The organism is Vibrio sp. V09_P4A23P171, assembly GCF_963875615.1.
In the GTDB taxonomy this organism is placed as follows: Bacteria; Pseudomonadota; Gammaproteobacteria; order Enterobacterales; family Vibrionaceae; genus Vibrio; species Vibrio anguillarum.
Genome location: NZ_CAWNMR010000055.1, coordinates 113,427 through 171,097 on the forward strand (window position 1 = coordinate 113,427; position 57,671 = coordinate 171,097).

Below are 57,671 nucleotides of genomic sequence, written 5' to 3' on the forward strand. Positions count from 1 at the left end.
AGTCCGACATTGCGATAGGGCGAACAACTAGCATCAATACTTCCCTCCAGATGCTTGAAGTGGCCCAAGGCATCCTACCTTGGGCTGCTAGGCTTTTTCACTACATGAGTGATGCAATAGCTTTATCTAATCTTGCTAAGCCTTCTTCTATTTCTTGTTTGGTGATCACTAATGAAGGCGTCATACGAACCACGTTCATACCCGCAACCAACACCAGTAAACCTTGCTTGCCCGCGGCTTGTAGGATATCGCGAGCGCGACCTTGCCACTGCTCATTTAATGCCGCGCCAAGCAGTAGACCTTTACCACGGATTTCACTAAAAATGTGGTACTTCTCATTAATGTTAGCCAATCCTTCACGAAAGAGCGCTTCACGCTCTTTCACGCCAGCCAAGGTTTCTGGCTGGCTAACCACATTAACTACCGCTTCCGCTACCGCGCAAGCCAGTGGGTTGCCACCATAAGTCGAACCGTGAGTGCCCACTTTAAAATGCGCGGCTAATTCGTTTGTGGTGAGCATAGCGCCAATAGGGAAGCCGCCACCGAGTGATTTCGCGGTACTTAAAATATCCGGCGTGACGCCCAATCCTTGATAAGCATAGAACTCACCAGTGCGGCCATTACCGGTTTGCACTTCATCAAAGATCAACAGGGCGTTGTGCTTATTGCACAATTCACGCACGGCTTGGACAAACTCAGCCGAAGGCGACACAATGCCACCCTCGCCTTGCAAGGGTTCCATCATTACCGCACAAGTGCGATCAGAGATGTGCGCTTGCAACGCTTCAATATCGTTATACGGTAGGTGGGTAACATCCGCAGGTTTAGGACCAAATCCATCGGAATAAGTCGCTTGCCCCCCGACCGTCACTGTAAAGAAAGTACGGCCGTGGAAGCCTTGGTTAAAGGCGATGATTTCTGATTTCTGTTCGCCATGGACATCTGCTGCCCAGCGACGCGCCAGTTTGAGCGCCGCTTCATTAGCTTCCGCGCCGGAGTTAGCAAAAAACACCTTTTCAGCAAAACTAACTTGCGTTAATTTTTTCGCCAAGCGTAAAGCAGGCTCATTAGTCATCACGTTACTGAGATGCCACAACTTATTGGCTTGCTTGGTAATCGCATCAACCATCGCCGGATGACAATGGCCCAAACAACTCACCGCAATACCGCCAGCAAAGTCGATGTATTCATGACCTTGTTGATCCCACACTCGAGAGCCCTGCCCTTTAACTGGAATCATTTCCATCGGGTTATAACAAGGGACCATCACCTCATCAAACAGACTGCGATCTACACTATTTTCCACTGTCATTACACATTCCCTCTTGATACCGCATGCCAAGCAGATTGCGATCTTCCTATTAAACGCTTGAGTGGAAGATATTGTTTTGCTTTTTAGCTAATGCAGCATTGTATTTACAAATTATTAACCATTTCAATAGTGATTTATTCTTTTAGATCGGTAGAACCACCGACAATCGTCACTACTTATGATTATTTATGCATTAAGTCACCTCTTTTATGAAGCACTTTTTTATAAATAATATGAATAAGCACAACAAGGCCTTGAGGCGACAAGCTATCCCTCATTCCAACAGGATGTATGGTGCATAATATTTCAAAGATAAAAAACAGCAGAAATGATGAAGGAAATGTTAAGAAAGGTGATCGCAGTCCGGTTGAGAATGATTCAACGGCGCAAAAAATTTGCGAGCAGTTGATGGCCCTGTTCTGTTTTAATTGATTCAGGATGAAACTGCACGGCATCAATTGGCAGTGTTTTATGTTGGTAACCCATGATTTCGTCCATCGAACCATCGGCCTGTTGAGTCCAAGCGGTGAGCTCAAAACAGTCCGCAAGAGAATCAGCTTTGACCACCAATGAGTGGTAGCGAGTAACGGTTAACGGGTTATTGAGCCCTAGAAAGAGGCCACGGTTGGTGTGTTGGATCGGTGAGGTTTTACCATGCATCACCTTTTTGGCTCGCACCACTTGCCCGCCAAACACTTGCGCAATGGCTTGATGCCCAAGGCAGACTCCTAAGATAGGAAGTTTACCCGCAAAATGTTCAATCGAGGCCAGTGAAATTCCCGCCTCATTCGGCGTGCAAGGCCCAGGGGAAATCACCAGATGCGTTGGGCTGAGCGCTTCAATGCCAGCGATATCGATTTCATCATTACGCACCACCGTCACTTGAACTCCCAGCTCACAGAAGTATTGGTACAAGTTGTAGGTAAAGGAATCGTAGTTATCGATGATAAGTAGCATGTGAATTAAAACGCTCTGGGTAAAAGTCAGCGAGAGGCGCTATTGTGCAATACTGGTTTGGAAAGGCAAGAAGTTATCGATTCTGTACTAAATACACTATTTGCACATTCGTTCATTATGTAACCAGTTCGGTTGTGATCATTATTTTACTTGCTCTCATTTGAAAGTAACACTTCTCATCGTATGGTCGAATAAGAGAATGGAAACAACGATAAAATAAATCTATCCCATAGTTAATGATCCATAAAAATAAAGCCAAGTAATCCGCTTACTTGGCTCTTCATGCTTATTTCCTAAAAATGTCGTTTATTTAAGCAGGGCTTTCTTGTAAATGCTCACTACTTGGTTGTTTGTTATGAGGCTGCCAAGGGGAATTTACCGAATAAGGCTGACGCACCGCTAATTCTGTTTCGGATAACACGCCATAACGAAGTACGGTGTGGTTATTCACCAGTAATATATCGCCAAGTTGTAAATCAAAAACATGCTGTACTTGTGAACGTTCAAGAATAGGAGTTAAAACATTGGCTACTTGATTGATATTGTCAATTTCAGTCGACGACGATATATGCTTCGCCAATGATGGGCTCCAGCGTAAATTCATTCCCCAATCCCCCGACATAATCACAGGATAAGCAGCCATATCATCGTACTGCACAATGGTATTTTTCAGCCAACCACTTGCTTGACCATTAAGACACAACGCAGCCAGTGAGGCATCCAGTAAGTTAACCTTCAGCGGAGCAGATGAACAGTAAATCGCCCATTCATCAGGAGTCATGTCAGTATAAGAATAGCGACGCGATATGCTCGTTGACGGTGTTTTGAGCCCGTACCAACTGGGCTCTGCTAATGTACTACTCCGAACATATTCTTCCGGAAGCAGAGCATGATTTCCGGCAAACCACGAAGACCAAAATGAAGCTTGAGGCAACGGGCCAAAGCCTTTTAAACAGACAGCAGAGAACGCCTTCACCAATTGGCTCACTTGAGCCTGCGGTAGCGCGGTCAGTGAGCATCCATGGTGTGACTCTAACGTCAGGCCAAACTGCTCTGCTTGTAGAGTGGCTTTTACCTCACGCATCAACTGTGCCTCGTTAGCGTCTTCGATATTGAAACGCAGTAAACACCACAGCGTTCCTTGATGCATTACGGGAATAATCACGCCTTCACGTTGTTTGTGATTGGCCTGCGTATCAATAATAAATTCTCCGTGGCAAGCATCAAATAAAACACAAGTATGCCAAGGTGTCTTAAACGATCGCTCATCAAAAAGAAACAGCGAATATTTTTTGCCTTGCATTGGGTGTTCATGAATGCTGAGACGGATAGCGTGGCTCAAATGAGTATTGAGGAAATTATCGAGTGCACGTCCTTGCACCATCATTCCCTTAGCCATAAGGGCTAGGCGCTCACGTCGCTTCTTATAACTCAGCGGAGCAAGCGCATATTTCTGATCCTGATGCATGAATTTTTTCAAGCCCAGATAGGTATGGTGCATTGCATTATCATGCTGTTTAAGACGTGCAAAATCACGCTCATATTCCGCATCACCAAAGCGCTGCTTTAATCCATTGAAATATTGATATTCATTTAAGTCATCAAACGCAGAGAAGTGCTCAAAGTTGATAATTTTGAGACAATCACTGGCGTTCATATTTTCCACCATATTCCGTAATTCATCAGAATAAGTGTAATGATGTTCTAAATCGACATTAATATAATCAGAAAATGTATGATAATCAGAAAAAATGTAAAACATCACTCCTGGAGAATAGACAGATTGAATATCACGAATGGCATTAACAAATTTTTGTAAAACTCGATATTCACCCAAGTCAGGCTTATAACCTAATACCTTATCTAGGTTATTCGTTTTACATGGAAAGGCGGGTAGTAATAATGTAATGACTTTGTTTTCAATGACACACTGAGCTATCTGCGTTTTTAACTTCTGATACCCACTAAAAGTGGCGTCTGTTTGTGCTAATAATTGGTCTAATAAAATAAAAGCAATATTATCCACACATTGCTGCTGTTGATGATCAAGCATAGTGTTTCCTTATTAAAAGCGAAGACCATTGACGGAATGATGCAGAACCCTCGGCCTTCACTCTCGGTTAAAAAGTTTATAGGCCAGCTAACAGTTCAGCCGCGTGCGCAAGCGACGCGAAAGCCGCAATATAACCATCAGGGCGGATCAGTAAAGCCTGCCCCTGGTAGAATGAACTCTCACTCCAATACTGCCCAGGCTTCGCCTGATCGTACAGATGAAGGCAACGCACAAACGGAGGAATTTCGGATGGTAACTCCGCATCGCCAGTCAACAGAAGCGTAAAGGAGCGGTAATCTAGCCATTGATAAAAGCGGCAACTCTGCTGATCGCTATGCATCTCAAAGTCATACACTCTAGAACCGTTTAAGCCACCATTGCCATTGCCATACCCAATGCCCATACCTGTGATGTTACCAGCTCGCTGTTCAACGATTTGTACATAGTCCTCCGCATGGGTTCCTCGTTCTGAGTATTTAGTCGCACGCACCAATGCACCAGAGCTTTCAATCACGCTGCGAGCCACTGGTTGGCGCTCAGCCTGATAACTGTCCAGCAGCGTAGGTGATGCCTGACCACGCAACACCATATTGAGCTTCCAGATCAAATTGAACGCGTCAGCAACTCCGGTATTGAGCCCTTGGCCGCCATTGACCGAATGTATATGGCAGGCATCTCCTGCTAGAAATACCCGTTGCTGGTGGTCATACCGTTCTGCAACAGACTCCTTAACCGAGAAATAAGAAAACCACTCAACCTGCTTAAACGTCAGTGAATGCGGCGACATTGCTCGGTTAATGCGCGCAATAACCTCTTGCTGAGTAAACTCTTCGGTGTCCATACGGATATAAAAACGATCCAAATCACCTTCACGTGGAATCCAGGCGACATCTGACGTCTCAGCCTGAAATACGATGATTTCTGGCACTTTCGGAAAATCTGACTCAATAACACCATCAATCACCGCCCAGATAATTTCTGGTCTCTCGATTTCAAATGGAATCGAAAAATGCTGACGTACAAAAGAGCGCCCACCGTCTGCACCAATCACGTAACGTGAACGAACTCGCTCGCCACTGCTCAGTTCCGTCACGCAGCCTTGCTCATCAACAGTGATATCGACCACAGATAAACCACGGCGCACGGCCGCGTTCTGCGCTTTGACTGCACTATCTAGCGCTTTTTCAATATGTGCTTGCCCCAACATCAGAAAGTGAGGATAGAAGCAGCCTTGCAGCGCTGTCCACCAATGAGACTGGCGTGACAAAAATTGACCATCAGCCCATACCGAACTGGTATTACAGGGTTTGCCTTGCACGTAAAGTGGCTCAAATAAGTCAACTATATCAAGTAACTGCAGAGTTCTAGCATTAAGCGCATCGGCCCGTCCGACCACCAGTGGTCCATTAGATTTATCAATAATTTGTGAGTTCAGACCGCAGCGCTGCGCTAAATAGTGGCACATAAGCCCAACAGGGCCTGCTCCAACGATCATAATATCAGTGTGGTAATCACTCATCGGTAAGACTCCAAACTTGGGTTATCAAACGGTGGATCGCTTAGCACCTGAACTCGACGGATATGACGTGGGGTATGTGATAAAAAGCTTTCTCGACCATGCAGTAAGTTAAAGTTATCCGTAATGACCACATCATCATTTTGCCACTCGTGAGCATAAAAATGACGAGGGTCATACAGTGCGTCACGTAAGCTACGGTGGAACTCAGCTATTTGCTCACTATCAATACCACTAAAGGTCACATTTGGTGGGTTTAGCAGATCGCCACGTTCAGCGAAATGTGGTTCGGCGTAACGAATGACCTCGTATGAGAGATAGGGATGTTGAGCAATAATCGGGGAAATGGTGTGACTGCAATAGAACTCCATCTCTCGCTGGTAGTGCCCCGTGACTTTTCGCCACAATGAGCGCTGCTGTTCGGTTGCGTTCTGTAGCGCCTTGGTTGTATGAGTGAAGGTCGTCCGGCCGCCTTGTGCTGGCAATGGCGCCTGAACACATTGAAATATCTGATATTCAGGCACTTGAGGACGGAACATGCCATCCCAATGCAGCGGCATATAGCTACTATCAAAAATATGGTCCTTTGGCTGATCTTTTTGAATTAAATCTAACACTTTGCCAAATGGCCAAATACTGATCTCTCCCCATTGCTCGCAATATTCCGCAAATTGCTCGGCCTGTTCAAAGGCTTTAAATCCACGTATCAATACCAACTGATGCTCAATAAATAGTTTACGCAGTAGTGCTATTGGTACTTCGCTAATGGAAATTTTTAATCCATTTGCTTCTATTTTTACTCCAAAAGGATGGAGCTTCGTGACCTGATAATTCATCACCCGTTCCTTTAAATTAATTTTTAATAAAACGTTAGAAATAAAACAACATTGCATCCATCATTTTCGAAAATTCGGTTGGATAATATTAAAAATATTTACACAACATTGATATTTATAAGATTGACATTGCCAATTTAATTATTAATCCCAGTTTATTTAGGAATAGATATCTCAATAGTGCCATCATTCAGAAGAAATTTATTATTTACCCGTATTTAAAGGAAACCAAAATGATTTATATCTCTCTAATTAGAGCTGTCATTATTTGATGAATGACAAAGGTTGACTAGATAACAAAACAAGAACGAAAGGTTACCAATAAGGGAACAATTATGTTGAGTGAGTTAAAACGTATTGCCATTTTTAATAAAGTGGTTGAATACGGTTCGTTTACCTCGGCTGGTGAATCGTTAGGCATAGCAAAATCGAAAGTGAGCGAGCAAGTTCGCTTGCTAGAATCACATCTTAACGTACGTTTACTGCATCGCTCTACCCGTAAAGTTAGCCTAACGACTGAAGGGCACGCATTTTATCAACATACCAATGGCCTCTTACCGCTGGCAGAAGACGCGCTACGGGCCGTCCAGCATTTTTCTACCGATGTGGCAGGCGTGATTAGGATCGGTACAACCATTGATGTCGGCAGCTATATTTTAAGTCCGCTGATTTCAACATTTTCTGAGAGTTACCCCAATGTGCTGTTTGATATTCAACTCGAAGATGGTTTACAAGATCCAGTAGCCACACAATTAGATGTGCTGATCAGAATGGGTGAACTGACATCTTGCTCAATGGTTGGCCGCGAACTAATGCCTTTTAAAATGGGGATATACGCCAGTAAAAAATACTTAGCTAGTGCACCTTTATTAAGGAAACTACGAGATTTAGAGCAGCACCCATGGGTTGCGTTAACTTTATTGAATCTTCCTCAAGATAAAGTCACGCTAATCAATCCAAAGGGAGTGAGATGCAACATCAAAACCCGCCCTAAACATATCTGCAATGCGCCGCTTGGTGCGATGTCAATGGTACAACAAGGCATGGGGATCGGCTTGATTGCCAATTTTCTTGCTGACGAAATCAATGATCCTAACCTCGTCAGGCTTTTTCCAGATTATTATCTATCAGATAACACCATGAACATTCTTTACCCGAGCCGTCACCACCTTGCGCCACGAGTAAGGCTATTTATTGATTATTTAATTGAAAAAATCCGAGCTTGAGCAAAACAAAAACGCCCCGTCAGTTAACGGGGCGCACTTTAAGCCTTAACGACGACGTCGCCACATACCAAAGCCGAGTAATGAGAAGAGTGCTCCTAGGCCGAATGAACCGCCGTAGATGTTCAGTTCTAACACGGCAGGATCATGATCAGATGCGCGGAAATGATCTTGATATTTGGGCAAATCACCTTTGAATTCACTGTTGTAATCAAACAGTGTCGATTCACCACCGTTGATGTGCCAATCGGTCGCATCCACTACTTTGCCTTTCAAACTTTTGCTGACCAGCAAATGATCCAGTGCGCCAACTTCATCATTAAATGAGTAACTCCAGCTCTCTGGGTGTTTTATCGCCACAGCGTTAAGGTACCCATAATTGTGAGTAATCAACGCGCCATCATCACCAAATTGAGGAGTACCTGCAATGTAAGTGTTACGTGCCGCACGAATGGTTTTGCCATACTTCTCTGGGCTGTAGTCGGTCAATACAAGCATCGGGTCTTCCATACCGTAAGAGTTCATATCACCCAAAATGACTTTATGCCCTTTTATTTTTTGTAACGCTTCACCTAAAGCAACTGCAGCTGCGACACGGAATTGTTCACATGCACCTTGAAAATCAAGATCTTTGCCGCCTTGCCCACCTTGTTCAACTGGTGCAGCATCTTCCCAACATGCCGAACCCTTGGATTTTAGATGGTTAACCGCGACGGTAATTTTCTCATTGCCACCTTTAACTTTGAAGGTCGGTGCAAGCGTGTCACGCTGGTAATTTTTACCATCTTCAATCACTTTGCCTTTGTCATCCAACACTTCTGGTGCTTGCTGGCTTGGCATTGGAATTACACGATTCTCTGTCAACTTCACTACTTTTTCACGATAAATCACTCCTGTGGTGATCACATCCGTGCCAATAGAATCAAGTTCATCGGTCACTCCATCATTATTTGAGTCAATCGCGACAAAACGGTAATGCTTTTTCTTATCCGAGATCTGGCTGTTGATCTGATTGACCAATTGCGCAATTGCCGACCCTGCACCGAAACCGTTATTCTCAATTTCCATCAAACCGACAATATCGGCATCCAAACGTACAATCGCATTGACGATCTTCGCTTGCTGCAGTTCAAATTCTGCAAGGTTATTAGCACCACGATTATCACCATGCTGATTTGCATCACCGCCAAACGGCGAGTTGAAATAGTTAAGCACGTTGAATGTGGCAATGCGCAGATCACCTTCATCGATATCCGGTTTCTCGCTGCGAGGATCATTGCGCACGAAATTCTCTTGATTGAGCGAATTGGTCACAATCAGACGATATTCGTTGTAACCGTATGAGAGCACACCTTCTAAACCTATGATGCTGTCATCAATGCGGATGTAATCTTCCGTCGAACCATTTTGATCAATATCACTGCGACCAAACTCTGGGTAGTACGGAATTTGGCCATCGGCGGCTTTCGCATCTGATTCAATAAACAAGCGGCGCTGCGCGTTTTCGATGCTCTGCTGTTTGGCTTGCTCAGAGCCCGCAGCGAATAGCTGGTTCGGCTGCATGTTAATACGACCTTGCGCTAACACCATGTTATTGCGACGAGAAGCATAGTCATAACCAAAGGTGCGCGTCACACGCATATCCAGCTCTGGTGTGGTTTTTACCAACATGCCTTCATAACGCTCTAATGTGTGCTCAAAGTTCTCATCGGTGGGCAAAATCTCTATCGCGGTCGCTTGTGGAGCCTCTTGCTCACCTTGTTTTAGCCATTGGTTGTTTTCGACTTTAAGCTGTGTGAGGTTGTAATACTCCTGTACTTTACCTTTCACACAAACCACATCTCCCGGTTTTAAACTTGAACTTGATTGATCGGTAAAAACAAACAAACCTTCAGAGGTATTTAAGTTGTAATCATCTTCCAACGCTTGCAGATAAAAACCCTTAGTTAACCCTGTGGTAACGGCACTCACGACACCTTTGACAAAATATTCTTGGTCGGTGATGTAAGGGTAGCCACTAATAAAAGGAGAGGTTTGCCCTTCACCTTGGATCGCTTGAATAGAGGTAAAGGTGGGTTCAGATCCCTCTTGAGTACAGGTAAATTCAGCCGGTGGCTCAACGGCATCGAGTGCGCCTAACCCTTCAATATTATCCTTGCCTAACGCGCTCCACTGCGCAGCTTGATAAGCCGCTGAGGGCGTGAGGCTATCGCTATTACGCACTAAAGTGGTGTTCTTGCCCCAGTTAATGCCGCCCATCACTCCCAACACATCATGTACGCTACCATCACTGTTTAGCAGCGCCACCGGATCATCACCGTTAAAATTAATCACCGAGCCATCATTTTCATCACTCACCGCTTGGATAGCACTATTGGCGCTGGCATGAGAAATCACTAACACATCGTTCGCGGCAATTACTCGCCCAGTCAGGGGCAACTGTGTATCCCAGTTCCCACTGCCATTGCTTGATTTCGCTAAAATGAAATTGTCTAAACTGACGGATGCATTGCTAGTGTTAGCAATTTCGATGGCCTTATTGAAGCTGCTGCCTTCTACATACTGAGAAATAATAATCTCAGCTTGAGCTGATACAGCCAATGTGGAGCTTATCGCCGCAGCGAGTAATGTTCGGCCAAAGGGTTTAATTCGTGTCGATTCCATTGTTCACCTCTTTCCCTGCTCTGTAACCGAAGTGGTAAGCAAGGTGTTGTAAATCACGTTTATAAAGGGGATTGGTTCCATTTGCGCGTACAGTGTTGTGTTTTTAAATGAAAGATAAAAACATTCACCATTCATATCGAGATCAACATCGCATAGCTAGAGCAAATACTTGAACTAAGCGCAAACTTTCAACAAAGAAAGTAAAGGGGGTTTTCGACAGTGATATTGCAGTGAGGTGAACAGTCTTATTTTTCTAAAAAGAAAAGCAAACAAGGTGCTCCATACACGACAAACACCTTAGTTTGATTATTGTGGCTGACTAAAAGAGAGGTAACGATCAAAGACCGCCTGCGCGCGACCAGTTTGCTGCGCATCGAGAAAATAGTCATTAAGCTGATTTAACAGCGGCATCGAATTTTCTAAGCTACGGCGAACTTGCACGTGGTACGGCTTGTTTCTAGCGAGAAAATGATGAACGATTGGCCGATCAATTTTATATAGACCCAACTGAATTCCACCATAAATGGGTTCAATTTCACTCACAAACCAATCACACCGCTCTTTTTGCAGCATATTCAGCGCTTGCTGTACGGAATTTAAATAGAGAGAGGGTTCTCTAGACAGTGCAAAATTCTCATAATTAAAGCCATTAACTCCGCATAATACGCCATCAACGGATGGGTCTTTTAAATCTTCATGGTTGTCTGGCAGCGTAAAATAACCGAGTTGAATCGTATAAAGCGGGACCGAAAAATAGCTGTACTCAGCCCTTTCTGCACGATAACTTGCATCCCATGTCAAATCGCAGCGACCGCGCTCTTGCGCAGTTCATGTTGGACTCGCGCCCAAGGCATAAAATAAAACTGGTAATCGATGTTGTGAGATTTTAATGCGTCCAACACCAGAGTTGTGGCTGAGCCAGTCAAGGAATCGGCTTTTTCTTGATACGAGCTTCCCTGCCAATAGGTGAACGGGGGCCAAACATTCACATCACCAACACAAATACGAACTGGCTCTGCGGCGGCGGCACTACAGATGAACATCAATCCTAATAACAGCAGTCGTCTCATGTTCAAAACTCATCATCATGGTTATGATTTAAAGTGTAGACCTAAGCCTACAATACAAAGAGAAAGATCAAATTTTATTAAGCAGAAGTAAAAAATAAAGCTAGGAAAACCTAGCTTTATTTAATGCGAAAGGAGTTAGATTGTCGCAGGAAAAACTAAGGACGCTCGACAAACCCTACCGCTTTAAATGCTTTTTTCAAAGTGATCGCAGCGCGGGCCGAGGCTTTTTCTGCACCCGCTTTCATTACTGAATCAAGATACGCGCGATCTTCTCGAATGCGCGCGTATTCAGCTTGAACAGGCTCCAGCATGGCAACCAGCGCTTCGCCAACATCTTTCTTGAAAGGGCCGTACATCTCAACACCTTGATATTGCGCTTCAATCTCAGCAAAGCTTTTGCCTGTCGCCGCAGAGTACAAACTCATCAAGTTGGAGATGCCCGCTTTGTTTTCGGTATCAAAAGCGATGCGTGGTGGCGTTTCAGTATCTGTCTGAGCCTTATTAACCTTCTTGATAATCGACTTTGGATCTTCCAGCAAAGTGATGACATTCTTACGGTTATCATCTGACTTAGACATCTTTTTCGTCGCATCTTGCAGGCTCATTACTCGCGCGTTCACTTGAGGAATGTAAGGCTCTGGAATGGTGAAGATCGGCTTTTCAGGACTATAGATGTTGTTAAAACGAGTCGCGATATCGCGCGCAAGCTCTAAGTGCTGCTTTTGGTCACTGCCCACGGGTACTTGGTGCGCGCCATAAAGTAGAATATCGGCCGCCATCAACACCGGATAACCGAATAAGCCCGCATTCACATCGTTCGCATAACGTGCTGATTTGTCTTTGAACTGAGTCATGCGGCTCAATTCACCCATCTGCGTGTAGCAGTTGAGAAGCCAACCCAATTGAGCATGCTCTGGTACGTGTGACTGAACAAATAGCGTGCTCTTTTTAGGGTCAACACCAACTGCAAGACAGATTGACAATGCATCTAACGTGGCTTCATGCAGTGCTTTCGGATCTTGACGAACCGTGATCGCATGCAGGTCAACCACGCAGTATTGACAATCATAGTCATCTTGCATCTGTTGCCATTGACGTAGAGCACCCAAATAGTTACCGATACTTAGTTCACCTGACGGTTGAACACCACTCAATACAATGGGTTTGCTCATAGGGATGATTTCCTTGCTACTTAAAATGAGATAAGACTGAAAATGTCTGTGAAAAAAACCGCGCTTATTCGCTAAGTGATACTTGATTTAGCGATAACGCGGTTTATGCAGTGTACTCATTGACGAGTATTTTACTAGCGCATTGTGTGAACTTTTATGCTGAAACTCGCAACACATCAAGCAATTGGTCGATACAGTCCGCCACGTAATCAGGGTTGGAAGCTGAAATGGGCTCACCGTGATTGTAGCCATAAGTCAAACCAAACGAATAACAACCCGCATTTTTAGCCGCTAAAATATCGTTTTTCGAATCCCCAACCATCAACATTTCCTTGGCCGTTAGTTGATGTTTATCCAATAGCCAGTTAAGCGCCATTGGATCAGGTTTTTTGATCGGGAAGGTATCACCACCAATCACATCACTAAAAAAGTGCTCAATACCATGTTGTACCAATACGTCAGGTACAAACTTAGACGGTTTATTGGTCACCAAAGCTAATGTGAATCCAGCACTGTGTAGCTGCGCTAAGGTTTCTTTCACTTGGGGATATAAATGGCTCAGTTTATGGCCCGTTTGGGCATAAAATTCATCAAAACGCTCACGAGCGGTGGCTTTGATCTCATCGCTAAGATCAGGGTTGATGGTTAAACTTTGGCTAAGTGAGCGAGCGATCAGCACATCTGCACCATTGCCGACGTAATCACGCACTTGCATTTCTGATACTGATGAATAGCCTAACGATTGTACCGCTTGGTCGGCGGCTACGGCTAAATCTGGCACGCTGTCGAGCAAGGTACCATCGAGATCAAAGGCGATTAATTTAATTGAGCTTAAAGACATCTTAACTTCCGAATAATAGACAAGGGGCACAAAGCCCCTTGTTGCGTTATAAGTATGTTGCGTAGTGATTATTGAGGTGTAGTCAGTATTATGACTTAGCGCGCCACTTTGGCTAATTCTGCGCGCATCTCATCAATCACAGTTTGGTAATTAGGTTGACCAAAAATAGCCGAGCCTGCGACAAACATATCTGCGCCCGCTTGTGCAATTTCACGAATGTTATCGACTTTGACTCCACCATCAATTTCAAGGCGGATATGACGACCCGATTGCTCAATCAATTGACGCACCGCGCGCAGTTTATCCAACGTATGCGGAATAAAAGATTGGCCACCAAAACCAGGGTTAACCGACATCAGCAAAATGAGGTCCACTTTATCCATAATAAATTCGAGATGCGCAAGTGGCGTAGCTGGGTTGAGCACTACACCCGCTTGGCATCCGTGCTCTTTGATCAATTGCAATGTGCGATCAACGTGATCAGAAGCTTCCACATGAAAAGTGATCATCGAAGCCCCTGCTTTGGCAAAATCAGGAATGATGCGATCAACCGGTTTAACCATCAGGTGGACATCAATCGGTGCCGTAACACCATAGTCACGCAGCGCCTTACAAATCGGAGCACCAAAGGTCAAGTTGGGAACGTAGTGGTTATCCATTACATCAAAATGGACAACGTCTGCCCCAGCGGCAAGCACTTTCTCAACATCTTCGCCAAGACGAGCAAAATCTGCTGAGAGTATAGATGGGGCAATTAGGAAATCTTTCATACCTGACCTCTTAGGCTAGTGGGCGCAAATGCGTGATGAGCAAAATTCGCCCGCAATTCTACCTAAGCTGGCCAAGATATCCTAGCGCGGCACCCGATTTAACTGCGAAATGTTAACCTTCGCATTCCGCTGTATTGAACAGTGCCAACAACTCATCTACTTTGTTGCGCCCTGCTCCATTACGGCTAATGGTGCGCTTAACCTTGACCACGTTAAGTTCTGCACCATGATATAAACGGCGCGTTAACTTAGTGTCATGATTGGAAATCAGTACCGGTATGCCACGATCATTGGCGGCTTTTTCGGCGACATCGGCCAATGAGGCTTGATCATCCAATGAAAAGCCATTACCAGAATAAGAAGTAAAATTGGCGGTAGTAGAGAGTGGCGCGTATGGCGGATCGCAATAGACAACACAGCCCTTGCGAGCACGACGAAACGTCTCTTCGTATCCTTCGCAAATAAAGGTCGCTTTCTTGGCTTTCTCGGCAAAAAACTCCAATTCTGCTTGCGGGAAATAAGGCTTTTTGTAAGAACCAAAAGGCACATTGAAACCGCCTTTTTTGTTGTAGCGACATAAACCATTAAAACCAAAACGGTTCATGTATAAAAACGCCAACGAACGATACAGTACGTCATCGGTTTTATTGAACTCTTTGCGAATATCGAGATACGCTTCTTTACGGTTGTTATCGGCCGTGAACCAACGCTTAGATTCGGTGATGTACAGTTCAGGTTGATCTTTGATCAGGTTGTACAAGTTGATGAGATCAGGATTGATATCGGCCAACAAATACTGTTCAAAATCAGTATTGAGGAACACAGAGCCAGCACCAACAAAGGGTTCAACCAGTTTACGCGCTGGCGGCAGGTGACGTTGAATCTCTTCGACTAGGCCATACTTACCACCAGCCCATTTAAGAAAGGCACGCTGCTTCTTCATTTACTGCTCTATCTTTCAACCACGAAATAAGGCTGCGGAATGTAACATATTTTTGCGTCAAGCTCAGCGTTATTTCGCACGATCAATCTCTCGCTGTACTTGGCTGAGCGATTTGGCCCAAGGGCCTTGCAATTGCAACGCTTTCGGTAAGGTTTCAACGGCATCACGCGCAAACTGGATGGTTGGATAATTACCATAGGTGATGATGTACCACTCCACATCATTGCGTGCTGTCGGATAAATACGCACCTTTTCTTGCAGCGCGTAGGTGTTAATAAAGTTTTGTGCTTCAGCAAGCGAACTGACTGCCGCTAATTGCAAAGTATAGCTGCGTGGCGAAAAGGCTTTGAGTTCTTCTCTCGCAAAGGAGAAAGTGATTTTCGTTGGCGCAGCAGCAGTGGCAGTCTCACTTACGGGCACAGTTTGCGCCGTGCGGTTTTGTGCATCAGCAAGTGCATTATTAATCACTGACGTATCGGCTTTGGTCGAATTGCCTTCCAAAAGCGCATCCACAACATCAGACTCAATCACCACTCGTTGCTGATCGCTGTCAATTATGCCCACGCTCTCTGAATTCTCCATCACATCGGGTGGTAACGAACTGGAATCATCTTCAGCATCTAAATAACTCGGGTCACTTTTCGCAAGCTCCTTCCCATTATTGGCGGCGTCAGTTGCTGAATCATCGTTAAGCGTATTGACTGTTGGTGCAGCAGCATCCCCTAGCGTCGGAATCACCGTCTGCTCGAGTGTGCCTGTAATTTGCGACGCTTGCTCATCGGGTGAGGGCTGGGTAAATAGCCACCAGTAACCTCCACCGATGATGAGCAGAAGCAGTAAAACCAAGGCAGCGATCTGCACAGGAGAACCGATAATCGAACGGATGATGATCCTTTTTTCCATTTTCTGCTCTCCTAATGCCATGATTTCCCCAGGCACGCGTTTCACCTTTTTGTAAGCGTTGCGTACGCGGCGCTCCATCTCATCGGGTACATAACGCATGACCAGATTTTCAAAAAAGCGATCCGCTTCTTCATTGCTTAGGGCTTCAATCTCAAGCTCTACGGGTTTATGCTCTTGTCCGTAGCTTAAACGAGTCAGCAAAGCATCAAGGCTATTAGCTTGTGCAAATAATACGACATTGATGGTCCACAATGGATTGGCTTGTGCTTCTAACACCAGCATCCATAGCTCAGACACTAAGGTTTCGGAGAGTAGATGAGCGTCATCGACAACAATCACCACATCACAACCGCCACCATCTAGCAGACGAGCTAAGCTGTCAGAAAGTGTATCATGAGGATTAAATAACGGGCCTGAAACGATTTGGGTAAGAATGGTCGCTCGACGCTGCTGGTCATCTTGATTGGGATGACACAGCAACAGCGATTGGTTTTTATCTTCGGCCCACGCTTCTAAATAACGCTGCGCTAACCAAGATTTACCAAAACCTAATCCACCACCAACGGTAATGACATTTGAGCCAAAATTGGTCAATAATTGCAAACGCTCAAGTAGCTCGACTTGCGAATCTAATTCCAATATACGTAATTCATTCGCCAAACTCATTAGGCCGTCCTACTGACAGACAACTGTCAAATTAGTATCAATGAAGATTTACAGGGTGCGGCAGAAGTCAATCGCTTGTTCAATGACCGCTTCGGGTACACCTTTCACTACTTGTGATGTACCAATACTGGTTGGTAGCACCAAACGTAGTTCGCCTGAAAGCACTTTTTTATCACGCATCATGTGTTGCATAAAGTCAGAAAACGACATGCTTTCGGGCGTATGAATCGGTAAATTTGCTCTTTTGAGTATAGAAACAATCCGCTCAACTTGCTGATCGTTAATTAAACCTTGTAACTGCGCCGTTTTAGCGGCCATCACAGTTCCGGCAGAAACCGCTTCACCGTGTAGCCAATTACCATACCCGAGCTGCGCTTCAATCGCATGACCAAATGTATGACCTAGGTTCAACAACGCGCGAATTCCCGACTCTTTTTCATCTTGAGCGACCACATCGGCTTTAATTTGACAGCAGCGAGCGATGGCATAACTTAGCGCTTGCTCATCTAAGGCATAGAGTTTATCGAGATTCTCTTCCAGCCAGACAAAGAAATCATGATCGTAAATGATGCCATATTTGATCACTTCCGCCATACCAGCGGCAAATTCTCGCGCAGGTAAAGTCGCCAAACATTCAGTATCAATGATGACGGCTTTCGGCTGATAAAATGCACCAATCATGTTTTTACCTAAAGCATGATTGACCGCGGTTTTACCGCCAACGGAGGAGTCCACTTGCGAAAGCAGCGTGGTCGGTATTTGGATAAAATCGACTCCGCGCTGATAACAGGCTGCGGCGAATCCAACTAAATCACCAATCACGCCACCACCTAAAGCGATGATCACCACATCACGACTGTAATTACCTTCCAGCAGGTAACTCATCACCGTGTTAAATGTATCTAAAGTTTTGTACTGCTCGCCATCTGGCAGTTCAAGCAAGGAGACGTTACAAGCATGCGGTGCAAGAAGGGCGAAGATTTTATCCGCGTACAAAGGCGCGACCGTCACATTACTGATGACGACGACTTTTTGTTTGGCCGATAAGAAAGAAAGGAGGGCCGGATCATTAAATAATCCGGCGCCAATTGAGATTGGGTAGCTACGCTCATCTAAACTGACCGTAATCCGTTCCATGGTTTGCACTCCAAATAAAGAACTTAGGAATGTTCTTCTAGCATTTTTACGATCTCGTTGGCTACCACTTTTGCACCTTGATCGTCAGTACGAACCGTAAAATCAGCAATCTCAGCGTAAAGATCGTTACGTTCATCAGCCAAGCATTCTAAGACTTCACGTGGATTGTCTGTTTGAAGCAATGGCCGTTTTTTGTCACGGTTCGTGCGTGCAAGTTGTTTTTCAATCGTCGTTTCAAGGTAGACCACAATACCACGAGCAGATAAACGATTACGGTTTTCTTTACTCTTAACAGAACCACCGCCTGTTGCGAGTACAATACCTTGTTTCTCGGTTAGGTCATTAATTACAGCTTCCTCACGTTTACGGAAGCCCTCTTCACCTTCGACGTCAAATACCCATGCGATATCTGCGCCTGTACGCTCTTCAATGACTGTATCTGAGTCTAAAAACTCCATATGCAGTTGTTGAGCAAGATGTCTACCAATTGTACTTTTGCCGGCGCCCATTGGGCCAACAAGGAAAATATTGCGTTTCTCAGCCATGTTTAGCAGTAATTTACAACGTTAATTCAATGACATCGCCACAAGATTAGCCAGTATAATACTGACCGTTAAGACGCTCGTGGCACCTATTCCTCACAGATGATTCGTGATAAGACCCGAAATTATCTAGATATGGTGCCACTAATGCAACTTTATTTTTTAACCAATCGCAATATCAGCCGTAAGTTATTGAATGACGACTTTCGGTGTCACGAAAATCAGCAGCTCACTTTTGCCCACTTGCTCATAGGAACGGCGGAACAATGCACCAAGTAATGGCAAATCACCAAGCAATGGAACCTTATCCACCGTATTGTTGACGCTATGTTGGAATATTCCACCAAGGACCACGGTTTCTCCATTATTGACCAATACTTGAGTGCCAATACGCTGAGTATTAATTGCAACCGCTTCTCCCGTCCCTGTTTTTACAATATCCCCAGGCCGGTCTTGAGTGACACTGAGATCTAACACTAAACGATTATCCGGCGTTATCTGCGGCGTCACTTTTAAACTCAGCACCGCTTTTTTGAAGGCGACCGTCGTTGCCCCGCTGGAAGAAGACTCCAGATAAGGGATCTCCGTACCCTGCTCGATATAAGCTGGCTTCTTGTTTGTCGTGATCAAACGAGGGCTGGAAATAATCTCCGCTTTCGACTCACGTTGCAGCGCTGAAAGCTCTAAATCCAACAACATATCCGACCCCAACTTAGCCACTTGGAAGGCAATACTTGAGGCGTTAGCAGAGGTCGCCGCTAAGTTTACGTTAAGGAAGTCATCAACGGGCAATGTGCTTTCCCCCAACTTGCCCACTTGGAATAAATTACTTTCAATACTTCCGCCTGCGGTGTTGTTACCATTGGTCGAAGTAAAGCCCCAGCGTACGCCAAGTTCATCCAAATTACCTTCGTTGACCGTAACAATGCGCGCTTCAATCTGTACCTGTTTGACCGGGATATCGAGCGATTCAATAATTTGGCGTATCACCACAATATTCTCAGCCAATTCGCGGATCAGCAGTGAGTTGGTTCGCTCGTCGATACTGATGGAACCTCGCTCAGACAACATGCTGACTGCCCCTTCGCCACCAATCATCTGCGCAATATCAGACGCCTTAGCAAAATTAATTTTGATGATTTCAGAACGCAGATCGCCCAACTCTTCAGCCAAACGTGCCTTTTCAAGCTGCTGCTTTTCACGTAAATCCAACTCTTCTTTAGGTGCAACTAAAATCACATTGCCGTCAACACGCTTATCTAATCCCTTGACTTGCAAAATGATATCGAGCACTTGCTGCCAAGGCACGCCATCAAGCCGTAGCGTCAGGTTACCAGTGACCGAATCTGAGACGACTAGGTTAAACGCGTTATAATCTGCGATAAGCTGCAAAACATTTCGCACAGGAATATCTTGAAAGTTAATCGAGATAAGCTTGCCCTCTTTCTCAAGAATGCTCTTCGGCTTAGGTTTTTCTTGTTCTTTCAGTTTGCCAATTACCACCTCAAGGTATTTCCCTTTCAAGCTGTAATCATACTTAAACTCGCCATGAATGGTCGCCAGTAACTGTGTACTTGGCTCTTTGCGCAATACCTCGATACTCTCAACAACGGTTGCAAAATCTTTGACGTCTAAGACATACAGTTTCTCATTGGAGACATCCGTCTTAAGCAGTTCAATTTGTAAACCGTCAGCCACTTTCTGCACATTAACTACTGTCGAAGGTGATACGAGTTCAACAATCAATACAGCGTCTTTGTTTTTATTGACTCGAAAATCAATGCCTTTAAGCTCGTTGGTCTGCGCCGTTTCTGCCGCCACACTTAGCCCTGCCATACTCAATAATAAGCCAAATAAGAGGCTCCGAAATACCATAGTCATTTGTGTCTGTAGTCCTTTAATCATAGTGATTTCTCTAAATTCAAATTCTATTTCAGAGCCAATTTGACGTTACGTTGATTCCAACAACCTAAGCCGTCTGGCAAGGTTTCATTGATCAGCAGGTAATTGGAATCAACTCGAGTAACTTTGCCGTGATTCAAACCTAAATATTGTCCCGCTTTCACGTTGACGACCTTGCCTTGGGGCGTTTGCACTAATGCCGATACCGCGCCCCCGCTACTCATCACGCCTTTTAATCGCAGTTGATTAAGCGGATAGCGCTCTAGTTGGCCATTTTTACTGCGAGCCGGAGGTTGCCAGCAGTCTGCCTTCACTACAGGCTGATTTTGTACAATCGCTTCTTTAGGCAGCACAAAAGGTTCGCGGGATTCATGTTGCGCATAATGAGCAACTTCAAATTGAATAATGGGTTTTAATTTGGAGACTTCTTTGCGTGCTTGCCCCTCGACCTGCTCCACATAAACCTTCAATGAATCTTGATTCGCCTTACAACCAACCAATACACTGGTACTAAACAGCACCATCAGCAGCAGATTATTGTTTTTCATCGTCCACCTCTTGCTTGAATTGATAGGTATAAGCGCGCACCCTAAAATGTAACGTGCTGCTTTCCTGGCTAACCCGTTGCCAATCAACATCATCGAAATTAATAATGCGGGGCAATTTCGCGATCGCCTCTGAGAAATCACCAATGTCGTGGTAATTCCCAGTTAATTCGATATTGAGCGGCAAACGATACAGAAACTCTTTATTCTGTTTTTCTCCCCAATCAATACGTGTAAAGGTTAACGCATTATCTAGCCCTAGTTCATTGACCGATGCGAGCATGCTTGCGAGCTCTTTTTGCACGGGTAATTGGCGTAATAAAAAATCATAACGTTCAGTTAATTCATCCAGTTGAGCTTGCAACTGGGGTAAGGTGGCGGCTTTGCTGGCCTTAATCCGTAAGGTCGATTTCAGCACATCTTCTTGCTGTTTTAAGTTCTGCAATTGCTCATTTTGAGGCATCAGGTAGAACCACGCACCAACGCCTTGAATAATCAGCATCAACACCAAAATAACCAGCAGTTGAGGCAGCAACGGCCATTCAGCCATTTCATCCATATCAAGATCTTGAAAACTAGTCATGGACAGCTCCTGTAGGCCGAATCTTGGTTAGCACAGAGCCCTGTGGTGTCGGGGAATGAAACATAAATGACACTTTAAACGTCTGAAATTCCTTACCAAATCGCTTATTACCGTGCACGATAGAGTGCATGTTGACATCGGAAAGTAAGGCTGATTTTTCAAAATTATCGAGCATGGTCGCAAGACGCGCAGTGCTGTCACTGATGCCCGTAATTTCAATTTCTTCACCATTCATTTTGATCTTATCGACGTAGACTCCTTCAGGCATAAGCTGTGGCATCAGGTTCATCAACTCGGTGGTTTTATTGCGTTGGCTTTGCAATGACTCAACAACCGATAAGCGAGTTAATAGTGCCTTGTGTTCTTGTTCCGTCATTTTTAATGCATTGATCTGTTTATCAAGCTGCTGAATGTATTGATTCAAATAGGCCAGACGAGACTCTTGCTGCTGTGCTTGCCCAGAGAAATACAAACCGATACCCCATTGAATACCAACAGCGCTCATCACACCTAAGACGACCAAGCCCATAAAACGACGCTTATGCGCCGCTCTTTGTTCCTCTCGCCAAGGCAGTAAGTTAATGCTATGCAACATGAGAAGACTCCAACCACTCGATACCACGCAGTGCAAGGCCAGCCGCGGTGCTAAAACTCTGCCCAGACTGCTTATCTCGCAGGCGTTTCGCTAACTTATTGTTAAACAGAAGGAAGGGATCGAGAATTTCGCACTCAAGCTTGAGACGCCGCGAAATCTCTTGCGCCAACATCGGAGTATCTGCACCACCACCTGAGAGCCAAATGCCTGCTAAACTACCCGCGCCATTGACGGAGGTGAAAAGCTGCAACTGACGTTGAAGTCGCTCGATCAACTCATGCACAAAGCGCTCGTTTTTATCGGCTAATTCCGCATTGGTGCCCGACATCGCGCTGTCTTGGGACAACCACTGACAACCGAGAGGGATTTCTTTATGAAAAGGGGCTTTATCAGTAAAATCAATACAGAGCGCCGTTTGGGTATGGCCCACATCCATGAGCATCCAATCGCTGCGATGTTGTGCCCTGCTCGCCAACTGCCAAATGTTTAACAAACTGTGTATTTGCACATCAACCGCGATCGGTAAAAAGCCCGCTTTTTGAGCCGCTAACGCACGGCTTTCCACGACGTCTTTACGAGTGGCGTAAACTTGATAACTTACGGTGCTACTGCGACTTACGCTTTTTTCCATCACTTTGACGAAATCGAGACTCAGTTCTTCTATCGGGAACGGTGACTGATGAGAAAATGCCTGATAAATAGCAAACTCTTTTTCACGCGCCTGCAGGTCACTATCTATCTGTAATACCTTACTTATTACCGCATTGTCCGGTACCGATATGGCGACTTTGTGACTAAATAGTGGTAAACCCTTTCTTAGTTCTTTGAGTTTCTTTACAATTTTCTGATAATCCAGCGTGTGGTTATCGGAGAATATGTCCTCAGTAATAAATAATTCTTTATAACCGACGAGTGCATATGAATCACCCGCTAGCTTTAACACCACCGCTTTAATACTATGGTGGCCAATATCTATACCCGTAACCATTGATTTACCCATACGGCTTAGCTCCAGTAACGCTGCTTAGGCTTAGCTCGATTTGCTTATTTTGAGGTTAAATAAGCCACAATTTATTTTTAGAGCTAAATTTTTAGCCTAGAGTACAAGGGTTTGCATAAGGGCAGCCTTAACTAAACAGGGATTATCCGGTGAAGTTCATAAAGCGATTGTTATTACTTTCATTGATTTGCATTATTCTTGGAGTCACTACGATATTTGGCTTCTATTTTTACGTGAAGCCAGACCTCCCCGATGTAGCGACTTTACGTGATGTACAATTGCAGACACCGATGCAGGTCTATAGTCAAGATGGCAAGCTCATCGCCCAATTTGGAGAAAAGCGCCGAGTTCCGTTGCGTATTGAAGAGATCCCGCCTGAACTTATCGAAGCAATTATCGCCACCGAAGATAGCCGCTTCTATGAACACTATGGTTTTGACCCAATTGGTATCACTCGTGCTGCGGTCGCTGTGATCGCCTCAGGTAGCGCTAAACAAGGTGCAAGTACCATTACTCAGCAGCTTGCTCGTAACTTCTACCTCTCTAATGAGAAGAAGATCATGCGAAAAATCAAAGAGATTTTTATCGCTATTCATATCGAACAATTGCTGACGAAAAAAGAAATCCTAGAGCTTTATCTCAATAAAATTTATCTCGGTTACCGATCGTATGGAATTGGAGCGGCAGCCCAAGTTTATTTTGGAAAAGAAGTCAAAGATTTAACGCTGAGTGAAATTGCCCTGATTGCAGGACTTCCCAAAGCACCTTCAACTATGAACCCTATCTATTCTCTAGATCGCGCGACTAACCGCCGTAACGTGGTACTACAGAGAATGCTTGATGAGAAATACATAACCCCAGCGCAATATGCGCAAGCCCGCTCTGAGCCCTTAATGTCGAAATACCACGGTGCTGAAATTGAACTTAATGCACCTTATGTGGCAGAAATCGCCCGTTCATGGATGGTGGAGCGCTATGGTGAAGAGTCGGCCTATACCTCTGGCATGATTGTCACCACAACGGTAGATTCCAAACAGCAGCAAGCCGCGAGTAAAGCTGCAATCAATAACCTACTCGCCTATGATGAGCGTCATGGCTATCGCGGTGCTGAAAAAGTAGTTTGGAAAGAAGGCCAAACGCCATTGAATGAACAGCAACTGGCCGAGCACTTAAATAATGAGCCGACTTATGGAGATTTATTACCAGCCGTCGTTACCCACGTAAGCAGCCAATCGGCTACGGTTTGGGTTAAGAACCAAGGATTGCAGACCATTGAATGGCAAGGCATGAACTGGGCTCGCCGTTTCTTAACTGATTCTCGACAAGGACCGGTTCCGAGTACAGCGACGGAAATCATCGCCGCTGGTGAACAAATTTGGGTACGTAATCGTGCTGAATACAGTGATGAGCATACCACCGACGAAGTACCACAGTGGTACTTAAGCCAAGTACCCAATGCCAACACTGCCTTTGTTGCCATGAACCCAGAAAATGGTGCGGTACTGGCGCTGGTTGGCGGCTTTAACTTTGTGCACAATAAATTTAACCGTGCGACTCAATCGGTGCGTCAAGTCGGCTCAAGTATTAAACCCTTTATCTACTCTGCCGCCATCGATAAAGGCATGACCTTAGCGACGCTCATTAATGATGCGCCGATTAACCAGTGGGACCAAAGCCAAGGTACAGCATGGCGTCCTAAAAACTCACCACCGACTTATATTGGCCCAACTCGTCTTCGCGTTGGCTTGGCTCAATCCAAAAACGTGATGGCGGTGAGAGTGCTACGCGCTGTTGGGCTGGATGAAACACGTGAGTATCTCACTCGCTTTGGTTTTGATATTGACCAAGTACCACGCTCAGAAACCATAGCCTTAGGTGCGGGGAGCTTAACGCCGGTTAAGATGGCGCAAGGTTATTCCGTGTTTGCCAATGGTGGCTATTATGTTGAACCCTATTACATCAGCAAAGTTGAAGATCCCTTTGGCAAACTTGAGTATCAAGCCACACCAAAAGTCGTTTGCCAACAGCAATGCACCCCAGACACAAATGAGTTCGATGAACAAGATGTTGCATCGCACTATGCTCCACAAGTAATTTCCGAACAAAACGCATTTCTTGTCCGAGAGATGATGTACAGCAATATTTGGGGTGGCGGAAATTGGCGTGAAGGAACAGGTTGGAATGGTACAGGCTGGCGTGCACAAAAGCTGGGGCGTCGTGATATTGGTGGTAAAACAGGAACGACCAATGACTCCAAAGATGCGTGGTACAACGGCTATGCACCGGGCATGGTCGCTATTGCTTGGGTCGGATTTGATGATCATAACCGCAACTTAGGTAGGACAACCGAAAACAGCAATGTAGATGACGATGGTGTATCCGGTGCGGAAGCGGGAGCAAAAACGGCACAACCCGCTTGGATTGATTTTATGCGTCAAGTACTGGTCGATGTGCCAGCGCAAGACAAACCCATTCCCGCCAATATTGTGCGGGTAAGAATCGATATCGATACCGGCTTGTTAACCAATAAGTTTGATTCAAGCTCGATGTTTGAATACTTCATTCAAGGCACAGAGCCAACCGAGTATGTCGCAGAGAGTGTCTCTGACAACATCTACTCTTCACCTACAGGTGAAGAGCTGTTCTAAAGCTCAGTAAAAAGAGGCTAAATTTAGCCTCTTTTTTTATTTCTCATTTAGCTTTGTTTTGATTGCGTGAGCCAACTGCTCAAAACGCTGCCTCAACGGCGATCCCGGCCGATAAGCTAATACTAAGCGGCGTGAAGGCTGTGGGTTGACCGCTTTAAGGTAACAAACGCCATCCTTCTCTTTGACATCTGGTAAAGAGAGCTCTGGTAACAGGGTAATTCCCCCACCCGCTGCGACCATATTACGCAGCGTCTCTAAGCTGGTCGCTTTAAAACGTTCGTCATCTTTTGCGCCTGCCGCAAAACAGAAACCTAAGGCTTGATCGCGTAAGCAATGACCGTCACCTAAAGCCAATACCGTTCGCCCTTTCAAATCCAACATACTTACTTCACTTTTTGCAGCCCACTCATGCCCACTAGGCACGGCAATACTCAATGCTTCGTCATACAGATCAATCTCTTTAAAGTGAGCTGTTTCCGCAACGGAGGCCAGCACTAAACAATCGAGTTTTCCATCTTCTAACTGGCGCACAAGCTGTTGGGTTTGCGCTTCGTGTAAATAGAGCTCCAGTTCAGGAAATTGCTCTTTTAAAAAAGGCACAATGCGCGGCAAAAGGTAGGGGCCTAAAGTGGGAATGAATCCAATATGGATAGGACCACTCATCGAGCCGCCTTGGCCGCTGGCCATATCTCTGAAGGTTTTGATTTCACTTAAAATACGCTTGGCCTGATCGACCAATTGCAGGCCCGAATCGGTGAACAATACTCGGCGACTGCTGCGCTCTAATAATACTGTTCCCAGCTCATCCTCCAGTTTGCGGATCTGGCCACTGAGTGTTGGCTGGCTCACAAAACAAGCTTCTGCTGCTTTACGAAAATGTTTATGTTCAGCTAATGATACTAAGTACTCAAAATCACGAATGTTCATCTTCAATCTCAATAGAATCCACCTATCAAAACCATAGCATCAAACGATTGGAGCTATCAAAGGTTTTCTTCCATAATGGCTTCAACAAATGAGAGCAGCGGCTCTTAAAATCATAACCTAACTTAGAAAATCACAAGGAAAATAGAATGTTAGTATCTAAAGAAGGCCAAGCGGTACCACAAGTCACTTTCCCTACTCGTCAAGGTGATGCTTGGGTTAATCTCACAACAGATCAATTATTCAAAGGTAAAACCGTTATCGTATTTAGCTTGCCAGGTGCCTTCACCCCAACCTGTTCATCAAGCCACTTGCCGCGTTACAACGAACTGTACCCGGTGTTTAAAGAGCATGGCGTTGATGACATCCTATGTGTTTCGGTGAACGATACCTTTGTGATGAATGCTTGGAAAGCAGACCAAGAAGCAGAGAATATTACTTTCATTCCTGATGGCAATGGCGAATTTACTGACGGCATGGGTATGTTAGTTGATAAAAGCCAAATCGGTTTTGGCAAACGTTCATGGCGTTACAGCATGTTAGTCAAAGATGGCATCATCGAAAAAATGTTTATCGAAGCTGATGAACCGGGTGACCCGTTCAAAGTATCAGATGCTGACACCATGCTGAAATACATTGCACCTAACTATAAAACACAAGAATCGGTTACCGTATTTACTAAACCAGGTTGCCCATTCTGCACTAAAGCAAAACAACTTTTGATTGACCACGGTCTTCAATATGAAGAAGTGGTATTGGGTAAAGATGCAACCACAGTGAGCTTACGAGCTATCACAGGCCGTACCACCGTTCCGCAAGTTTTCGTTGGTGGTAAACACATCGGCGGCAGCGAAGAGCTAGAAGCTTACCTGGGCTAATCACGCCTGCCCTAGGAAAATCTTCCTAGGGCATCCTCCTCATTTAGACTCAATGACAGCATTATTAAATGTTGCCATCGACTATTCACATTCCAAATTTAGAGAAAGCGATGATGAAACAGTTAAACGTTGATGTAGCCATTATTGGTGGTGGGACCGCAGGACTCGGCGCTTATCGTGCAGCAAAAGCACATGCGACTAGTGTCGTCATGATCGAAGGTGGCCCATACGGAACCACATGCGCTCGCGTCGGCTGCATGCCATCTAAGTTACTGATTGCGGCCGCTGAAAGCGTCCATCACATCCACAAAGCTCCTGCTTTTGGTGTTCATCCTCAAGGTGAAATTGTCATTAATGGACGTGAAGTGATGGCGCGGGTAAAACGTGAACGTGACCGCTTTGTCGGATTTGTGCTTGAAGGCGTTGAGGAGATCCCCGCTGAAGACAAAATCTCAGGCTACGCCCAATTTATCGACAACCACACCCTGCAAGTTGACAACCATACCCAAATCAGCGCCAAGCGGATCGTGATTGCTACCGGTTCTCGCCCAGCCTACCCCGCGGTATGGCATGAACTTGGCGATCGCTTAATCATTAATGATGACCTATTTGAGTGGGACGACTTACCCGAATCTGTTGCCGTATTTGGCCCTGGGGTGATTGGCTTAGAACTAGGCCAAGCCTTGCATCGTTTAGGGGTAAAAGTGAAGCTGTTCGGCATTGGTGGACAAGTTGGCCCATTAACCGACCCTGATGTGATGGCTTACGCCGATAAAACGTTTAAGGAAGAATTCTATTTAGACGCTGACGTTAAAGTAGAAAGCATGAAACGCATTGCTTCTCCAACAGGCCAAAACGACAAAGTTGAAATCCAATTCATCAACCGTGAAGGGCAGCTCGAGACATTTGTCGTTGACTATGTGTTGGCGGCAACCGGTCGTCGCCCGAACGTAGATAAATTGGCACTTGAAAATACCGATGTAGCCCTTGATGCGCGCGGCGTACCAACGGCCGATCACTATACGCTGCAAACCTCTGTAGACAGTATTTTCATTGCTGGTGATGCCAGTAATCAACTGCCACTGCTTCATGAAGCAGCCGATCAAGGTCGTATTGCAGGGGATAACGCTGGCCGCTACCCAGATATTCGTGCCGGGCTTCGTCGTTCTTCTATCTCAGCGGTTTTTTCAGACCCACAAATTGCGATGGTCGGTGAATCCTACAAACAGCTAACCACTCGTTTGGGAAATTGTGGCTGTTTTGCTATCGGTACTGTATCGTTTGAAAATCAAGGCCGTTCACGCGTCATGCTGCGCAATAAAGGGTTATTGCATGTGTATGGCGAACAAGGAACAGGGCGATTTTTAGGCGCTGAAATGATGGGACCGAATGCGGAGCACTTGGCTCATTTACTGGCGTGGGCACATCAAAATCAGATGACGATTTCACAGATGTTGGATATGCCTTTTTATCACCCCGTAATTGAAGAAGGCGTGCGCACCGCGCTGCGTGATCTAAACGCTAAACTGCATTTAGGTCCTGAGATGATAAAGCATTGCATGGACTGCGGTCCGGGCTGTTAATTTTCAACATCCATTCATGCGGTCGCCCTTGTGCGGCCGTTTTTTATACGCTTTAGTTTCAGCCGCGCCTTAGACTCACACCTTCGCGCACGTTATACTGCCGTTATTTTCTCTTTCAATGAACGCGCTTATGCCTTGCAATAACTGCCAATCTTCGTGGTTTTGGAAAAAAATCGGCCGCTGCCAACGTTGTATGGATCAGCTCACTGTTTTGTCTGTTGGGTGCTGGCTTGTGTGGTGGTGGTTATGCAGGGAGAACCCTAAAACCATTGAATCGATCAGCTTGCTAATAGCGGGTTTTGCCTTTAACGGTTTGCTGTTTTTACATCTGTGGATGAAGTTTGTGGTACTCCCTTGGCGTAAGCGGCAAGGGCGCGACAAATAAAAAGCTAAAGAGCACAAAAGAAAAAGCCCCAGAACCAATAGTAGGTTTGGGGCCTTCTTAGATTCTTCTAAGAAAAAGCAGTGGTACAGTTATAGACCACGCTTTTCTTAAATTGTTCCGTGATCATTCGATCTTTTTGAGATCTTTTTCCAAGGCCTCATTAACGGCAATGATCGCGTTGGTAATCAACGCATTAAGCGACGTTGACTCGCTTGATGATCTGCTCAACCAAATTGATCTCAAGCGCCACTTCATCACAAGCGTGCTGCCGTGGGCATTGTTCACAATCTTTGAGCACTTTCTCTGGCAGTAAGCTTTTTGAGGTTGGAATAAAATCATGCTTCATGAAAAACTCTGGCGTTCGAGTCAGAACAAACACTTTCTTAATCGCCATTTGCCGCGCTTTATTCACCAAATACGAGACGATCGCTTTTCCTTGTCCTTGACCTTGCCAACCTGCTTCTACACCAAGCGAACGAATTTCAGCCAACCCAGAGTCATAGACATATAACGAGGCGCATCCCGTCACTTCACCATGGTGTTCCGCCACGGCAAACGAACCAATATCGCGCACCAACTCATTGCGTGAACGAGGCAGATTTTCTCCCATATTCGCCCAATAAGTGACCATACTTTCTAGCGTTTCAATATCCGTCAAACGGGCAGGACGAACTTTCACCGCCGTGGTGTCACGTTTGTCTAAACGCGCTTTGGCTTGATCAACCGCATAGGCCACTTGTTTTGGCGAAACGCCACCTAAAGCGCTGCGTTTTTCTAAGCAAGATTCGATGGTGAGGATCGCATAAACATCATCTTCAATGACCGACGAAAACTCTTTAAGCTCGGCAAGGGTCAGTTCTTCAAGCGCACACCCTTTCGCGATCGCGCCAACCACCGCTACGCCCACAATGTGGTGCGCTTCACGGAAAGGGATCCCTTTGGCGACTAAATAATCAGCTAATTCGGTAGCATTGGCATAGCCTTGTTTGGCCGCTTCTAAAGTCCGTTCGGTTTTAATTTTGATGCCATCAAAGCAAAGCGCAGCCATTTCCATGCAGTCGTTCCAAGTATCCAGCGCGTCAAACAGCCCTTCTTTGTCTTCTTGCATATCTTTGTTATAAGCCAATGGTAAGGCTTTGACCGTCATCATCATGCCCGCAAGCGAGCCATAAACACGGCCAGTTTTGCCACGGATCAGCTCTAATGCATCAGGGTTTTTCTTTTGCGGCATCAAGGATGAACCCGAAGTCACGGTGTCAGCCAGTTCGATAAAACCAGACTCACCCGAGTTGTAGAAGATCATATCTTCCGCCAAGCGCGATAAATGCAGCATCGAGATCGACGCCACCGACATCAATTCCATCACGTGATCTCGGTCAGATACTGAATCGAGCGAGTTACGCGTGGCACGGCGAAACCCTAAATGATGAGCAAGCTGTTCACGATCAATCGGATAGGCCGTACCTGCCAGCGCGCCGGAGCCAAGTGGACAAGTATCAAGGCGCTTAATCGCATCATTTAAACGAGAATAATCACGCTCAAACATTTCAACATAGGCCAAACACCAATGCGCAAAGGTCACTGGTTGCGCACGTTGCAGGTGGGTATAACCGGGCAAAACCGTCGCTTGGTGCTGCTGAGCAACCGACACTAGTTTCGTTTGCAGGCGATCTAACCCCAACAGTAATTGCTGACCTTGCTGGCGGCACCACAATTTTAAATCGGTCGCGACTTGGTCATTACGAGAGCGCCCAGTGTGCAGCTTTTTGCCTAAATCACCCACTTTGCTGATCAACTGCTGCTCAACCCAAGAGTGAATATCTTCTGCATCAGAGCGTAAGATCTGCTCAGGATCTTCCATCACTTCCAGTTTGAGTTCGTTGAGCGCAAGTTCTAGTTTTTGCTGCTCCTCTTCGCCCAAAACATTCACTGACACCAACGCCTTTGACCATGCTATAGAGCCCACAATGTCTTGTTCAGCCAATCGGTAATCAAAGCGAAGTGAATCGTTGAACTCTTTGAACCTCGTGTCTGCTGCTTGGGTAAATCTACCGCCCCATAATGCCATTGCGTATCTCCTGCTCTTAGGTCGCGACTGAGCGTGACCACATCAAATTGCTCAATCATTTTTATAATAAAGATCGCTACTAGAGCGATCTTTTATTGTTATTTTTGTGTCTCTACCTTGGGTGTTAACCTAGGCTTTATTCTTCTTCGCTTCGTTCAACGCTCTGATCCGGCTTGCCAACGAATAGAGACGAATGAAGCCGCCTGCGTGGCTTTGGTCATACACAACATCTTCACCAAAGGTCGCAAACTCTTCCGAGTACAAGCTGTTTTCCGAACGTTTTTGCGTCACTGTCGCTTGCCCTTTGTAAAGCTTCACAACCACTTCACCATTAACATCCTGTGCCAGCTCATCGGCTGCGGCCATGATGGATTTACGCAGCGGAGTGAACCAACGGCCATCGTATACAAGATGCGACGCTTTGACACCCAGTTCTTCACGAAATTCGAATGAGGCTTTATCGAGCACTAACTGCTCAACAGCACGCAACGCTTCCATCATGATGGTGCCTCCCGGGGTTTCATAACAACCACGAGACTTCATACCAACCAAACGGTTTTCGACGATATCGATACGACCAACTCCGTGTTTAGAGCCTTTCTCATTAAGGTAAACGAGTGCGTTGTAAGGCGTCATCAGTTCACCATCGACGCCAACGACTTCGCCTTTCGCGACCTGCAGTGTGACAAACTCTGGCTCATTTGGCGCTTGTTCTGGATCTACTGTCCATACCCAGCAATCCTCATTAGGGGCGTTCCAAGTACTCTCAAGCACGCCACCTTCGGTCGAAATGTGCCACGCGTTCGCATCACGCGAGTAAATTTTCGTCAATGAAGCGGCGCAAGGAATGTTACGCTCAGCAAGGAAATCAAGACACTCTTCACGACTCACGATGTCCCACTCACGCCAAGGGGCAATCACATGTAAATCAGGCGCTAGGGCTGCAAACGCACCTTCAAAACGCACTTGGTCATTACCTTTCCCCGTACAGCCGTGACACAGCGCATCGGCACCCACTTTACGCGCTACTTCAACTTGCGCTTTGGCAATGATTGGGCGAGCCATTGACGTCCCAAGTAGATATTTACCTTCGTAATAAGCGCCTGTTTTTAGTGTTGGGTAGATGTATTCAGCGACCATCTCTTCTTTAAGATCGACCACATAACACTCTGACGCGCCAGACGCTTTCGCTTTCTCTTCAATGCCGACCAATTCTTCTTCACCTTGGCCGACATCGGCAACAAAGGCAACCACTTCACAATCGTAGTTTTCTTTCAACCACGGAATGATTACCGAGGTATCTAGACCGCCAGAGTATGCGACAACGACTTTATTGACTTGAACCTTGCTCATCTTACTTTCTCCATTTCCCGGCGCTGCGCTTGGCGGTCAGTGCTCTGGGTGATTAATTACTTACAGCTGTTATCAACAACTGATTAAATGCGTTTATTGAGGTAAAAATTGGGTCCCGATACTTTCGCCCGCAAACAATTTGCTGAGCTTATCTGGGTAACGCCATGTCGCCACTTCAATCGGGCGACCTAAATCATTTGCCGCTTCCAGCGCCGCTTTCACTTTGACAATCATGCCATCCGTGATCACTTTGCCTTTAATCAGCGCATTAGCCTGCTGCTCATTGAGGCTCGACAACAAATGGCCTTTGCCATCCAGCACACCGCTCACATCGGAAAGCAGAACGAGCTCTGCGTCCAATGCGCCAGCCACTGCAACGGCTGCTTGATCGGCGTTGATATTCATCATTTGGCCATCAGCGGTCAGGCCAATCGAGCTGATAATAGGCAAACCACCAGCGGCTAAAATCGCTTGCACGATTTGTGAATCACCAGGAGAAGCCTTGCCCACTGCGCCGAGTTCTGGATCCAACTCTTCGACTTTGCATAACCCGCCATCAGCGAGCGATAAACCAACCGCATTTAAGCCATCTTTAATCGCTTGCCCTTGCAGCATTTTGTTGGCTGTCCCAGCCAGCGCGCCTGCAATCAGCGGAATTTGATCATAAGGCGTGACACGCAAACCTTCTTTCTTCACGGTTTTTAGTTGTAATTTCGCCATCAGGTCATCGACGAGATAACCGCCCCCGTGCACGATGACAATTCGTCGCTGAGCCTGGGCTTGATACAGTGCGATTGCGCCAAACAGTTTGCTTAGCGTTTCAGAACAAGACAGCGCCGCGCCGCCTAACTTAATCACTAATGGATTTTGCTTTGTATCTGTCATATTTAACCCTTACGCTTGGTGCGTTACACCAAAGCCGTTAGCTCAGAAAAACCGTAATGAATATTTAAACACTGCATCGCTTGGCTCGATGCCCCCTTTAATAAATTATCGATCGCGGACACGACGATAATATGCTCACCTTGCACTCGCCAACCGAGGTCGCAAAATGGCGTAAATTCAACATCTTTGATGCTCGGCAAGGTTGATTTGAGCCGAACCGCTGGTTTGTTAGCGTACGCCTTCTCAAAAGCATGGCTGACTTGTTGCTCTGAAATACCTGATGCAAGCTTCATCGTCACGGTGGCCAAAATACCGCGTTTGAAATTCCCTAAGTGAGGCGTAAAAATCACATCACATCCTAAATGGGCGACGATTTCAGGTTGGTGGCGATGAGTAAACACGCCGTATGGCTGTAAGCTCACTTCACAAAAACTGTTGGTTAATGTCGCTTTTCTGCCCGCGCCTGTGACACCGCTGGTGGCATTAATCACCGGCCATTGAGTTGTATCTAACAAACCCGCTTCAACCAAAGGCTTTATCGCAAGTTGCGATGCGGTTGGATAGCAACCTGCAACGGCGATCAATTGGCTCTGCTTAATTGCCTCACAATTCCATTCCGCCAGTCCATAAACCGCGTTTTCTAACCATTTAGGGTGTTGATGTTTAAAACCATAGTAATTTTGGTAAAAATCATCACCTTTGACGCGAAAAGCACCAGAAAGGTCGAAAACTTGACAATTTTGCGCAAGAAAAATAGGCGCGAGATCATGGCTCACCTCATGAGCCGTAGCTAAAAACACCACATCACATTGGCTTGCAACGCTCACCGGATCCACTAATGGTTGTACCTGCATGTCGACAATACCGGAGAGTTTGCCATGCAGCTCAGCCATTGGTTTTCCAGCATCTAGGCTATTGGCGGAAACGTATAAACCTGATAGCGTGAGTTGTGGGTGTTTTTGCACCATATACGCCAACTCAGCGCCGGTATAACCGCTAGCTCCGATAATTGTGGTTTTCAACATCTCGTGACATCCAATTTCAAGGTAAAAAAGACAATCTAAAAATGACTATAAATTTCAAAAAAGACACTTAACTCGGTTTTTTATTCACACAAAGTGATTTAATATGTGTTTTACCTTCTCGCAATTACTCTGTCAATACTAGGAGCAAAGATAATATGCAATTACCCAGTTTTCTTGAGGTTTACCAAGGTCTGATTTCGACCTCTTCCATCAGCTCCACAGATGCTCGTTGGGACGAAGGTAACCAGAGTGTGATTGATAAATTGGCAAGCTGGTTTTCCAGCTTAGGGTTTGTAGTCGACACCATTGAAGTCGCGCCGGGAAAATACAATTTAGTGGCGAAGAAAGGGTGCGGCGAAGGTGGCCTACTGCTCGCGGGGCACAGTGATACCGTTCCATTTGACGAAGGACGTTGGAATTTTGAACCACACGCGTTAACGCAAGCCAATGATCGTTTCTATGGCTTAGGCACGGCAGACATGAAAGGCTTTTTTGCTTTTATCTACGAAGCGGTGAAAAAAGTCGATTGGAGTAAACAGAGTAAACCGCTGTATGTGTTGGCGACCTGTGATGAAGAAACCACCATGCTCGGCGCACGTCATTTCACTGAACATGCACCATTTCAACCGGATTACTGCATTATTGGTGAGCCGACTAGCCTTGTGCCCATCCGCGGCCATAAAGGCCACGTAGCCAACGCTATTCGAGTGACAGGAAAATCGGGCCACTCTTCTGATCCTGCTCTGGGCGTAAATGCCATCGAAATCATGCATGAAGTGCTGTTCGCGTTAATGCAACTGCGCGACAAATTGATCAAAGAGTACCATCACCCAGGCTTTGCCATTCCTCACCCTACTTTGAACCTCGGTCATATCCACGGTGGCGATAGTCCAAACCGCATTTGTGGCTGCTGCGAATTGCATTACGATGTGCGCCCGCTGCCCGGCATGAGTCTAGATGGGCTCGATAACTTGCTGCGCAATGCACTGAATGAAATCAGTGCAAAATGGCCCGGTCGCATTGAGATTACCGCGCTGCATGATGCGATTCCGGGTTATGAATGTCAGCATGATCACCCCTTTATTGGCAACATTGAAGAGATTTGCAATACCGCTTCACAAACCGTGAATTACTGTACTGAAGCACCGTTCTTACAACAATTATGCCCAACACTGGTACTCGGCCCGGGTTCGATCGATCAAGCGCATCAACCGGATGAATTCCTAGCGTTTGAATTTATTGATCCAACCATCTCGATTTTGTCCAAAGCAATGTATAAATACTGCTTCTAGCCTACCAAGCTTACTCAAGCGATAAATGCCTGACAGCGTTTCTACGGTCGGGCATTTTTGTAATAAAATTTCAGTAATTTACGCCAATTATTCACCAAATGATCACGTTCAATAACATTCAGCAATAATCGTAAAAATAGTCGGCTTTATTTGACTCTACAGGGATCTTTTCGCTAGATTGTGTACTTAGCAAGGAACAATGGATGTAATTTTTTTACAAGGCAGGATGACAATGAACGAAAAATACGCTGCGCTCAAAAGTAACGTGAGCATGCTTGGCCGTTTGCTGGGCAACACCATTCAGGACGCCCATGGTGACGTTATCTTAGAGAAAGTGGAAACCATCCGAAAACTTTCAAAATCAGCCCGTAATGGCAATCAAGCCGACCGAGACAGCTTGGTTGAAGAGATCAAAAACCTTCCCAACGAACAGCTCACCCCAGTAGCGCGGGCATTCAACCAATTTCTTAACTTAACCAACATGGCCGAGCAGTACCACACCATTTCACGTCACTGTGAAGAACATGTGTGTGAGCCTGATGCGATTAATTTACTGTTTACTAAACTGAATCAAAATAAAATCAGTAAATTGGATGCTGCTCAAGCGGTACGCGATCTCAATATCGAGTTAGTGCTAACGGCTCACCCAACCGAAATTACACGCCGCACGATGATCAACAAGCTGGTGAAAATTAACGAGTGTCTCTCCAAGCTTGAACTCAGTGACCTTTCATTTAAAGAGCGCCAAAAAACCGAACGCCGTTTAGAACAGTTGATCGCGCAAAGCTGGCATTCAGATGTGATTCGTAAGCAGCGCCCTACGCCACTGGATGAAGCAAAATGGGGCTTTGCGGTGGTGGAAAATTCTCTATGGCAAGCCGTGCCTGATTTTCTTCGTGAATTTGATGAGCACCTCACCAACTACTTAGGTGAAGGACTACCAATTGATGCACGCCCTGTGCATTTCTCTTCGTGGATGGGCGGCGACCGTGATGGTAACCCCTTTGTGACTCATAAAATCACCCGTGAAGTAATGCTGCTTTCTCGCTGGAAAGCGGCCGATCTCTACCTAGGTGATATCAATGAGCTGGTCAGCGAATTGTCGATGACCAAATGCAGTGACGCGCTACGCGATTTGGCTGGCATAGATGAACACGAACCTTATCGCGCTATTCTCAAACGCCTGCGTGGACTACTCAGCGAAACACTGGAAGTGTTGGATGCCAAGATCAATGGCCAACAACTGGCACGCAAAGCACCACTGCAAAATATCGCACAGTTGTGGGAACCGCTTTATGCCTGCTACCAATCTTTACATCAATGCGGCATGGGCGTCATTGCCGATGGCTCGCTGCTTGATACTCTGCGCCGGATTAAAGCGTTTGGTGTGCATCTTGTACGTTTAGACATTCGCCAAGAGAGCACTCGTCACTCTGATGTGATCTCCGAGCTCACCCGTTATTTAGGCATTGGTGATTATGACCAGTGGAGCGAGCAAGACAAAATTGCGTTTCTCACCAATGAGTTGAGCTCAAAACGTCCTTTGTTACCTCGTGACTGGCAGCCTTCAGAAGCGGTACAAGAGGTGATCGACACCTGTAAAATCGTTGCTTCTCAGCCTCGCGAAGCCTTTGGTGCTTATGTGATTTCGATGGCTCGTACCGCATCAGATGTACTTGCCGTACATCTATTGTTGCAAGAGTGTGGCTGTCCTTATCGCATGGACGTTTGTCCACTGTTCGAAACTTTGGATGATTTAAACAACGCAGAAACGGTGATCCGCCAACTAATGGGCATTGATCTCTATCGTGGCTTTATTCAAAACCACCAGATGGTGATGATTGGTTACTCCGATTCCGCTAAAGATGCAGGTGTAATGTCCGCCGGTTGGGCACAATACAGCGCGATGGAAGCTTTGGTTAATGTCAGTGAAGAGGCTGGAATTGAACTGACACTATTCCATGGACGTGGCGGCACCATTGGTCGCGGGGGCGCTCCAGCACATGCGGCACTGCTTTCACAACCACCCAAAAGCTTAAAAGGTGGCTTGCGTGTGACGGAGCAAGGCGAAATGATCCGCTTTAAACTTGGTCTACCAGAAGTAGCGGTCAATAGTTTTACGATGTACGCCAGCGCCATTTTAGAAGCGAACCTGCTGCCACCACCAGAGCCAAAACAAGATTGGCGCGACTTAATGGAGGTATTGTCTGAGGTCTCTTGCGAAGCGTATCGCCATATTGTTCGCGGCGAGCCGGACTTTGTCCCGTACTTCCGCCAAGCAACGCCAGAGCTAGAGCTGGGTAAATTACCGCTCGGTTCACGTCCGGCTAAACGCAACCCTAATGGTGGGGTCGAAAGCTTACGTGCAATCCCGTGGATCTTCTCTTGGAGCCAAAACCGCCTCGTGCTACCAGCCTGGCTAGGTGCGGGAGAAGCAATTCAGTTTTCTATCGATAAAGGACACCAAGCACTGCTGGAAGAGATGTGCCGTGAATGGCCATTTTTCTCAACGCGTTTAGGCATGCTAGAGATGGTTTACTCCAAGTGCAACATTGAAATCTCACGCTATTACGATGAACGCTTAGTCGATGAATCGTTACGCCCGCTCGGTGAGCGTTTGCGTTCTCAATTACAGAAAGACATCAAAGCGGTGTTAAATGTAGAAAACAATGAGAACTTGATGCAAAGCGACCCTTGGGGTCAAGAGTCAATCCGTTTGCGCAATATCTATGTTGAGCCATTAAATATGCTGCAAGCAGAGCTGTTGTACCGCACTCGCCAAACCGAAACCGCACCAGCAGAGTTAGAAGAAGCCTTAATGGTGACTATCGCGGGTATTGCAGCAGGAATGCGTAACACAGGCTAAGTAACAGCATTTTATTTCACAAACTAGCTAAAAGGCCGCCTCTGCGCGGCTTTTTATTTTAAATCACAAAAATTATTGAGCATATTATCAGTTTTTTAAGCCAAACTAACAAAGTATTCTACTTTATGCTTATTATTTAGATATACTACTGCTCCTCTGCGGTAGCATACAAACATAACAAATCGCAGGTCGATATGCGTCACGCATATAATCCTAGGTGATAAACGGCTTTTTAAGGTGACACAACCCACTCCGTCAATAGAACGGTGGGTGTTGCTTAAACTCATTCATGATTGATGCCATCAGAAGCACAACACGAGTTTGAGCAAGTTGTTTTTGAGTTTATTAACCATTTGGATTAAAGACATGTCATTACCACACGTTATCCTCACTGTTTTGAGCACTCGCGATGCCACAGGGTACGACATCACAAAAGAGTTCTCTTCGAGCATTGGCTATTTTTGGAAAGCCAGCCACCAACAAGTTTACCGCGAACTGAATAAAATGGGTCAACAAGGCCTAGTCACTTGTGTATTAGAACCGCAAGATGGCAAGCCAGATCGTAAAGTTTACTCCATCACCGATGCAGGTCGCAGCGCTTTAGGTGAATGGTTTGACCAACCTACAGCTCACCCAACCGTACGTGATGAATTTAGCGCTAAATTGATCGCTTGCTCGGTACAACCAGCAACACCTTACCGAATTCAACTGGGTGAATTAGTTGAAGAATCGAAAAAACTGGTTGCTCACTACAAAGAGATTGAGTCTGCGTACTATGCAACACCAGCTACCCTCGATAAGCTACAGCGCCTTGAGCGTCTAACACTACGCCGCAACCTACTGGTTCGCCAAGCGTGGGTTGATTGGGCTGAAGAAGTGCTTGCTGAACTCGATGCAATGGCTTAATGCCAACCATAAAAAAGGGTGATGCTCTGTGAGCATCACCCTTTTTGTTTTCCGCGACCAAATCAAATACCATCACCGGCAATGAAACTTTGAGAACGGCCATTAAATTGTTGGTCCATATCTAACGAAGGCTTATCGGTTTGCGGACGACCGACAATTTTGGCTGGCACTCCAGCGACGGTAGTGTGCGGAGGCACTGCTTGCAATACCACCGAACAAGAACCAATTTTCGCCCCTTCGCCCACTTCAATATTACCGAGAATTTTGGCACCCGCGCCAATCATCACGCCTTCACGAATTTTCGGGTGGCGATCGCCGCACTCTTTACCCGTTCCACCTAGCGTTACATCTTGTAAAATAGAGACATCATTCTCCACCACTGCGGTTTCACCGATCACAATGCCCGTAGCATGGTCAAGCATGATACCGCGGCCAATACGTGCAGCAGGATGGATGTCCACTTGGCAAGCTACCGAAATTTGGTTTTGAAAATAGGTAGCCAACGCCACTCGACCTTGCTTCCATAACCAGTTCGCGACGCGATAGCCTTGTAAGGCATGGTAGCCCTTGAGATAAAGTAGAGGCATTGAAAACATAGATACTGCGGGGTCGCGATTGACAGTCGCGCAGATGTCACACGCCGCCGCTTCCATAATGCTGGGGTCTGCGGCAAATGCCTCTTCGACCACTTCACGCACCGCCATCGCTGGCATTGAGGCCGTATTCAGCTTATTGGCAAGAATGTAGCTCAAGGCCGAGCTTAAACTATCATGCTTAATAATAGTGGCATGATAAAAACTAGCCAGCATCGGTTCTTGTTCTGACTGCTCGCGCGCCTCTTTGACTATGGCTTGCCACACTTTGAGTTTTTCGCAATGTTTCATCGTTGGTTGATCACCCTTCCTCATCCAATCTCTAGAGCGTCAATGTAGATTGCTAATAGGCTTTGTGCCTAATCATGAGCAATGAATTAGCGTTCTGCTTTTTTATCACGAGCCAGCAAATCTTGTGCTGCAACACGCGCATCTTTTCCTTGATACAGCACTTGATAGATTTGATCAACTATTGGCATTTCAACCTCCATGCGCGCCGCTAATAACCACACCTCTTTGGTGTTGCGATAACCTTCAACCACTTGGCCAATTTCTTGCTGCGCCGTATCCACGTCTTTACCTTGTCCCAACGCCAAACCAAAGCGACGGTTACGTGATTGGTTATCGGTGCAAGTGAGCACTAAGTCACCCAATCCAGCCATCCCCATAAAGGTTTCAGGCTGAGCACCTAACGCTGCACCCAAACGGCACATTTCGGCCAGACCGCGCGTAATCAATGCAGTACGCGCATTCGCACCAAAGCCAATCCCATCGGACATGCCAGCGCCAATCGCAATCACGTTTTTCACCGCACCACCTAGCTGCATGCCAATAAAATCACTATTGGCGTAAACGCGGAAAGTTTTGCTGCAGTGAATTTTGCCTTGCAGATCTTCGACAAACTGCGCGTCAGGCGAGGCAACAGAAATTGCGGTAGGCATTCCCATCGCCAGCTCTTTAGCAAAAGTCGGCCCAGATAACACCGCCAATGAATAGCGCTCGCCAATGGTGTCATAGGCCACATCCATCAGTAACCGGCCCGTTTCAGGTTCAAGCCCTTTGGTTGCCCAACAAATACGGGAATCATCACGCAAGTGAGGCTTTAAACTCTTCATAACAAGGCCAAATACGTGGCTCGGAACTACAACCAACAAATCGCGGCTCGCTTGTACCGCTTTTTTCAAATCGGTTTCCACAATCAGCGAATCGGGAAAATCAATACCGGGTAAAAATTCTTGGTTAGCACGATCAGCGTCAAGACGAGCCATATGCTTAGCATCGTGTCCCCAAAGGACAACATTAGCACCGTTACGTGCTAAAGAAATCGCCAGAGATGTGCCGTAAGAACCCGCACCAACTACTGTCATGGTGATCGCTTTACCGTAAATACTGTTAGGATCTGTCATTGTTTCGTCCATTGCTATTCGTGTTGTCATGTTATACCTAAATTCCTTCCGATACAGCTTTCAATACGGAGTAGCAAGGAACGGAGGTATTGGCATTCGAAATAAACAAAAAATGCACAACGCACCATCATTATCTGGGATGCTTTGTGCATTTTTTATCATCAAAGTCTGACGTGGAACGCCAACGTTAATGATCTCACGTCATTAACGATTAAGCTTCTGCTTGCTCGCCTTGAGTCGCTTGTTGTTGTAGGTAGTTCATAAACAATGCATCAAAGTTCACTGGTGCAAGGTTAAGTTGTGGGAATGTCCCTTTAACAACTAAGCTAGAAATCGTTTCACGTGCATATGGGAACAGAATGTTCGGGCAGAATGCACCTAAACAATGAGCAAGTTGACCCGCTTCCATTTTTTCAGCAGTAAAAATACCACCTTGTTGCACTTCGCATAAGAACGCGATTTCTTCCGCGTTTTTCACTGTCACCGTTAGGCGTAATACGACTTCATACACACCCTCACCCAGATCACGACTTTGAGTGTCAAGATCCAACTTCACATCTGGATTCCACTCTTTTTGGAACATAACAGGTGAGTTTGGCGCTTCAAAAGAGACATCTTTTAGAAAGATACGTTGAATTGCGAAATTTTGTTGTGCTGTTTGTTGTGCGGCTTCAGCCATGATTAAATCCTTAAATACTTACAAATTCAGTGTTGCTTTTAGACTAACCGAGCTGATTTCGAATGACTAGATGAGCTCACGATTACGTGGAAAACATCACAACTCTTAGCATCAAATGCTGGCTTTTCAGCCAGCACACTCAGTTCAAGATAACCGCGATCAGTGAATTATTTATTGCCACGAACCAATGGCAAGTTCGCTTCATTCCAAGCTACAAGACCATTTTTCAGTAAATTCACATTCTCAAACCCAGCTTTAGCAAGCAGGTTGGCACTCTCTTGCGCGGTTTGACCCGTTTTACATACCACAATGATTGGGTCAGACTTGTGCTTTTCAAGGCTAGCCAAGTTACCGGATTTAATATCTGACGGTAAAATGTGAACCGCATCAGTAATATGGCCTTTTTTAAATTCATCTTTCGTGCGGATATCGACAACAACACCGTTTTCACGATTCATTAAAAGCGTCGTTTGTGAAGCGGTGATCTCTTTATAGGCTGCCGTGGTTGATTTCACGATGCTCATGATTAAGGCGACGAGAATACCTACCCATGCCAAAGATAGAATCATATTGTGTTGGAAAAATTCGATGTACTCTTGCATATTCTGTGCTCTTGCAATGTGGGCTTAAAATCAGACAAGGAGTATAACGAGGTTGTCAGCCAGACGCGAGGGCTTACATTGCATAATAAGAAACTGTTGCCGTTTTTCAGCGCGCTCATCGCACTACAAGCGCGCAATCCACATCAGCTTAAAAGCTTAAGCTATCGGAAAAGGAAAAGCCGTCACGTTATCAATATGATCTTGGCCTAACGCCAGCATAATCAAGCGATCAATACCAAGCGCCACTCCTGAACATTCAGGTAAGCCAGCCTCTAACGCTGCTATCAAGTGGTAGTCAATCGGCTGTTCGACCAGCCTCATCGTTTTACGCTTTTGGTTATCCGCTTCAAAACGAGCCAGTTGCTCTTGTGGGTTGTCCAGCTCATGAAAACCATTCGCAAGTTCAATCCCTTTGAAATAGACCTCAAAGCGATCCGCAACACGATGATCTTGCGGGTTAATCTTAGCTAGTGCCGCTTGTGATGCAGGAAAATCGTAAACAAAAACGGGTACCTGTTGACCAATTTCCGCCTCAACACCGACACTAAATAGCAGTTGCAGTAAGGTATCTCTATCCTCTTCTGGCTCAGCAATGTCACTTAGACCTAATCGGCTCGCAGCCGCTTTTAACTCGTCCATTGAGCCTTCTAACGGACAAACCCCAAGTACCTGCAAAAATGCTTGTTGGTAACTCATCTTCTGCGCCGCTCCACACTGCAAAATAAGTTGCAGCAATTGATCCATCTCATCCATTAAATCATGGTGAGTAAAACCAACCCGATACCACTCTAACATCGTAAATTCTGGGTTGTGATAGCGGCCATTTTCCTCGTTGCGAAACGCTTTATTGATCTGATAAATCGAACCACTCCCCGCCGCCAAAAGTCGTTTCATATGAAACTCTGGGCTTGTCATTAAATAAAGTTGACGGCCATCAGCATACCCTGGGCCAACAAATTGGGTTTGGAAGGTTTGCAAATGAATGTCGGTTACCGTGGCATGACTCATGGCTGGTGTATCGACTTCCAATACATCTCGTAGTTCAAAGAAATGGCGGATCTGCTTGAGTAACTGAGCACGCTGTTTGAGTTGTGATATTGATGCGGTTGGCATCCAGTTTTTTCTATTCATGTTCTGGCACACATAAGTTTGGATGATATGAATTTTACTGACTTAAAGCGCAATTCCAAATTCTAACGTGATTATTATCACACAAAGAAAAATAAGTATGCTCGCGCTTGCACTTCCGAAGCAAAAACCTAACAGAATCAATTTTTTCCTTACACAGCTCTTCTACACTACCCGTACCACTTAAGGCTTACGAACCTTTAACTATAACAAGCGGATTTTCCGCATCACACACCGGAGGATAACTGTGCAAATTATCACCACAGATATCGCAGTCATCGGCGCAGGCGGCGCTGGTCTTCGCACTGCAATTGCAGCCGCTGAAGCAAACCCTGATTTAGAAGTTGCTCTGATTTCTAAAGTTTATCCTATGCGATCTCATACGGTTGCAGCGGAAGGAGGCTCAGCAGCAGTTATCAAGGAAGAAGATAGCCTTGACAACCACTTCAACGATACCGTTGGTGGTGGAGATTGGCTATGTGAACAGGATGTTGTTGAATATTTTGTGGCCAACTCGACCCGCGAGATGGTGCAAATGGAACAGTGGGGTTGCCCATGGAGCCGTAAAGAAAATGGCGAAGTAAACGTACGCCGTTTTGGTGGCATGAAAGTCGAACGTACTTGGTTTGCGGCTGACAAAACAGGCTTCCACATGCTTCACACCCTCTTCCAAACTTCAATGAAGTACCCACAAATCAATCGATTTGATGAGTATTTCGTGGTGGATCTACTTGTTGAAGATGGCGAAGTTCAAGGGCTTATCGCGATTCATATGTCCGAAGGTGAGCTAGTAACCATCAAAGCAAAATCTGTAGTATTAGCCACTGGTGGCGCGGGCCGTGTGTACCACTGCAACACCAACGGCGGCATTGTAACCGGCGATGGTATGGCGATGGCTTATCGTCATGGCGTCCCTCTACGCGATATGGAGTTCGTGCAATACCACCCAACTGGCCTACCTGGCACGGGTATTTTGATGACGGAAGGCTGCCGCGGTGAAGGTGGCATCATCGTCAATAAAAATGGCTATCGTTATCTGCAAGATTACGGTATGGGCCCAGAAACTCCGGTGGGTCAGCCTAAAAACAAATACATGGAACTCGGTCCTCGCGACAAAGTTTCTCAAGCTTTCTGGCATGAACAACAGAAAGGCAACACCATCAAACATCCGCTTGGTGATGTGGTGCTGCTTGATCTTCGCCACCTCGGTGAAGAGTACTTACAAGAGCGTTTGCCGTTTATCTGCGAATTGGCGAAAGCTTACGTCAACGTTGATCCAGCAAAAGAGCCGATCCCAATTCGTCCAACCGTACACTACACCATGGGTGGTATCGAAACGGATGGACAATGTGAAACGCGCATCAAAGGTCTGTTTGCTGTCGGCGAATGTGCCTCGGTTGGCTTGCATGGTGCAAACCGTTTGGGTTCTAACTCGTTAGCTGAATTTGTGGTTTTTGGCCGCGTTGCGGGTGAAAGTGCAGTGAAACGCGCAGCGGAATTCAAAGGTTGGAACGATGAATCTATCGCCAAACAAGTCAAAGCCGTAGAAGAGCGTATTGCAGCGTTAATGAACCAAGAAGGTGATGAAAACTGGGCCACCATTCGCACTGAGATGGGTCACACCATGGAAGCGGGTTGTGGTATCTACCGCCAAGAAGATTTAATGCAAGCGACGATTGATAAAATCACCGAGCTAAAAGCACGCTACAAGAACATTAGCATTAAAGATAAAGGCAAAGTGTTCAACACCGACCTTCTGTACGCTATCGAAGTCGGTTATGGCCTTGAAGTGGCTGAAGCTATGGTTCACTCAGCTATCTTGCGTAAAGAATCTCGCGGTGCGCATCAGCGTTTAGACGAAGGTTGTACTGAGCGTGATGATGTGAACTACCTCAAGCACTCTTTAGCTTTCTATCAACCTGATGCTGCTCCAAGTATCGACTACAGCGCAGTTAAGATCACGAAATCTCAGCCGAAAGCTCGTCTCTATGGTGAAGCGGCAGAACAGGCTGCCGCTGCGGAAAAAGCGGCAGAAGAGAAAAGCGCAGAGGAGCAAAAATAATGTCAGCAAATCGCATTCAAAAAGTAGACATTTTGCGCTACGACCCAGAAAAAGACGCTAAACCACGCCTGCAAGCGTTTGAAGTTCCCTTTGATGACACCATGTCAGTGCTCGACGCGATTGGCTACATCAAAGATAACCTCGATAAGGATCTCTCTTATCGCTGGTCTTGCCGTATGGCGATCTGCGGTTCGTGTGGTGTGATGGTCAATGGCGTACCTAAATTGGCTTGTAAAAGCTTCCTGCGCGATTACCCCAATGGCGTGAAGATTGAACCTTTAGCCAACTTCCCAATTGAAAAAGATTTGATCGTGGATATGACTTCGTTTATCGAGCGTCTTGAAGCCATTAAACCCTACATCATTGGCAACGATCGCAAACCTGAAGATGGCACCAACTTACAAACGCCAGAGCAAATGGCCAAATACAAACAATTTGCTGGTTGTATTAACTGCGGTCTTTGCTACGCGGCCTGCCCTCAGTTCGGTTTGAACCCTGAGTTTATTGGCCCCGCAGCATTAACCCTTGCTCACCGCTACAACTTAGATAGCCGTGACCATGGTAAAGCCGAGCGTATGAAGCTTATCAATGGTGATAACGGTGCTTGGGGTTGTACCTTTGTTGGTTACTGCTCTGAAGTGTGTCCAAAACACGTTGACCCAGCGGCAGCCGTCAACCAAGGCAAAGTTGAATCTTCAATGGACTTCGTGATTGCCATGCTAAAACCTGACGGTTCACCAAAGAAAGTGGAGGGATAAGGATGAGTAACCGTAAACCTTACGTTCGTGAAATGACACGTACTTGGTGGAAAGATCACCCATTCTACCGCTTCTACATGTTGCGTGAAGCCACGGTACTGCCACTGATATTCTTTACCTTATTCCTTACCTTTGGCTTGGGCTGCTTGGTTAAAGGCCCTGAAGCATGGGAAGGCTGGCTAAGCTTTATGGCAAACCCAATTGTGGTCGCAATCAATATTGTCGCGTTAGCGGGGAGTTTGCTGCATGCACAAACCTTCTTTAGCATGATGCCTCAAGTGATGCCAATCCGCTTGAAAGGTAAGCTAGTCGACAAGAAAATCATCGTATTAACTCAGTGGGCAGCGGTTGCGTTTATCTCACTGATTGTTCTCATCGTGGTGTAGGAGCTTATAGTCATGAACAACAATTATAAGGTAAATCGCACGCCAAAACGTTCTGATGAACCTATCTGGTGGGGGCTGTTTGGTGCTGGTGGAACATGGTTTGCGATGATTACCCCGATCACCATTCTCGTGTTGGGTATTTTAGCACCATTAGGCATTATCGATGCTGAAGCAATGAGTTATGAACGCGTTTCGAGTTTTGCGACTAGCATCATCGGCGCACTGTTTATCATTGGCACATTAGCCTTACCGATGTGGCATGCCATGCACCGTGTCCATCACGGTATGCATGACCTAAAATTCCACACGGGTTTAGTGGGTAAAATCGCTTGTTATGCGTTTGCAGGGCTGATTTCCGCGCTCGCAGTCGTTTTTATCTTTATGATTTAAAGATAGAAAAGTGATGACATCAAAGAGCTGCCTCGGCAGCTCTTTTTTATTACGGCACTCACTCAGCTTTGGAGCAATAAAAAAGGCCGCTTACCGAGCGACCTTCTTACTTACTTTGAGGTGATTATTTGACTCGACCTACGTATTCGCCAGAGCGGGTATCCACTTTGATCACTTCACCGATAGAGATGAACAGTGGCACACGTACCACAGCACCTGTGACCAACGTAGCGGGTTTACCACCCGTACCTTGCGTATCACCTTTCAAGCCCGGATCAGTTTCAGCCACTTCAAGTTCAACAAAGTTTGGTGGCGTTACCGCAATTGGGTTACCGTTCCAAAGCGTCAACATGCAGGTGTTGTTTTCCACTAGCCATTTTGCGCTTTCACCCACCGCTTTATTATCCGCCGCAATTTGCTCGAATGTTTCATTATTCATAAAGTGGTAGAATTCGCCGTCGTTATAGAGATAATCAAGGTCGATATCCATTACGTCAGCCGTTTCTACTGAATCACCTGACTTAAATGTTTTTTCCAACACTTTGCCAGAAAGAAGTTTACGGATTTTGACACGGTTGAAGGCTTGGCCTTTACCTGGTTTCACATATTCATTTTCGAGAATGACACAAGGCTCATTATCAAGCATAATTTTGAGACCGCCTTTAAATTCATTCGTGCTAACAGTAGCCATTTTTTCCTCTTACCATTCTTCGAGTTAAATTCAATGCCGCATATAATAACCCGAAAACTTGATTCTGTTGAGCAAAACTGGCTTCAACAATTAACGAATGCGATCTCAAACCCTGCCGAGCTTCTCCAGCAGTTAGAGATTGATCCTGCCCTTTGGCAAAATGGGTTTGCCGCACGCAAACTCTTCGCACTACGGGTGCCACAAAGTTTTGTCGATCGCATGGAAAAAGGAAACCCTTACGATCCCCTGTTGCGTCAAGTTTTGCCACTCAATGAAGAGTTTGAATGGCATGATGGGTACTCAAATGACCCGCTTGATGAGCAAAACAATGCCATTCCGGGATTGCTGCATAAATACCGCAACCGAGTGCTAATGATAGTCAAAGGTGGTTGTGCGATTAACTGCCGTTACTGCTTTCGTCGTCATTTCCCCTACCAAGAGAATAAAGGATCAAAGCAGGTGTGGCAGCAAAGTGTCGACTATATTGCCGCGCATCCCGAGCTCAATGAGGTCATTTTATCGGGCGGTGATCCGCTAATGGCGAAAGATGAAGAACTGCGTTGGCTCATCGATGCAATCAGCAGCGTGCCTCATATTAAACGATTGCGTATTCACTCGCGCTTACCCGTGGTGATCCCCGCTCGAATCACCGATGCATTGTGTGATCTGCTGCGTGAAACTCGCTTACAAGTCATTTTGGTGACGCACATTAACCATGCCAATGAAATCAATCTAGAATTCAAACAGCAGATGAGTCGTCTGCGCGCCATCAATGTTACCTTACTCAACCAAGGTGTATTGTTAAAAGGTGTCAATGATAGCGTTGATGCGCAAGTCGCGCTCAGCGAAACGTTATTTGATGCAGGAATTTTGCCTTACTACTTGCATGTGCTGGATAAAGTGCAAGGCGCAGCGCACTTTTTTGTTAGTGATCAAAAAGCAAAAGAAATAATGGCAGGTGTCATTGAGCGAGTCTCGGGCTATCTTGTTGCTAAGCTAACTCGAGAAATCGGTGGCAGAGCCAGTAAAACGCCACTCGATCTGCATCTTGAGTAATTACAGAACTTCAAAGAGCGGTTCGGTGTCAATCAACGAACTCTTACCTTCATACTTTTGGGAAAACCATCATGCAATCTCTCGGACAATTTCTTGATCTTAGTCCATTCAGTTGGTCTGCATTATTGTGCTGTGCTATCAATGGGTTACTGATTGGCGTTGAACGCCAAACCCGCGGTAAACCGGTGGGCATTCGCACATCAATATTAATCATCTCAGGGACTTACCTCTTTCTAGCGATGGCCGTATCACTGTCCCCTAACACCTTAGATCAAGCTCGCGTGCTTGGACAAATTATTACTGGGGTTGGTTTTTTAGGCGCAGGCGTGATGATGACTCAAGATGGGAAAATCCATGGCGTCACCTCAGCCGCTGTTATTTGGGTACTAGCATCACTGGGATTGATGATCGGTCTTGGTTACTTACAGCAATCCATCATTATCACGGTATTGGCATTGTGTGTGTTGTATGGCGTGGATAAGGTAGAAAATAGCTTTCAAAGTTTGCGCCGTGGTGTTCATCAACGCTTTCGTCGTCGTACATAAGGTGAAAAAAAAGAGCAGCTTGATGCTGCTCTTTCGATTTCAATTCATCGGCTATTTAGCAAAGTTGATGATAGGAAAACACTTAAAGAAACCGTTATCCGCACAGTTAATTAGACCAACCTGAACACCTTCAATTTTTGTGGTTTTGTTGAACAAACCCACTTGCACTTTCGATGTATCAGAGAAGTTTGCTGCACCAACATCAACCATGGTATTACCTTCAGAGTAGTTCACTAGACTGACGTTAGCACCTTGTACATTGTTGGTCAGATTCACTACACCCACGTTAGCACCCACGGTTTGCCCTGTATTCCAGTTTAACAAACCGAGTGAAGCACCAGTCATCTCTTGATTGACTTTCGATGCCCCTAAAAGACCTAAATTTACACCCGTCGTAGAGTCAGTTTCAGATAATCCAACAACGGCGAGATCTAAGCCTTTAACTTCATTCACTTTACCGTAAAGAGCCGCAACACGAACACCTGATACCGCATTTTCATCCGGCGCATTGAAGTTATTAATGGAAGAAAACATAACTGGAGTGCCAGCCATCGCAACAGAAGAAGATAACGCAGCCACTACGGCTAGTGCTGAAAGTACTTTTTTCATAAAGATCTCCATTGACCAATGAAACCGTTAATATTGGGTTTGTTCACGCTATTTCACTCACATCATCACCAAATTGTGATCAGTGAAGAGACGAAGTCTAGAAGAGTCGGATCACTCAAACGTCAGGATTGAGCTAATTATGCGAAAAAAAACCGGAGGCAAGCTCCGGTTTCTTATTGAGAGAGGATGATTACATCATCCCTCCCATACCGCCCATGCCGCCCATATCAGGCATTGCCGCTTCTTTCTTCGGTAGCTCAGTCACCATAGCTTCTGTGGTGATCATAAGGCCCGCGACTGAAGCTGCGAACTGTAGCGCACTACGAGTCACTTTGGTTGGATCCAAAATACCCATGTCGATCATATCGCCATATTCACCCGTCGCAGCGTTGTAACCATAGTTACCTTCACCAGCGCGAACATTGTTAGCCACAACAGAATCCTCTTCGCCCGCGTTTTTCACGATTTGACGAATTGGTGCTTCCATCGCACGTAGTGCAACACGAATACCTACGTTTTGCTCTTCGTTGTCACCTTCAAGGCCCGCAACTTTAGCAGCCGCACGGATCAGTGCAACACCACCACCCGCAACCACGCCTTCTTCAACGGCTGCGCGAGTTGCATGCAGTGCATCTTCTACGCGATCTTTCTTCTCTTTCATTTCAACTTCAGTGGTTGCACCGACTTTGATCACTGCAACGCCACCTGCCAGTTTGGCCACGCGCTCTTGTAGTTTTTCTTTGTCGTAATCTGAAGTTGCGTCTTCAATTTGTTGACGAATTTGTGCAACGCGACCTTTAATGGCTTGCTCTTCACCTGCACCATCAATGATGGTGGTGTTTTCTTTAGTGATAGAGATGCGCTTCGCTTGGCCTAGATCTTCCAAGGTCACTTTTTCAAGCTCAAGACCGATCTCTTCAGAAATCACAGTACCGCCCGTTAGGGTAGCAATGTCTTGTAGCATCGCTTTACGGCGATCACCAAAACCAGGTGCTTTCACGGCAGCAACTTTTACAATGCCACGCATGTTGTTCACAACCAGCGTCGCCAATGCTTCACCTTCAACATCTTCCGCCACAATCAGTAGTGGACGAGAAGCTTTTGCTACCGCTTCAAGTGCAGGAAGCAGTTCGCGAATGTTAGAAATTTTCTTATCAACCAATAGGATGAATGGGCTATCTAGATCAACACTGCCCGCTTCTTGGTTATTAATGAAGTAAGGAGATAGGTAACCACGATCAAACTGCATACCTTCCACTACATCGAGTTCATCTTGCAGTGCTTGGCCTTCTTCAACAGTGATAACGCCATCTCGGCCCACTTTTTCCATCGCTTCAGCAATGATGTTACCCACGCTTGAATCCGAGTTCGCAGAAATAGTACCCACTTGCGCAATCGCTTTAGTGTCTGAACAAGGTACTGAAAGCTCTTTCAACGCTTCAACCGCCGCCACGACAGCTTTGTCGATGCCACGCTTAAGATCCATTGGGTTCATACCCGCGGCTACAGCTTTCAAGCCTTCAGTGATGATCGCTTGCGCTAATACCGTTGCGGTTGTCGTTCCGTCACCCGCTGCATCGTTAGCTTGAGAAGCAACTTCTTTCACCATTTGTGCACCCATGTTCTGGAATTTGTCTTCCAGTTCAATTTCACGCGCAACAGTGACACCATCTTTGGTGATAATAGGTGAACCAAACGATTTATCTATCACAACGTTACGGCCTTTAGGGCCAAGGGTGACTTTTACTGCATCGGCTAGAATATTAACGCCTTCTAGCATTTTAATACGTGCATCGTTACCAAATTTAACGTCTTTAGCAGCCATCTTTAATTTCCTTTTCTAAATTCTGTTTTAATCAATCGTTTTTGAATCAGAGCAAAAATTACTCAATGCTTACTCGACAATCGCCATGATGTCGTTTTCAGACATAATGAGCACTTCTTTACCGTCGATCTTTTCCGTTTTAGTACCGTAGCTTTCTGCAAAAATAACCGTATCACCTACTTTGACATCCAGCGGTTGTACCGAACCATTTTCAAGGATTCGGCCTTTGCCTACTGCTAAGATGACGCCGCGAGTCGATTTCTCTGCAGCGGAACCTGTTAGAACAATGCCACCAGCAGATTTAGATTCAACTTCTTGGCGTTCAACGATAACTCGGTCGTGTAATGGACGAATGTTCATCGGTCGTCTCTCCTGATTAGATTTTCCGTTAGGTTTATGAAAAGGCTGATTACTCAGCTCGTGAGTGATATGTGGGGGAGCAAGCAAGGGATCCCAAGGGGGGAAAGCGAAAATTTTGTGATCTATTTAACGAATTGATAGCGAATCTTGGTTCTGTGCTGACAAAAGTTACTAGCGGCTCATCCTGTATAGTCAATAATTTGCTTTATTAAGCTGCTTCTTCATAATAGATAAGGCAAACAGAGGAATGCGATGAAAACCATTGACCGAATACTTCAAACCATCAAACGCGATGGAGCGGTAACCGCTAAACGACTGGCCGACGACCTAGGAATTACCACCATGGGGGCTCGCCAGCACCTACAAAGTTTGGAAGATGATGGCATTGTGGCGTTTCATGATGTCAAAGTAAAAGTCGGACGCCCTACTCGACACTGGTCTTTGACACAACAAGGCCACGACCAATTTGCTGATCGGCATGGCGAGTTGATCATCCAAGTGATTGATGCTGTTGAGCACCTTTTTGGTAAAGAAGGACTAGCCAAAGTGGCGGCAGAGCGTGAAGCTCACACATTAGCACAGTATCAACACGCATTAATTGATTGCCACAGTTTAGAAGAAAAACTAGCTAAGCTAGTGACGCTTCGTGAGCAAGAAGGCTATATGGCAGAGCTCATACCATCAACGAACGGTTACACTTTAATTGAGAACCATTGCCCTATCTGTAAAGCTGCGGCACGCTGCCCTAACCTGTGCCAATCTGAACTTAATATTTTCCAAACGTTGATCGGTGAGCAATATGTAGTTGAACGGAGCGAACACATCATTATGGGTGAGCGTCGCTGCCGTTATCAAATCACACCACGCTAAGATCGTCTCATTAGTAAGAAATGGCGATTTCGTTCCAACTCCTACCTTATTGATCGGTTATGCTTTCATTGTGTTGATAAAATAATCAACAGAGAAATAGTGTAAAGGAGAAAGATATGGAGCCCCCTCAAAAACAGGCCTTACCTTCTTTTGATGAGTTGGTTGAACTTGCCAAACATAATCCAGATGCCTTTACGCAACTGAAAAAAGATATCTGTGAAGAGATGATCCTCTCCTCTTCCAACAACATGCAAGACAGGTTATGGGCTCAGCAAAGTCACATTGACTTGGTGGTGAGCCAATGCAAAAACCCTGTCCATGCTAATGTTATGCTGATGCGTGAGCTCGGCGAACAGATGATGAAATTTAGAAATGCCTTAGATGGCGAATCGGCGCGCACTCAACCGAGCGCGACCATCATTCCATTTGTGCCGCGCCACAGCGACTGGCGTTAACCTCGCTATTTGAAGCTTTTTAAAACAACAGGAGGCATTGGCCTCCTGTTGTTTTATCAATTTTTTTCTATCAAGTTTACTCTGGTTCAGGTCCGTAGCGGTTGCGGCTTTGCGTTCCCTTCATAAAACCACATTCGACTAAAATCCATGAGCCACAAACCAGTGCGACCAGCGATACCAATGACTCTGTCATACTGGCTTGAGTGGCAATCTCGGCACTCGCAAAAGGCATACTCATACGGCCTATCACCAAAGGGACATTAAGCAATAACCACCAAGCAGACTTATCTCTGTCATGCCAACGTTTTACCGTGATGGCCAAATCAGGCAGTAACACCACTAGCAAAAACAGCGGCAAGATCAGGTGCGTATAGGCAGGAAACATTTGGTTTGCAGCGAGTGCGAAGCCCATAATGGACGCGTAATAACAGAGATTCCACATCCAAAATACTTTGCGCCCGATGCGTCCTTGAAATGAAAATAGCAGTTCTTTAATCGACATCTTGTTACCTAAAATGGTTAATTTACAACCTTTTGGAAGCAATCTTTATCCATATCACGCACATTCACGGTCAGACTCCTGACTTGACTAGCTTGCTGTTGCAATACCGTCATTAATTGACGTGACAACTCTCTTTTTTGTTCAGGTGTCCGCCCTGACAGTAAATCAAAGCTGAGGTGAATAAAATCAACACTGTCGCCCTCTTCACCAATGCACCAATGGTGGCAGCGTAGCGCCCGTGATTTCACTGAGTCAGCGTCAAATAATCCGCAGCGAAGTGCGACTTGGTGAAGATCTTCCAATAACCCTTGAACATTCACACGTTCATCCACAGAGTTCGAGTATTCCATAACAAGGTTGGGCATACGAATTCCTTTTCTTCATTCATGATCAAATTTCAACACTGGTGAGCCTTATTGGTATCACTAGCTTTTCTTTTAACAGCCACTAATAACAATTAATCTCGTAAAATCCGAGCCATTATCGGCTATTCTGTCTATCTGATCACTGATAAGGGGTATCACGCATTGCTTAAGATCCCATAAAGTCATGACTCGAATCATGATCTGACCGATTTTATCTGTTATATTCTTTCGCAATCACGTTTATTTTTGACATTCATTCATTTTAACTTTGATAGATAATGGAGATATTCCTATGCGTCATCCTGTAGTTATGGGTAACTGGAAACTAAACGGCAGCAAAGAGATGGTTGTTGAGCTGCTAAATGGTCTGAATACAGAGCTTGAAGGCGTAACGGGTGTTGACGTAGCCGTTGCTCCACCAGCACTTTTTATTGACCTAGCAGAGCGCACTCTGACCGATGCGGGTAGCGCGATCATTCTGGGTGCCCAAAACAGCGACGTACACAACAGTGGCGCATTCACTGGCGATATGTCTCCAGCAATGCTGAAAGAATTCGGTGCAACACACATCATCATTGGTCACTCAGAGCGTCGTGAATACCACAACGAATCCGATGAATTTGTGGCGCAAAAATTTGCATTCCTAAAAGAAAATGGCCTAACACCAGTACTTTGTATCGGTGAATCTGAAGCACAAAACGAAGCTGGCGAAACAGTAGCCGTGTGTGCACGTCAACTTGACGCTGTGATCAACACCCAAGGTGTTGAAGCGCTAGAAGGCGCGATCATCGCTTACGAACCAATCTGGGCGATCGGCACAGGTAAAGCAGCAACAGCAGATGATGCTCAACGTATTCACGCTGCCATTCGCGCGCACATTGCTGCAAAATCAGAAGCAGTCGCGAAGAATGTCGTTATCCAATACGGCGGTTCTGTAAAACCTGAAAACGCAGCAGCTTACTTCGCACAACCAGACATTGATGGTGCTCTAGTTGGCGGCGCAGCACTTGATGCGAAAAGCTTTGCAGCTATCGCAAAAGCAGCAGCTGAAGCGAAAAAAGCGTAATTATTCACACTAATTATCGTTAAGAAGGTCAGCATTTGCTGGCCTTTTTTGTTTCTTCACTCGCGTCACACTTCCCATCCTAGCAGCTATAGTCGCGATCGCCAGAATCAAGTATCCTAACGTTTTGCTTAACCTACGTTGCCAGTAATGCACGATAAACACGGCCTATTAACCGCCCCAATTCCAAATGTGCTCACTCAAATGACGATCCCAATGATTTTTGGTTTGATCGCGATTTTGATGTTTAACTTGGTCGACACCTTTTTTATCTCACTGTTGGGCACCGAATCTCTTGCCGCCATCAGTTTTACCTTTCCCGTCACCTTTGCGGTCAACTGCATCACCATGGGAATTGGTATTGGACTTTCGACGAGTATTGGCCGCTTACTCGGTCAAGGTGACGCTAAGAATGCGGCGCGTTTTTCTAGTCATGGCGTGTTGCTGGCTGTGGTGCTGGTGACATTCGCTTCAATTCTGGGGTTACTGACCATTAAGCCACTTTTCCTACTGCTTGGTGCCACTGACGATTTAATCCCTTTGATTGAGCAATACATGCAGGTTTGGTATTTGACCATTCCTTTGCTCGTTATTCCCATGGCTGGTAACAGCGCAATTCGAGCAACGGGTGATACTAAAACGCCGGCTAAAATTATGATGCTCGCAGGTTGTATTAACGGTCTGCTCGATCCGTTGCTGATTTTTGGTTATGGCCCTTTCCCTGAATTAGGAATCCAAGGTGCTGCTATTGCCAGTGCATTCAGTTGGTTAGGCGCACTGTGTGGATCGCTATATGTCTTAATCAAAAGAGAAAAATTATTGGCATGGCCGTATTTTCCTACTTTATGGCATGATTGGCAGCAGATCTTAAAAGTGGGCACACCAGCGGCACTCTCCAATGCAATGAATCCACTCTCTGGCGCGCTATTAATGATGATGCTGGCCAGTCATGGCACGGCTGCAGTAGCCGCTTACGGCGCCGCGCAGCGTATTGAGTCGATACTCATTTTGGTCTTGATGTCACTAACCTCAGCACTGACTCCCTTTATGGCACAAAACATCGGCGCAAAAAATATCGAGCGTAGCTTTGCTGGCCTGTTCCTCAGCATGCGTTTTTCTATCGTATTCCAATTGATGATTTTTGCGATGATGGTACCGCTGAGCATCCCTTTGTCAGCCCTATTTTCTCAAGAGCCCTCGGTGCGCGATCTATTGTGGCACTATTTGCTGGTGGTGCCACTGAGCTATGGCTTTCAAGGCATTGTGATGATGCTTGTCTCTGG

At 45.8% G+C, this 57,671-nt stretch carries 53 protein-coding genes and 1 pseudogene (2 of these 54 cut by a window edge); 18 read left to right on the forward strand and 36 right to left on the reverse strand.

Annotation, left to right across the window (positions count from 1 at the left end):
* From astA to AACT23_RS14405, 6 genes are all read right to left on the reverse strand, one after another.
* A protein-coding gene (gene astA / locus AACT23_RS14380; RefSeq protein WP_026028416.1) for an arginine N-succinyltransferase crosses the window boundary here: on the reverse strand, positions 1–34 show its beginning. The gene continues 986 nt to the left of window position 1, outside the view; the window shows 34 of its 1,020 coding nt (coding positions 1–34); it begins with the start codon at positions 32–34; the stop codon falls past the left edge of the window.
* A 66-nt stretch (positions 35–100) separates the two neighbouring features.
* Positions 101–1,312, reverse strand: coding sequence for an aspartate aminotransferase family protein (locus AACT23_RS14385; RefSeq protein ID WP_026027324.1), 1,212 nt, complete (start codon positions 1,310–1,312; stop codon positions 101–103).
* Positions 1,313–1,690: 378 nt separating this feature from the next.
* Entirely contained in the window at positions 1,691–2,269 is a 579-nt protein-coding gene (locus AACT23_RS14390) for an aminodeoxychorismate/anthranilate synthase component II (RefSeq protein ID WP_094127474.1), read from the reverse strand.
* 310 nt (positions 2,270–2,579) lie between these two features.
* Positions 2,580–4,322: an L-tyrosine/L-tryptophan isonitrile synthase family protein gene (locus AACT23_RS14395; RefSeq protein ID WP_094127477.1), complete on the reverse strand. Its 1,743-nt coding sequence runs from the start codon at positions 4,320–4,322 to the stop codon at positions 2,580–2,582.
* 76 nt (positions 4,323–4,398) lie between these two features.
* Positions 4,399–5,841, reverse strand: coding sequence for an FAD-binding protein (locus tag AACT23_RS14400; RefSeq protein WP_094127480.1), 1,443 nt, complete (start codon positions 5,839–5,841; stop codon positions 4,399–4,401).
* Entirely contained in the window at positions 5,838–6,674 is an 837-nt protein-coding gene (locus AACT23_RS14405) for a TauD/TfdA dioxygenase family protein (RefSeq protein ID WP_176428634.1), read from the reverse strand. Before AACT23_RS14405 ends, AACT23_RS14400 begins: the two co-directional genes overlap by 4 nt.
* 335 nt (positions 6,675–7,009) lie before the next feature.
* Between AACT23_RS14405 and AACT23_RS14410 the strand changes: the two genes are divergently transcribed.
* On the forward strand, positions 7,010–7,900 hold the full coding sequence (locus tag AACT23_RS14410; RefSeq protein WP_094127488.1) for a LysR family transcriptional regulator: 891 nt from the start codon (positions 7,010–7,012) through the stop codon (positions 7,898–7,900).
* A gap of 45 nt (positions 7,901–7,945) precedes the next feature.
* Here the strand turns inward: AACT23_RS14410 and AACT23_RS14415 are convergent, their stop codons facing one another.
* From AACT23_RS14415 to pilM, 14 genes and pseudogenes are all read right to left on the reverse strand, one after another.
* On the reverse strand, positions 7,946–10,561 hold the full coding sequence (locus AACT23_RS14415; protein WP_094127491.1) for an ExeM/NucH family extracellular endonuclease: 2,616 nt from the start codon (positions 10,559–10,561) through the stop codon (positions 7,946–7,948).
* A 306-nt stretch (positions 10,562–10,867) separates the two neighbouring features.
* A pseudogene (locus tag AACT23_RS14420) lies at positions 10,868–11,631 on the reverse strand (substrate-binding periplasmic protein).
* 155 nt (positions 11,632–11,786) lie between these two features.
* The gene (gene trpS / locus AACT23_RS14425) at positions 11,787–12,803 is read right to left on the reverse strand and encodes a tryptophan--tRNA ligase (protein WP_013855895.1); all 1,017 of its coding nucleotides are present in this window, start codon (positions 12,801–12,803) and stop codon (positions 11,787–11,789) included.
* Positions 12,804–12,957: 154 nt separating this feature from the next.
* Positions 12,958–13,644 (reverse strand): phosphoglycolate phosphatase, encoded by a 687-nt coding sequence (locus AACT23_RS14430; protein WP_026027427.1) that lies wholly within the window; start codon positions 13,642–13,644, stop codon positions 12,958–12,960.
* 95 nt (positions 13,645–13,739) lie between these two features.
* Positions 13,740–14,414, reverse strand: a complete 675-nt coding sequence (rpe, locus tag AACT23_RS14435; RefSeq protein WP_013855893.1) for a ribulose-phosphate 3-epimerase — start codon at positions 14,412–14,414, stop codon at positions 13,740–13,742.
* 112 nt (positions 14,415–14,526) lie between these two features.
* Positions 14,527–15,357, reverse strand: a complete 831-nt coding sequence (locus AACT23_RS14440; protein WP_013855892.1) for a Dam family site-specific DNA-(adenine-N6)-methyltransferase — start codon at positions 15,355–15,357, stop codon at positions 14,527–14,529.
* Positions 15,358–15,426: 69 nt separating this feature from the next.
* Positions 15,427–16,926 (reverse strand): SPOR domain-containing protein, encoded by a 1,500-nt coding sequence (locus AACT23_RS14445; protein WP_017049208.1) that lies wholly within the window; start codon positions 16,924–16,926, stop codon positions 15,427–15,429.
* 48 nt (positions 16,927–16,974) lie between these two features.
* On the reverse strand, positions 16,975–18,063 hold the full coding sequence (gene aroB / locus AACT23_RS14450; protein WP_026027426.1) for a 3-dehydroquinate synthase: 1,089 nt from the start codon (positions 18,061–18,063) through the stop codon (positions 16,975–16,977).
* Positions 18,064–18,086: 23 nt separating this feature from the next.
* The gene (gene aroK, locus AACT23_RS14455) at positions 18,087–18,608 is read right to left on the reverse strand and encodes a shikimate kinase AroK (RefSeq protein WP_010317691.1); all 522 of its coding nucleotides are present in this window, start codon (positions 18,606–18,608) and stop codon (positions 18,087–18,089) included.
* A 186-nt stretch (positions 18,609–18,794) separates the two neighbouring features.
* A complete protein-coding gene (locus tag AACT23_RS14460; protein ID WP_445286083.1) occupies positions 18,795–20,480 on the reverse strand; it encodes a type IV pilus secretin PilQ in 1,686 nt (561 codons plus the stop codon).
* A gap of 53 nt (positions 20,481–20,533) precedes the next feature.
* Complete coding sequence (locus AACT23_RS14465) at positions 20,534–21,055, reverse strand: pilus assembly protein PilP (protein ID WP_017047272.1); 522 nt, start codon at positions 21,053–21,055, stop codon at positions 20,534–20,536.
* Positions 21,042–21,635 carry a type 4a pilus biogenesis protein PilO gene (locus AACT23_RS14470; protein WP_094127497.1) on the reverse strand — a complete coding sequence of 198 codons (594 nt, stop codon included), beginning with the start codon at positions 21,633–21,635 and terminating at the stop codon, positions 21,042–21,044. Before AACT23_RS14470 ends, AACT23_RS14465 begins: the two co-directional genes overlap by 14 nt.
* A complete protein-coding gene (locus AACT23_RS14475; RefSeq protein ID WP_017047271.1) occupies positions 21,628–22,230 on the reverse strand; it encodes a PilN domain-containing protein in 603 nt (200 codons plus the stop codon). Before AACT23_RS14475 ends, AACT23_RS14470 begins: the two co-directional genes overlap by 8 nt.
* Positions 22,220–23,230, reverse strand: coding sequence for a type IV pilus assembly protein PilM (pilM, locus tag AACT23_RS14480; protein WP_013855885.1), 1,011 nt, complete (start codon positions 23,228–23,230; stop codon positions 22,220–22,222). The genes AACT23_RS14475 and pilM overlap by 11 nt, the downstream gene beginning before the upstream one ends.
* 149 nt (positions 23,231–23,379) lie before the next feature.
* Between pilM and AACT23_RS14485 the strand changes: the two genes are divergently transcribed.
* Positions 23,380–25,878 (forward strand): penicillin-binding protein 1A, encoded by a 2,499-nt coding sequence (locus AACT23_RS14485; protein WP_094127500.1) that lies wholly within the window; start codon positions 23,380–23,382, stop codon positions 25,876–25,878.
* A 36-nt stretch (positions 25,879–25,914) separates the two neighbouring features.
* Here AACT23_RS14485 and oxyR read toward each other — a convergent pair whose 3' ends face one another.
* A complete protein-coding gene (gene oxyR / locus AACT23_RS14490; RefSeq protein WP_026027425.1) occupies positions 25,915–26,805 on the reverse strand; it encodes a DNA-binding transcriptional regulator OxyR in 891 nt (296 codons plus the stop codon).
* A gap of 146 nt (positions 26,806–26,951) precedes the next feature.
* Here oxyR and AACT23_RS14495 point away from each other — a divergent pair, with 146 nt between their 5' ends.
* The 3 genes from AACT23_RS14495 to AACT23_RS14505 all read left to right on the forward strand — a co-directional run bounded on the left by AACT23_RS14495 (position 26,952) and on the right by AACT23_RS14505 (position 29,648).
* The gene (locus tag AACT23_RS14495) at positions 26,952–27,680 is read left to right on the forward strand and encodes a redoxin family protein (protein WP_013855882.1); all 729 of its coding nucleotides are present in this window, start codon (positions 26,952–26,954) and stop codon (positions 27,678–27,680) included.
* 113 nt (positions 27,681–27,793) lie between these two features.
* On the forward strand, positions 27,794–29,263 hold the full coding sequence (locus AACT23_RS14500) for a dihydrolipoyl dehydrogenase (RefSeq protein ID WP_094127539.1): 1,470 nt from the start codon (positions 27,794–27,796) through the stop codon (positions 29,261–29,263).
* 130 nt (positions 29,264–29,393) lie between these two features.
* The gene (locus AACT23_RS14505; RefSeq protein ID WP_013855880.1) at positions 29,394–29,648 is read left to right on the forward strand and encodes a DUF3624 domain-containing protein; all 255 of its coding nucleotides are present in this window, start codon (positions 29,394–29,396) and stop codon (positions 29,646–29,648) included.
* Between the two features lie 193 nt (positions 29,649–29,841).
* On the opposite strand, the gene argH is transcribed toward AACT23_RS14505, so the two are convergent.
* The 4 genes from argH to argC all read right to left on the reverse strand — a co-directional run bounded on the left by argH (position 29,842) and on the right by argC (position 34,979).
* Positions 29,842–31,716, reverse strand: a complete 1,875-nt coding sequence (gene argH / locus AACT23_RS14510) for an argininosuccinate lyase (protein ID WP_013855879.1) — start codon at positions 31,714–31,716, stop codon at positions 29,842–29,844.
* Between the two features lie 129 nt (positions 31,717–31,845).
* On the reverse strand, positions 31,846–33,069 hold the full coding sequence (locus AACT23_RS14515; RefSeq protein ID WP_017043213.1) for an argininosuccinate synthase: 1,224 nt from the start codon (positions 33,067–33,069) through the stop codon (positions 31,846–31,848).
* Between the two features lie 93 nt (positions 33,070–33,162).
* Positions 33,163–33,954 carry an acetylglutamate kinase gene (gene argB / locus AACT23_RS14520; RefSeq protein ID WP_094127503.1) on the reverse strand — a complete coding sequence of 264 codons (792 nt, stop codon included), beginning with the start codon at positions 33,952–33,954 and terminating at the stop codon, positions 33,163–33,165.
* A 23-nt stretch (positions 33,955–33,977) separates the two neighbouring features.
* Positions 33,978–34,979, reverse strand: coding sequence for an N-acetyl-gamma-glutamyl-phosphate reductase (gene argC / locus AACT23_RS14525; protein ID WP_017047265.1), 1,002 nt, complete (start codon positions 34,977–34,979; stop codon positions 33,978–33,980).
* Positions 34,980–35,134: 155 nt separating this feature from the next.
* Between argC and argE the strand changes: the two genes are divergently transcribed.
* The 3 genes from argE (at position 35,135) to AACT23_RS14540 (ending at position 40,043) form a co-directional block, all read left to right on the forward strand.
* Positions 35,135–36,271, forward strand: coding sequence for an acetylornithine deacetylase (gene argE, locus AACT23_RS14530; protein ID WP_094127506.1), 1,137 nt, complete (start codon positions 35,135–35,137; stop codon positions 36,269–36,271).
* Positions 36,272–36,503: 232 nt separating this feature from the next.
* On the forward strand, positions 36,504–39,137 hold the full coding sequence (ppc, locus tag AACT23_RS14535) for a phosphoenolpyruvate carboxylase (RefSeq protein WP_094127542.1): 2,634 nt from the start codon (positions 36,504–36,506) through the stop codon (positions 39,135–39,137).
* Positions 39,138–39,503: 366 nt separating this feature from the next.
* On the forward strand, positions 39,504–40,043 hold the full coding sequence (locus tag AACT23_RS14540; protein WP_038149150.1) for a PadR family transcriptional regulator: 540 nt from the start codon (positions 39,504–39,506) through the stop codon (positions 40,041–40,043).
* A 62-nt stretch (positions 40,044–40,105) separates the two neighbouring features.
* Here the strand turns inward: AACT23_RS14540 and cysE are convergent, their stop codons facing one another.
* The 5 genes from cysE to epmA all read right to left on the reverse strand — a co-directional run bounded on the left by cysE (position 40,106) and on the right by epmA (position 44,454).
* Positions 40,106–40,927 (reverse strand): serine O-acetyltransferase, encoded by an 822-nt coding sequence (gene cysE, locus AACT23_RS14545; protein ID WP_010317654.1) that lies wholly within the window; start codon positions 40,925–40,927, stop codon positions 40,106–40,108.
* 86 nt (positions 40,928–41,013) lie between these two features.
* Entirely contained in the window at positions 41,014–42,072 is a 1,059-nt protein-coding gene (gene gpsA, locus AACT23_RS14550) for an NAD(P)H-dependent glycerol-3-phosphate dehydrogenase (protein ID WP_013855871.1), read from the reverse strand.
* A 181-nt stretch (positions 42,073–42,253) separates the two neighbouring features.
* Positions 42,254–42,721, reverse strand: coding sequence for a protein-export chaperone SecB (secB, locus tag AACT23_RS14555; RefSeq protein WP_013855870.1), 468 nt, complete (start codon positions 42,719–42,721; stop codon positions 42,254–42,256).
* A gap of 167 nt (positions 42,722–42,888) precedes the next feature.
* Positions 42,889–43,323, reverse strand: coding sequence for a rhodanese-like domain-containing protein (locus AACT23_RS14560; RefSeq protein WP_010317649.1), 435 nt, complete (start codon positions 43,321–43,323; stop codon positions 42,889–42,891).
* A gap of 156 nt (positions 43,324–43,479) precedes the next feature.
* Complete coding sequence (gene epmA, locus AACT23_RS14565; protein WP_094127509.1) at positions 43,480–44,454, reverse strand: elongation factor P--(R)-beta-lysine ligase; 975 nt, start codon at positions 44,452–44,454, stop codon at positions 43,480–43,482.
* A 244-nt stretch (positions 44,455–44,698) separates the two neighbouring features.
* On the opposite strand from epmA, the gene frdA reads away from it, so the two are divergent.
* The 4 genes from frdA to frdD are packed head-to-tail and all read left to right on the forward strand — an operon-like array spanning position 44,699 to position 48,047.
* On the forward strand, positions 44,699–46,513 hold the full coding sequence (gene frdA / locus AACT23_RS14570; RefSeq protein ID WP_013855868.1) for a fumarate reductase (quinol) flavoprotein subunit: 1,815 nt from the start codon (positions 44,699–44,701) through the stop codon (positions 46,511–46,513).
* Positions 46,513–47,271, forward strand: a complete 759-nt coding sequence (locus tag AACT23_RS14575; RefSeq protein WP_017046770.1) for a succinate dehydrogenase/fumarate reductase iron-sulfur subunit — start codon at positions 46,513–46,515, stop codon at positions 47,269–47,271. The genes frdA and AACT23_RS14575 overlap by 1 nt, the downstream gene beginning before the upstream one ends.
* Before the next feature lie 2 nt (positions 47,272–47,273).
* On the forward strand, positions 47,274–47,657 hold the full coding sequence (frdC, locus tag AACT23_RS14580; RefSeq protein ID WP_094127512.1) for a fumarate reductase subunit FrdC: 384 nt from the start codon (positions 47,274–47,276) through the stop codon (positions 47,655–47,657).
* Positions 47,658–47,669: 12 nt separating this feature from the next.
* Entirely contained in the window at positions 47,670–48,047 is a 378-nt protein-coding gene (gene frdD, locus AACT23_RS14585) for a fumarate reductase subunit FrdD (RefSeq protein ID WP_010317640.1), read from the forward strand.
* A 124-nt stretch (positions 48,048–48,171) separates the two neighbouring features.
* Here the strand turns inward: frdD and efp are convergent, their stop codons facing one another.
* On the reverse strand, positions 48,172–48,738 hold the full coding sequence (gene efp, locus AACT23_RS14590; protein WP_017043203.1) for an elongation factor P: 567 nt from the start codon (positions 48,736–48,738) through the stop codon (positions 48,172–48,174).
* A gap of 33 nt (positions 48,739–48,771) precedes the next feature.
* Here efp and epmB point away from each other — a divergent pair, with 33 nt between their 5' ends.
* A complete protein-coding gene (gene epmB / locus AACT23_RS14595; protein WP_019282863.1) occupies positions 48,772–49,794 on the forward strand; it encodes an EF-P beta-lysylation protein EpmB in 1,023 nt (340 codons plus the stop codon).
* Between the two features lie 71 nt (positions 49,795–49,865).
* Positions 49,866–50,339, forward strand: a complete 474-nt coding sequence (locus AACT23_RS14600; RefSeq protein ID WP_013855863.1) for an MgtC/SapB family protein — start codon at positions 49,866–49,868, stop codon at positions 50,337–50,339.
* Positions 50,340–50,390: 51 nt separating this feature from the next.
* Here AACT23_RS14600 and AACT23_RS14605 read toward each other — a convergent pair whose 3' ends face one another.
* The 3 genes from AACT23_RS14605 to AACT23_RS14615 all read right to left on the reverse strand — a co-directional run bounded on the left by AACT23_RS14605 (position 50,391) and on the right by AACT23_RS14615 (position 53,133).
* On the reverse strand, positions 50,391–50,948 hold the full coding sequence (locus tag AACT23_RS14605) for a VC2662 family protein (protein WP_026027420.1): 558 nt from the start codon (positions 50,946–50,948) through the stop codon (positions 50,391–50,393).
* Positions 50,949–51,138: 190 nt separating this feature from the next.
* The gene (gene groL / locus AACT23_RS14610) at positions 51,139–52,773 is read right to left on the reverse strand and encodes a chaperonin GroEL (RefSeq protein ID WP_013855861.1); all 1,635 of its coding nucleotides are present in this window, start codon (positions 52,771–52,773) and stop codon (positions 51,139–51,141) included.
* 69 nt (positions 52,774–52,842) lie between these two features.
* Positions 52,843–53,133 (reverse strand): co-chaperone GroES, encoded by a 291-nt coding sequence (locus tag AACT23_RS14615; RefSeq protein WP_010317634.1) that lies wholly within the window; start codon positions 53,131–53,133, stop codon positions 52,843–52,845.
* A gap of 252 nt (positions 53,134–53,385) precedes the next feature.
* Here AACT23_RS14615 and AACT23_RS14620 point away from each other — a divergent pair, with 252 nt between their 5' ends.
* Together AACT23_RS14620 and AACT23_RS14625 are read left to right on the forward strand one after the other, a co-directional pair.
* Positions 53,386–54,003 (forward strand): helix-turn-helix transcriptional regulator, encoded by a 618-nt coding sequence (locus AACT23_RS14620; RefSeq protein ID WP_013855859.1) that lies wholly within the window; start codon positions 53,386–53,388, stop codon positions 54,001–54,003.
* Positions 54,004–54,119: 116 nt separating this feature from the next.
* Positions 54,120–54,458 (forward strand): DUF3135 domain-containing protein, encoded by a 339-nt coding sequence (locus tag AACT23_RS14625; protein WP_013855858.1) that lies wholly within the window; start codon positions 54,120–54,122, stop codon positions 54,456–54,458.
* Positions 54,459–54,534: 76 nt separating this feature from the next.
* On the opposite strand, the gene AACT23_RS14630 is transcribed toward AACT23_RS14625, so the two are convergent.
* The gene (locus AACT23_RS14630) at positions 54,535–54,960 is read right to left on the reverse strand and encodes a DUF805 domain-containing protein (RefSeq protein ID WP_029190043.1); all 426 of its coding nucleotides are present in this window, start codon (positions 54,958–54,960) and stop codon (positions 54,535–54,537) included.
* A 17-nt stretch (positions 54,961–54,977) separates the two neighbouring features.
* The gene (locus tag AACT23_RS14635; RefSeq protein WP_013855856.1) at positions 54,978–55,325 is read right to left on the reverse strand and encodes a 5-carboxymethyl-2-hydroxymuconate Delta-isomerase; all 348 of its coding nucleotides are present in this window, start codon (positions 55,323–55,325) and stop codon (positions 54,978–54,980) included.
* A gap of 292 nt (positions 55,326–55,617) precedes the next feature.
* On the opposite strand from AACT23_RS14635, the gene tpiA reads away from it, so the two are divergent.
* Together tpiA and AACT23_RS14645 are read left to right on the forward strand one after the other, a co-directional pair.
* Positions 55,618–56,391, forward strand: a complete 774-nt coding sequence (gene tpiA, locus AACT23_RS14640; protein WP_088729193.1) for a triose-phosphate isomerase — start codon at positions 55,618–55,620, stop codon at positions 56,389–56,391.
* 147 nt (positions 56,392–56,538) lie between these two features.
* On the forward strand, positions 56,539–57,671 hold the 5' portion of the coding sequence (locus AACT23_RS14645; protein WP_094123850.1) for an MATE family efflux transporter. 205 nt of this gene lie beyond the right edge of the window; only the first 1,133 of its 1,338 coding nucleotides appear in the window; it begins with the start codon at positions 56,539–56,541; its stop codon lies beyond the right edge, outside the window.

Coding starts and splice junctions, on each gene's coding strand:
- AACT23_RS14385 (WP_026027324.1), bottom strand. CDS start 1,312: ATGACAGTGGAAAATAGTGTAGATCGCAGTCTGTTTGATGAGGTGATG.
- AACT23_RS14390 (WP_094127474.1), bottom strand. CDS start 2,269: ATGCTACTTATCATCGATAACTACGATTCCTTTACCTACAACTTGTAC.
- AACT23_RS14395 (WP_094127477.1), bottom strand. CDS start 4,322: ATGCTTGATCATCAACAGCAGCAATGTGTGGATAATATTGCTTTTATT.
- AACT23_RS14400 (WP_094127480.1), bottom strand. CDS start 5,841: ATGAGTGATTACCACACTGATATTATGATCGTTGGAGCAGGCCCTGTT.
- AACT23_RS14405 (WP_176428634.1), bottom strand. CDS start 6,674: ATGAATTATCAGGTCACGAAGCTCCATCCTTTTGGAGTAAAAATAGAA.
- AACT23_RS14410 (WP_094127488.1), top strand. CDS start 7,010: ATGTTGAGTGAGTTAAAACGTATTGCCATTTTTAATAAAGTGGTTGAA.
- AACT23_RS14415 (WP_094127491.1), bottom strand. CDS start 10,561: ATGGAATCGACACGAATTAAACCCTTTGGCCGAACATTACTCGCTGCG.
- trpS (WP_013855895.1), bottom strand. CDS start 12,803: ATGAGCAAACCCATTGTATTGAGTGGTGTTCAACCGTCAGGTGAACTA.
- AACT23_RS14430 (WP_026027427.1), bottom strand. CDS start 13,644: ATGTCTTTAAGCTCAATTAAATTAATCGCCTTTGATCTCGATGGTACC.
- rpe (WP_013855893.1), bottom strand. CDS start 14,414: ATGAAAGATTTCCTAATTGCCCCATCTATACTCTCAGCAGATTTTGCT.
- AACT23_RS14440 (WP_013855892.1), bottom strand. CDS start 15,357: ATGAAGAAGCAGCGTGCCTTTCTTAAATGGGCTGGTGGTAAGTATGGC.
- AACT23_RS14445 (WP_017049208.1), bottom strand. CDS start 16,926: ATGAGTTTGGCGAATGAATTACGTATATTGGAATTAGATTCGCAAGTC.
- aroB (WP_026027426.1), bottom strand. CDS start 18,063: ATGGAACGGATTACGGTCAGTTTAGATGAGCGTAGCTACCCAATCTCA.
- aroK (WP_010317691.1), bottom strand. CDS start 18,608: ATGGCTGAGAAACGCAATATTTTCCTTGTTGGCCCAATGGGCGCCGGC.
- AACT23_RS14460 (WP_445286083.1), bottom strand. CDS start 20,480: ATGGTATTTCGGAGCCTCTTATTTGGCTTATTATTGAGTATGGCAGGG.
- AACT23_RS14465 (WP_017047272.1), bottom strand. CDS start 21,055: ATGAAAAACAATAATCTGCTGCTGATGGTGCTGTTTAGTACCAGTGTA.
- AACT23_RS14470 (WP_094127497.1), bottom strand. CDS start 21,635: ATGACTAGTTTTCAAGATCTTGATATGGATGAAATGGCTGAATGGCCG.
- AACT23_RS14475 (WP_017047271.1), bottom strand. CDS start 22,230: ATGTTGCATAGCATTAACTTACTGCCTTGGCGAGAGGAACAAAGAGCG.
- pilM (WP_013855885.1), bottom strand. CDS start 23,230: ATGGGTAAATCAATGGTTACGGGTATAGATATTGGCCACCATAGTATT.
- oxyR (WP_026027425.1), bottom strand. CDS start 26,805: ATGAACATTCGTGATTTTGAGTACTTAGTATCATTAGCTGAACATAAA.
- AACT23_RS14495 (WP_013855882.1), top strand. CDS start 26,952: ATGTTAGTATCTAAAGAAGGCCAAGCGGTACCACAAGTCACTTTCCCT.
- AACT23_RS14500 (WP_094127539.1), top strand. CDS start 27,794: ATGAAACAGTTAAACGTTGATGTAGCCATTATTGGTGGTGGGACCGCA.
- AACT23_RS14505 (WP_013855880.1), top strand. CDS start 29,394: ATGCCTTGCAATAACTGCCAATCTTCGTGGTTTTGGAAAAAAATCGGC.
- argH (WP_013855879.1), bottom strand. CDS start 31,716: ATGGCATTATGGGGCGGTAGATTTACCCAAGCAGCAGACACGAGGTTC.
- AACT23_RS14515 (WP_017043213.1), bottom strand. CDS start 33,069: ATGAGCAAGGTTCAAGTCAATAAAGTCGTTGTCGCATACTCTGGCGGT.
- argB (WP_094127503.1), bottom strand. CDS start 33,954: ATGACAGATACAAAGCAAAATCCATTAGTGATTAAGTTAGGCGGCGCG.
- argC (WP_017047265.1), bottom strand. CDS start 34,979: ATGTTGAAAACCACAATTATCGGAGCTAGCGGTTATACCGGCGCTGAG.
- argE (WP_094127506.1), top strand. CDS start 35,135: ATGCAATTACCCAGTTTTCTTGAGGTTTACCAAGGTCTGATTTCGACC.
- ppc (WP_094127542.1), top strand. CDS start 36,504: ATGAACGAAAAATACGCTGCGCTCAAAAGTAACGTGAGCATGCTTGGC.
- AACT23_RS14540 (WP_038149150.1), top strand. CDS start 39,504: ATGTCATTACCACACGTTATCCTCACTGTTTTGAGCACTCGCGATGCC.
- cysE (WP_010317654.1), bottom strand. CDS start 40,927: ATGAAACATTGCGAAAAACTCAAAGTGTGGCAAGCCATAGTCAAAGAG.
- gpsA (WP_013855871.1), bottom strand. CDS start 42,072: ATGACAACACGAATAGCAATGGACGAAACAATGACAGATCCTAACAGT.
- secB (WP_013855870.1), bottom strand. CDS start 42,721: ATGGCTGAAGCCGCACAACAAACAGCACAACAAAATTTCGCAATTCAA.
- AACT23_RS14560 (WP_010317649.1), bottom strand. CDS start 43,323: ATGCAAGAGTACATCGAATTTTTCCAACACAATATGATTCTATCTTTG.
- epmA (WP_094127509.1), bottom strand. CDS start 44,454: ATGAATAGAAAAAACTGGATGCCAACCGCATCAATATCACAACTCAAA.
- AACT23_RS14575 (WP_017046770.1), top strand. CDS start 46,513: ATGTCAGCAAATCGCATTCAAAAAGTAGACATTTTGCGCTACGACCCA.
- frdC (WP_094127512.1), top strand. CDS start 47,274: ATGAGTAACCGTAAACCTTACGTTCGTGAAATGACACGTACTTGGTGG.
- frdD (WP_010317640.1), top strand. CDS start 47,670: ATGAACAACAATTATAAGGTAAATCGCACGCCAAAACGTTCTGATGAA.
- efp (WP_017043203.1), bottom strand. CDS start 48,738: ATGGCTACTGTTAGCACGAATGAATTTAAAGGCGGTCTCAAAATTATG.
- epmB (WP_019282863.1), top strand. CDS start 48,772: ATGCCGCATATAATAACCCGAAAACTTGATTCTGTTGAGCAAAACTGG.
- AACT23_RS14600 (WP_013855863.1), top strand. CDS start 49,866: ATGCAATCTCTCGGACAATTTCTTGATCTTAGTCCATTCAGTTGGTCT.
- AACT23_RS14605 (WP_026027420.1), bottom strand. CDS start 50,948: ATGAAAAAAGTACTTTCAGCACTAGCCGTAGTGGCTGCGTTATCTTCT.
- groL (WP_013855861.1), bottom strand. CDS start 52,773: ATGGCTGCTAAAGACGTTAAATTTGGTAACGATGCACGTATTAAAATG.
- AACT23_RS14615 (WP_010317634.1), bottom strand. CDS start 53,133: ATGAACATTCGTCCATTACACGACCGAGTTATCGTTGAACGCCAAGAA.
- AACT23_RS14620 (WP_013855859.1), top strand. CDS start 53,386: ATGAAAACCATTGACCGAATACTTCAAACCATCAAACGCGATGGAGCG.
- AACT23_RS14625 (WP_013855858.1), top strand. CDS start 54,120: ATGGAGCCCCCTCAAAAACAGGCCTTACCTTCTTTTGATGAGTTGGTT.
- AACT23_RS14630 (WP_029190043.1), bottom strand. CDS start 54,960: ATGTCGATTAAAGAACTGCTATTTTCATTTCAAGGACGCATCGGGCGC.
- AACT23_RS14635 (WP_013855856.1), bottom strand. CDS start 55,325: ATGCCCAACCTTGTTATGGAATACTCGAACTCTGTGGATGAACGTGTG.
- tpiA (WP_088729193.1), top strand. CDS start 55,618: ATGCGTCATCCTGTAGTTATGGGTAACTGGAAACTAAACGGCAGCAAA.